The organism is Thalassospira sp. GO-4 (genome assembly GCF_023588965.1).
Taxonomy (GTDB): Bacteria; Pseudomonadota; Alphaproteobacteria; order Rhodospirillales; family Thalassospiraceae; genus Thalassospira; species Thalassospira povalilytica.
This window is the reverse complement of sequence record NZ_CP097807.1, coordinates 1,152,297-1,202,500: the sequence shown is the minus strand read 5'-3', so window position 1 is coordinate 1,202,500 and position 50,204 is coordinate 1,152,297. Positions and strand designations below refer to the sequence as shown.

The following is a 50,204-nucleotide window of genomic DNA, read 5'->3' as shown; positions in this document are numbered from 1 at the left end:
AGCTTGAAATGGTCGGAATATTGACCAGTGCAAAGATCCCGATCATGACAAGCAGTCCGACAATCCCGCCATCCGGTGACATATAGGTGACCGTGACGATAAGGGCGACGGTCCAGGCCTTGGGATTGACCAGTTGCAGGGTGGCGGCTTCGATAAAGCTGACCGGTCGGGCTGCGGGGTGATCTGCGCTGCCAAATGATCTGATCCGTGCAATGCGAAAGGCCAGCCACAGGATGTAGGTCAGACAGATCAGGCGCAAGATATCGTCAATCACCGGATATCTGGCCATGACTTCCCCAAGCCCCAGCCCGACGATGAAGACCATCGACAGAAATCCGAAGCTGATGCCAAGGATCAGCGGGACCGTGCGAACCATGCCAAAATTCGCACCGGAAGCCAGCAACAGGAAATTGCCGGGGCCGGGCGACAGGGACATGACAAAGGCAAAACCGATCAGGGCGGCGAGTGTTTCCGGGGTCATTGATCTTATTCCATTTTGTGCGTGCCATCAGGGGCGATGGAGAGATCATTGAGGATTTCGTTGCCGTCGTCTTTGCGATAACCTGTTAAAAATTTATCAGATCGTTCCAAAAAGCACGGGCAATCATGCAGCCAGACGTTTTGAGTGATGTATGCAGCAATTTAAGGCTGCGATCGGATTTCTATTTCACAGCCGAAATGCAGGGGGCGTTTTGCGTTCGTGTTCCGGCCGAAGGGGCGCGGATCCGCTTTCACCTTGTGCTGGCAGGCGGATGCCGGTTGCTGTTTGAAGATCGCGATCTGGCGCTTGATCTTGGGCCGGGTGATCTTGTTCTGGTGCCAAATGGCAAGGCCCATATTCTTGCCGATGCACAGCAGAAAACAGGACCGGCCAATGTCATGCCGGTCGATCTGGCCACTGCGATGGCCCATGGATTTGATCCGCAGACCGGTATTTTGCGCAACCGGAAAAAGGTTCCCAACCTGGCGCCCGGAGATGTGGACGAGAAGATGGCCAGACAAATGTATGGGCAAATGCATGGACAAATGGACGGGCCAACGCAAGAGCCAACGCACGGGCAGGATGCCGATATGCGGATGTTATGCGGGTTCTGTGCCTTTGACGAGGCCATCCGGCATCCGGGACTGGCGCTGATTGATGATCATGTGGTGTTGCGTGGCGGGGACCGGCGCGAAACACTCCAGCAGCTACCCTATGAGCTACCCCATGAGGCGCCCTATGGCGCGGTTCTGGCGGCAATCACCGATCTTGCCACAAGTCACCGACCCGGGTGGCAGGCAGCACTTGCACGCCTGATGGAGGTTGTGGTTCTGGAAATTCTCGGATCGCAACAGGGCAAGGATGATTTGCCGCCCGGTGTTTTGGCGGGGCTTGCCGATCCGCGGATCAGTCGCGCCCTAACCGTCATGCACCGCAATCCAGAACAGGACTGGAATGCCGAAAGCCTTGCCCGTCATGCCGGGATGTCGCGCACCCGGTTTGTTGTGCGGTTCGGGGCATGTGTCGGGGTTCCGCCGATGCAATATCTTCAGGATTGGCGCATGATCCGCGCACGCACCATGTTGCGCGATACCAATCTGTCGATGGACGAGGTCGCCCTGCGCTGCGGATATCAATCGATGCCGGCCTTTTCGCGGCGCTTCAAGGCCCGTTTCGGGGAGGGGCCCGGCGGATATCGGCGGGGCCTGCGCAAACAATCCGGGGCAGGATGATGGTTATTTGGCGATCATGACCTTGTCGGATGGTTTTTCCGCTGTCTTGTCGTTGCGCAGACTGGCCAGATAATCCTGGCTGATGTCATGAACCGACATGATATGCCCATAGAGCAATTCTTCGGCCGCCTTCACGTCCCCGCGCAGGATCGCATCGACAATGCCCTGATGTTCCTCGTGCGAGGAGGCAAGCCGGGCCAGGCTTTGGAACTGTACGCGGCGAAATGGCGCGACCCGGCGGCGCACCGACAATGTCACATCGACCAGAACATCATTATGGGTGCCGCGATAAAGGGCGTTGTGAAAGGCCCGGTTCAGCGTTTCATAATTGTCGCTGTCACCATGGCGGACGGTCTGTGCCAGGTCGTGATGGATTTTTTCAAGATTGTGGCGTTCGCCGCTGGTCATGCGTTTGGCGGCAAGGCGTCCGCACATGCCTTCGAGTTCGGCCATGCTTTCAAACATTGCGGTCAACCGTTCCGGGGTGGCAAGCGACACATAGACCCCGCGATTGGGGATCTTTTCGGCCAGTTCGGTTGCGGTCAGAAGTTGCAGGGCCTCGCGGACAGGGGTGCGTGACACGCCGAAACGCTTTGCCAGAAGCGGTTCTTCAAGGCGCTGCCCGGGCGGCAATTTGCCCTTCACGATGTCATCTTCAAGGGCCTGACACAATTGCTGGGCAATGCCGACGGAATCCGGCTGGTCGGAGGCGGTGCTGAGCGTTTGGCGAAGCTCGATCATATGGCGTTTTAACCCTTCTTACGAGGTTTATGCGGTTTCCCTTTAAGGAATGTATACATCAGTTTTGCCATCAAATCCAAGAATACCAAGAGTTGCGCATGATTGCTTTTATGCGACCCGGTTTGCTGCATATTTTATGTGCAATAAATATATGCAGCGCAAGATAATGATTAAATAATAAACATAACTTGTTGTTAGGTGGAAGGTGAAAATCACATAAGTCATTGAAAAATATGAAATGGCACGACGGTTGCAAGATGTATACACAATGCGGAATGCATTCCGTTGAGAGTACGTTTCAAAGAAATAGCTATCTCTATCAGGGAGACATCAATGACGAATGTGAAACGGCGCGACTTTTTGACAAAGTCCGCAGTCGGTGCGGCAGCTGCGGGGGCAGCTGTTGTGGCGGCACCAAATATCGTGCGTGCCCAGGAAACCTTTAACTGGAAAATGACCAATGCCTATGGTCCCGGGTCGCCTTTTTATGTGACCGGTCCGGGCAGCCCGGAGGATTTCTGCAAACGTGTGACCGAGATGTCAAACGGGCGCCTGAATATCCAGCATTTTGCCGCAGGCGAACTGATCCCGGCTCTTGAAGGGTTTGACGCGGTTCAGGCCGGCACGGTCGAAATGAATGCGGCCAACGCCTATTTCTGGGCCGGCAAGATCTTTGCTGCCCAGTATTTCACCACGGTTCCGTTCGGCCTGAACTTCCAGGGGATGAATGCCTGGCTTTATCATGCCGGTGGTCTTGATCTGTGGCATGAAGTTTACAAGCCATATGGTCTTGTCGCCTTCCCGATGGGCAATACCGGTGTTCAGATGACCGGCTGGTTCCGCGAGCCGATCGAAAGCCTTGATGATTTCAAGGGCCTGAAAATGCGTATTCCGGGTCTGGCAGGCAAAGTGTACCAGCAGATCGGTGTTGAAGTTAAACTGCTTCCGGGTGGGGAAATCTTCCCGGCCCTTGAACGTGGTGTGATTGATGCCGCCGAGTTTGTCGGCCCCTATCAGGACCGTCGCCTCGGTCTTCAGAAGGCAGCGAAATACTATTACACCACCGGCTGGCACGAACCGTCCAACGTCACCGAACTTCTGATCAATCAGAAGGCCTGGGAAAGCCTTCCGGCCGACCTTCAGGCGATCGTCAAGAACGCAGCCCAAGCCTGCAACCTTGACAGCCATTCCTGGTGCGAAGCCAATAACGCAGCCGCCCTGCGTGATCTGGTCGAAAACTTTGGCGTGACCGCCCAGACCCTTCCTGATGAAGTGGTCACCAAGCTTAAGGGCATCACCAAGGAAACCCTTGAAGCCGAAGCGGCCAAGGACCCGATCACCAAAAAGGTCCATGAAAGCTTCATGGCGTTCCGCGACAACCATCACGAATGGGCGGCCGTCAGCGAAAAACCCTATCACGGGATCATTTCATCCAAAGACGGGATGAGCTGACATGACGACGACCCGCACCGAACCGCTTTTTGACCGTGTTCTTGGCCTGATTGTCGATATTGCCGGATGGGGGGCTGCGATCAGTGGTCTGGCCCTTGTTCTGGTGGTCGGCGGCAATGTGTTGCTGCGCTATCTTTTGAATTCGGGAAGTGTGGCAATGCAGGAGCTTGAATGGCATCTGGTCTCGCCGATTGCATTGATGGGCATGGCGTATGGCATGCGTCATGGTGGTCATGTGCGGGTCGATTTTCTCTATGAACGTCTGGGCCCGCGGGCCCGGGCGGTCATTGACCTGTTTTCGGCTGTTCTGATGGCAATTCTTGGCGCGGCGTTGATCTGGTTTTCGATCCCCTATGTCGAACAATCCATCATGATGGGCGAAGGATCCCCCGATCCGGGCGGTTTGCCATATCGCTTCCTGCTTAAGGCATTCATTCCCGTCGGCTTCGGGCTTTTGCTGGTGCAGGCCGTGTCACAGGCAATGATCAATTATCGACAGATACGCGCCGAAAACGGCGTTCCCACCTATGAGACATCCGCCGCGATACCACAAAGCGGCGCAGGAGACTAATCAGACATGACCGGAAATGAATGGCTGGCCATCGGCATGGTCGGGGGCTTCTTTGGCTTCCTCGTGCTTGGTGTGCCGGTGGCGATCTCGCTTGCGATTTCGGGATTTGCCTTTGGGATTATGGGTTTTGGAACCGGCCTGTTCAATCTGTTGCCTGCGCGCGTTTACGGGGTTGTGACCAACTATACGCTTCTGGCCTTGCCGCTTTTTATCTTTATGGGGGTCATGCTTGAAAAGTCGAAACTGGCCGAAGAACTGATTGATGTGATCGGTCATGCCATGGGGCGGCTCAAGGGCGGCATGGGGCTTGCGATTGTTATTGTCGGGGTTCTGATGGGCGCATCGTCGGGCGTGGTCGGGGCGACGGTTGTGACGGTGGGGTTGCTGTCGCTCCAGCCGCTGATCAATCGCGGCTATGACAAGGGCGTTGCAAGCGGTGTGATCTGTGCATCGGGCACCCTTGGGCAGATCATTCCGCCCAGTCTGGTGCTGATCCTTTTGGCTGATATTCTGGGCGAATCTGTCGGGACCCTGTTTGCCGCGGCCATGGTGCCGGGGCTGATCCTGGCGGGGATGCTTGGGCTTTATCTTGTCCTTTTGGGGATATTCAAGCCTGAAATGGTGCCGGCCATTCCGCAGGATGAACGCGATGCGCTCAGTTCGCGCGACCTGCTGATCAAGATCGTCAAAGTGGTTCTGCCGCCGCTGGCGCTGGTTTTTGCTGTGCTTGGATCGATCGTTGGCGGGATTGCCGCCCCGACCGAGGCGGCCTCGATGGGGGCGCTCGGCGCGTTGCTTCTTGCGCTTTTTACCCGGCGTCTCAGCCTTGGTGTCATGCGCGATGTTTTGCATGACACGCTGATCACCAGTGCAATGGTGTTCTTTATCCTGATCTGTGCGCAGCCATTCGGTCTGGCCTTCCGCGGGCTTGGTGGCGAGGGGCTTGTTCATGCGATGTTTGAATGGGTGCCGGGCGGGGATATGGGCAACCTTCTGTTCATGATGGGCGTGATCTTTGTTCTCGGGTTCTTTCTTGAATGGATCGAGATTTCCTATATCGCGCTTCCGATGTTCTTGCCGGTATTCCACAATAGCGGCATCGACATGGCCTGGCTTGCCATTCTGGTGGCGATGAATTTGCAGACCAGCTTCCTGACACCGCCTTTTGGCTGGGCGCTGTTCTTCCTTAAGGGGGTGGCACCGCCGTCGGTTTCGACAGTTGATATCTATCGCGGTGTGATACCGTTTATCGGTATCCAGGCACTGGCCCTGATCCTGCTGTTCATTTTCCCGGAACTGACAAGCTGGTTGCCTGATCTGATCGGCTGGTAGGATTTCTTTCTACGATGTGAAAAGCCGGGCGCCGTTCTGGAAAAACGGCGCTAAGAAGAAATCACCGGACAATGTGCGAAAAGCACGCAGCACGACCGAAAGCATTACGGCAGGGAGGCCGGATTACGATGTTACGTTCAAGAACCGCACTTGGTGGCATGGTTACGGCCCCCCATCATCTGGCAGCCCAGGCCGGGCGCGATATCCTGCGCGATGGCGGCAATGCGGTCGAGGCAATGATTGCCGCGGCCGCGACCATTGCGGTTGTCTATCCGCATATGAATGCGATCGGGGGGGACGGGTTCTGGCTGATTGCCGAACCGGGCAAGGACCCGGTTGCCATTAGGGCTTGCGGCGGCGCGGCGGGGGCTGCGACCCCCGATTTCTATCGTCAGCAAGGCCACGCCGCGATCCCGTCGCGCGGGCCGCTGGCGGCGTTGACGGTTGCCGGGGCGATTGGTGGCTGGATCAAGGCTGCTGAAATTGCCACAGGGATCGGCGGGAAAGTGCCGCTTGAACGGTTGCTGGCCGATGCGGTGCATCACGCCCGGGCCGGGGTGCCGGTCACGAAATCGCAGGTCGAACTGACCACAACCAAAATGGCGGAACTCAAAGGCGTTCCGGGCTTTGTCGATACCTATGCCGCCAATGGCATTCCCGCGATTGGTGATGTGTTGAAGCAACCGGCCCTTGGCGCGACGCTTGAGCATCTTGGCAAGGTCGGGCTTGACGATTTTTATCGCGGCGACATTGCGCGCAGCAATGCCGATGGTCTTGCCGCCGTTGGCAGCCCGATCGGGCTTGCCGATCTGGAAAGCTACCACGCCAAGGTCATGACGCCGCTTTCGGTCCGACTGTCGGCCGGCACGGTCTTTAACATGGTGCCACCGACCCAGGGTGTGGCATCGCTTATGATCCTTGGTCTTTTTGACCGGCTGGGGGTGAAGGACGGTGACGGGTTTGATCATGTCCACGGACTGATTGAAGCGACCAAGCGCGCCTTTATCGCCCGCAACAATCACGTTGGTGATCCCGATCGCATGACCATTGATCCGATGGCGTTGCTTTCGGATGAAAACCTTGCGCAGGAAGCTGCAAAAATCAGCATGCAAACCGCGCAGCCCTGGCCGCATGTCGCCAAGCCCGGCGATACCATCTGGATGGGGGCGGTTGATGCCAACGGTGTTGCGGTCAGCTATATCCAAAGCATTTTCTGGGAATTCGGATCGGGCATCGTGGTGCCGGAAACCGGTGTTTTGTGGCAGAACCGCGGGGCCAGCTTTACGCTTCATGACGGCCCAAATCAGCTCGGACCGGGGCGCTTGCCGTTCCATACGCTTAACCCGGCGATGGCAAGGCTCAATGACGGATCGGTTCTGACTTATGGCACCATGGGCGGCGAGGGCCAGCCGCAAACCCAGTCGGCGGTCTTTACCCGCAATGTCCTGTTTGGTCAGGATTTGCAGGAAGCAATCACCGCGCCGCGCTGGTTGCTTGGCAAGACCTGGGGCGATGAAACCACCACGCTTAAACTTGAAAACCGCTTTGATCCGGCCCTGATTGATCAGCTTAAATCAGCAGGCCACGCGGTCGAGGTCGTTGGCCCCTATGAAGACATGATGGGGCATGCCGGCGGCATCCGGTTGCGTTCGAACGGGGTTATGGAAGGTGCGACAGATCCGCGTGCGGATGGGAGCATTGCTGCGCTTTAACGGTTATGGGCATTGTAAGGAAGTTCAATTGCTGTAGTGGAGCTCGCCTTGTATCTGGAAAGCATTTTGCACGACTTAGCGCCTAACTATTTACCCAGATATAAAGAGATATCTGGTGGAATTTCTGGTAAAAAATATAGATCAGTATTGGCTTATGTCTTGTCGCACTCCGCTGGCCGTGAGTTTCTATGGTTCGGGGAGAACTGGTTTTTAGCCAATTATGGCGGTGTCGTGAGTTACGCTGGTGTTCGACTCGAAACTAATACCGGGACCCCAATCAGAGGACGAAATGTGATTGTTCGGCCGGGCATTGCTTGTGAAGAGAGAGACTTAAGACAGCTCTTTGTTCTTATGGAGTTTATGGTTGAACGATTGGTTAGGCTGTTAGGTAAGCCAAAGAGCGCAGAAGATCACGAAACTAATAATGAACGCATAATTTGGCTAAGGGACGAGAAGTATATAGAGCGAAAACAAAAGAAAGTTCTGCGTAACATCTTTGATGTTCGAAACCAATTCGCCCATTCAATAAACAGTGCTGGTTTACTTAGATATTACGGAGCAAATCTAAGTGATTGTTACTCAGTGAGGAACTCTGATTCTTCCTGTGGTTTGGCTAAGCACTACTTCGTCGATGATGTTTACAACGTTTCAGAACATTTGCTGGACAAGTATAGGAAAGTTCAAGGCGATCAAATTGATATTGTGGCACTTGGCGAAGCACTAGAAATTGTTGCGGCAAGTTAAAAAAAACTCCCACTCAATCACATGCTGGTAAGTTTCGCCGGGTTTCAGCCAGGGGCTTGGGAAGTCAGGGCGGTTGGGGCTGTTGGGCCAGGTTTGTGGTTCCAGTGCGATGCCGGCGGATGTGTGTAGGGGCACGCCGGTTGCCGATGTCATAGCGTCGGTGAAATGTTGGGAAAGATAGAATTGCAAGCCGGCCTCGGTTGAGGATAGTTCGATCGAACGGCCGCCGTCGGGATCGGAAAGGGTCGCGATATGGCGTAAGGCTCCGCGATCCCCGGTCAGGCAGAAATTATGGTCAAAGCCCTGTGTCGCGCGCGGAAGCATGTCTGATATCCGGACCGGGCTTCGGAAGTCATAGCCAGTACCGGTCACGTCGCGTTTATCGGCAAGCGGGATCAGTTTTTCATCGACCGGAAGCCAATGATTGGCCGTGATTTTCAGGACATGATCGGCCGCCGATTGATCAAATTTACCCGTCAGGTTCCAATAGGCATGGCTGGTCATATTGACCGGGCAGGGCGCATCGCAGGTTGCCGAAATATCAAGACGCACGCGGTTTTCACCGACAATCGAATATGTTGCCGTCGCATTCAGCGTGCCCGGATAGCCCTGATCCCCGTCAGGTGAGGTCAGCTTGAACGTCACGATTGTTTCCGACTGATCGGCAATATCCCAGACCCGCCGGTCAAACCCGTCCTTGCCGCCGTGAAGGTGGGTTTCACCCTCGTTGGCGGAAAGCGTTACGTCATGACCGTCTGGGTCGGTATAGCGGGCCTTTTCGATCCGGTTGGCGTAACGGCCGCAAACAGCCCCGATATAGCTGTCCTGTGCCAGATAGGCCGCATCATCGGCAAGGCCGATGGCGATGTTTGTGCCGCTGGAATCTGAATCCTCATACAAATCAAGGGCGCAAATGCGCGCGCCAAGCGCAGAAACCGTAAGGCGAATCTGCGACGTGCGCAGCTCCACACGCGGGGCATTTTTACCCGAATTACGGGTTTCTGAGGATGGTTCTGCCATGTTTGATCGTTGGTGGCTTTTGGGCATTCTGTTCTCCCGTAATCTTTGATTTTTCTCGGTTTATCCGATGCTTTTGATCGTTATAGGCGATAGGTGGTGGATCGCAATCACTATATGGTTGAGCGTTAACAAATCATATTGTAATACTATATGGCTTTTAAGCAATAAAACCACACTTAGGGAGGAAATCGTGGTGAAATTCAAAAAGCTTGCAGTGTCAACTGCGGCACTTGGCGTTGCGCTTGGTCTTTCATTTGCGGCACAGGCTGAAATGATGATCGGCTTTTCGCAGATCGGGTCTGAAAGTGGCTGGCGGACGTCTGAAACCGCATCGATCAAGGCCGAAGCTGAAAACCGCGGTATTGATCTCAAATTCTCCGATGCGCAGCAAAAACAGGAAAACCAGATCAAGGCTGTCCGTTCCTTCATCGCACAGGGCGTTGACGGCATTCTTCTGGCCCCGGTGGTTGAAACCGGCTGGGATCAGGTCCTGAAAGAAGCAAAAGATGCCGGTATTCCGGTGGTGCTGGTGGATCGCGGCGTTGACGCCAGCGAAGACCTGTATCTGACTAAGGTGGCATCGGACTTCGTGGTTGAAGGCGCGCTTGCCGCTGCATGGCTTGCGGCGGAAACCAACGCGGTTTGCGATGTTGTCGAATTGCAGGGCACGGTTGGATCATCCGCGGCCAATGACCGCAAAGCCGGGTTTGAATCGGTTGTTTCGAACTTCCCGGGCATCAATATCATCCGGTCGCAGTCGGGCGACTTCACCCGTTCGGGCGGCAAGGAAGTGATGGAAAGCTTCCTGAAGGCCGAAAATGGCGGCAAGGATATCTGTGCGGTTTATGCGCATAATGATGACATGGCACTTGGTGCTGTGCAGGCCATCAAGGAAGCCGGTCTGAAACCGGGGACCGATATTCTGATCGTTTCGATTGATGCGGTGCCCGATATCTTCAAGGCGATGGCCGATGGCGACACCAACGCCACGATCGAGCTGAACCCGCATCTGGGCGGGCCGTCCTTTGACGCGATCAAGGCCGCCAAGGCCGGTCAGGAAGTTCCGAAATGGATCAAGGCAAATGGTCCGCTTTTCCTGCCTGATACCGCAGCAGAAGAATACAAAATGCGCAGCAAATAACATGTCAGTCGGCACCGTGATCCCTGGGTGACGGTGCCGGTTGCGTGGCTGGGTAGCGGGTGTGACGTGCTTCGGCTTTGGCCGGGGTGCGTCGCGCCGTATCAGGAACAAAAATCAAAAAACAGGGAGAGGGTGAGGAACATGTCAAACGCCGCACTTTCTGACGGGGGACGCGACACCGTACTTTCGGTGCGCGGTGCGGGAAAATTCTTTCCCGGGGTCAAGGCGTTACAGGATGTCGATTTTGACCTGAAACGCGGGGAAATTCATGCCCTTTTGGGAGAAAACGGGGCGGGAAAATCCACCCTGATCAAGGTGATTACCGGGGTGCATCCGCGTGACGCCGGGGCGGTGATGCTCGATGGCATCGAAATCCATCCGCAGCATCCGGGTGATGCGCAAGGGCTTGGGATTTCCACGGTCTATCAGGAAGTCAATCTGGTGCCGACCCTGTCGGTTGCCGAAAACCTGATGCTTGAACGCCAGACGCGGAAATTCGGCCTTATTTCATGGAAAAAGACCGAGGCCGATGCCAAGGCCGCCCTTGAAACACTGGGGCTTGATATTGATGTCAACCGGCCGCTCGGGTCCTATTCGGTGGCGATCCAGCAGTTGGTGGCGATTGCGCGCGCGGTTGCGCTGGATGCCCGGGTTTTGATCCTGGATGAACCGACCGCATCGCTTGACGGTGATGAAATCCAGACGCTTTTTCGCATCATGCGTGACTTGCGCGACAAGGGGCTGGGCATTGTTTTTGTTACCCATTTCCTGGATCAGGTTTATGCGGTTACTGACCGGATCACGGTTTTGCGCAACGGGCGGCTTGTCGGCACCTTTGTGACCAGGGACCTGCCGCAGATTGATCTGATCAATCATATGCTGGGCCGTGAACTGGCCGAGGTCAGTGCGCACCGCCATCAGGATGAGGGCAGCTATGCCGGGCCAAAACGGACCATTCAGGTCAAAAATCTTGGCAAGAAACGGGTGCTGGAGCCGGTGTCGCTTGATCTGAATGCGGGCGAAATCGTTGGTCTGGCCGGGCTTTTGGGTTCCGGGCGGACGGAGCTTTCCGAACTGATATTTGGCAGTCAAAAGGCCGATAGCGGCCTTGTGTTTCTGGATGGGGAGCCGGTGATGTTGCGGTCGCCGCGCCATGCCATCCGGTCGGGATTTGGGCTTTGTCCCGAAGACCGCAAACAGGATGGCATTGTTGCCGAACTCAGTGTGCGCGAAAACATCGTCCTGGCCCTTCAGGGGCGGCGCGGATGGCTTCGCCCGATCCCGCGTGCCGAGCAACAGCAATTCGCCGATGACATGATCAGGGCCCTTGGCATCGCAACACCGGACAGTGAAAAGCCGGTCGGGCAGCTGAGTGGTGGTAATCAGCAAAAGGTCATTCTGGCGCGCTGGCTGGTGTCCAAGCCGATCCTGCTGATCCTTGATGAACCGACACGCGGCATTGATGTCGGTGCCCATGCCGACATTATCAAACTGATCAAGGAACTGTGTGACGAAGGATTGGCGTTGCTTGTGGCATCAAGCGAGCTTGAAGAAATCGTTGCCTTTGCCGACCGGGTTGCGGTGATGCGTGATCGCGAAAAGGTATCCGAACTGGTGGGGGCGGAAATCACCCAGACCCGGATCATCGAGGCGATTGCACGATGACCAGTTTGCAGGACAAAAAGAAATTACGGGAAAGCAGCACCATGTCTGCATCTTCTTTGATAAGTCGGCCGTGGTTTGGCCCGGTCGCGGCACTGGTTCTGATCGTGCTGGGCATTGGGATCATTTCGCCGGACTTTTTCAATATTCGCATTGTTGACGGGCATCTTTACGGATCGCTGGTCGATGTTGTCCATCGCGGGGCATCAACCGCCCTTGTCGCCGTGGGCATGGCGATTGTGATCGGAACCCGCGGCATTGATTTGTCGGTCGGTTCGATCATTGCCATTTCGGGTGCCGTCATGGCGGTCCTGATCCGTGATACCGATCTTCATCCGGCGGTGATCATTCTGGCCGCCCTTGGTGCCGGGATTTTGTGCGGGCTTTGGAATGGCATATTGGTGGCGTTCCTTGATATTCAGCCGATCATTGCGACCCTGATCCTGATGGTGGCCGGGCGCGGGATTGCGCAAATGATCACCGATGGGCAGATCGTGACATTCCATGGCGCGTTTTTTGAGGCGATTGGCAGCGGTTATTTGCTGGGCATTCCATGGCGGGTGATCATTGCCGCGGCGGTGATTGCGGCAATCTTTTTCGTGATGCGCAAAACCGCCCTTGGCCTGTTCGTGGAATCTGTGGGTGGCAATGCGCGCGCCAGCCGGGTGGCGGGCATTGATGCACGCGGCATCAAGCTGATGGCTTATGGGGCATCAGGGCTGTGTTCGGCCTTTGCCGGGATCGTTATTGCGGCCGATATTCGCGGGGCAGATGCCAATAATGCCGGGCTGTGGCTTGAACTTGATGCGATCCTGGCGGTCGTGATCGGCGGGGCATCCCTGATGGGCGGGCGGTTCTTTATTGGCATGACGGTGATTGGCGTTCTGATCATTCAGGCGCTAAGTACCGGTATTCTTCTTTCGGGGTTGCCGTCGCAATATACCCTGATCGTCAAGGCGGCCGTGGTGATGATTGTTCTTCTGGTGCAGGCACCGAAATCCCGCCAACTGGTCGGGCAGGCGATGGATCGCATCAAACGGGGAAAAGCCGATGAAAATTAATGAACGTTTTTACCCGATCCTTGCAACGCTTGCGGTTCTGGCATTGCTGTATGGTTACGGGATTTTTGAACATCGCGCCTTTTCCGATACTTACGTTCTGGGCGCGCTTCTAACCGATAACGCGTTCCTGATCATTACGGCCGTGGGCATGACATTCGTGATCCTTTCGGGCGGTATTGATTTGTCGGTTGGGTCGATGATTGCCTTTATCGGGGTCCTGATGGCCGAACTTGTTACCGGGTTTGGCATGCATCCGTTAATGGCGGCCTTGATTTCGCTGATTGTCGGGGCGGCATTCGGGGCTTTCATGGGCGTAATCATTGCCAAGTTTGATATTCAGCCCTTTATCATCACGCTTGCCGGCATGTTCTTTTTGCGCGGGGTGTGTTTCCTGATCAATCTGGATTCCGTTCCGATTGACCATCCGTTTGTCGCAGCCTTTAGCGGGTTCAAAGTGCCGCTGCCCGGACGTGGATGGCTGACGGCATCGGCGTTGCTCATGCTGGCGACCGTGATTGGCGGGGTGGTGATTGCCCATTACACGCGTTTCGGGCGCAATGTCTATGCGATTGGCGGGGATCGTCATTCGGCCGAACTTCTGGGCATTCCAGTGCATGGCACGATCATTCGCGTCTATACCCTGTCGGGCTTTTTCAGTGCGCTTTCGGGTGTGGTCTTTGCCTTCTATACCGCATCGGCCTATCCGCTGGCAGCAGTCGGGGTGGAGCTTGATGCGATTGCCGCCGTGGTGATTGGCGGAACGCTTTTGACCGGGGGCATGGGCTTTGTGATGGGCACGTTCTTTGGCGGGATCATCATGGGCGTGATTCAGACCCTGATTGCCTTTGATGGATCACTCAATAGCTGGTGGACCAAGATCATGATCGGGGCATTGCTGTTTGGCTTTATCGTCCTGCAACGCCTGATCACAAGGTCGTTTTCGGGCATGCGGGCCGGGGCGACCTGACAGAGGGGCGAACCAGACGACACAACACATGCCGCTTGGGGCGGCCCGCAAAGGGTCGCCCCGTTTTTATTGCGGTTAACATCCGTAACAGGCTTTGCCAAAATCGTCGCAGACTTCTGCGATTTTGGCCTTCAAATTGGGGGCATCCTGTTCTTCGGCCTTGAAGCATGCGCTCCCTGCTGTTCCGGATTGAAGCGTGTTGCCGATGACGAAATTGTAGTGGGTGGAACCACTGCTATATGTCAGGAACTTCGTGTCGCAATGCAGGTGAGGATATCGACCGCCATCGTTTTCACCTGTTTCTGTGTAGTAGGTCTGATTGGAGCAATATTCTTTTTTCAGGTTTGCCTTGGCACTCGATGCGGCAAAACTGACGGCGCAGAGCATTGAAAATGCGATCACAAGATGTTTCATAACATCCTCCGTTGACGAAAAAAAAAACGGGCCAAACAGCCCGTTTTTGCGACGCGTGAAGATGTGTCTTGTGACTTAAGTTCGGTCCCTAAAGCCCGATCTTGTCCCAGTCGTGATCGACCGACATGCCAAGTTGCTGGCGGAGCTGGCGCATGGTGCGGCGAAGCAGTTTGTGCATGGTCGCGCGGGCCTCGTCCGGGTCGCGGTGGCTGATGGCGGCATAGACCGCATGATGATCGGGAAGCGATTGCACATGGGCCTTGGGACCACCGGACGACAGGCGGAATGATCCGATCAGGGCGGTTTCAATCAGCATGCCGAATGATTTCATGAAATCGTTGCCAGATGCATTAAGGATCGCCTGATGGAATTGCAGATCGGTAAGATAGACCGCCTCGGTCCCCGGTTCGGCCTTTTCCATGGCGTCATAGGCATCGCCAATCGCCTTGATTTCATCGGGCGTTGCGCGCACAGCAGCCATGGCGACCGTATTGGGTTCAATGATCAGACGCGTTTCAAACAGCGCATACAGGAATGCCGGGTCCGGGTCCGGGAAGTGCCAAGACAGGACATCAGGGTCCAGAAGGTTCCAGCTTGACCGCGGTTTGACACGCGTACCAGTTTTCGGACGGCTTTCAATCAGGCCCTTGGCCGACAGGATCTTGATCGCCTCGCGCAGGGCCGTGCGCGATACATCAAGGGATTCACTTAATGCCGCCTCGGTCGGAAGCACATCCCCCGGCGCCAGCTGGCCCGAAACAATCCGTGCACCAAGATCATGGGCAACTATGCTGTGCAGGCTGCGTTTGGCGTAGGTTCTTGACATCGACGACATTAAATTCCCTCCGGCATGGCCATGGGCCAGGACCTTGTAAAAATGCAAAACGGCAAAAGGCCCGCTTTGATATTATTCATATAATATGAATTAATTTCGAGGGCAACTTATCTGACCCCTCCAACGCTTTGTGTTGCAAAGCATATAATTATTTCGGGCAGGGGTGCCGTGATCGGCCGTGAAGTGCCAAAGGTCACGTCGTTATAAACTACTGCGCGACAGATCGAAAGAATTCACTTCACCCGTTTGTCGCTTGACAGGCCCGGATATCCTGATCATTAATGTTATTGTATGAAGAATTAAAAACATAATTTTCAGGAGGAAGCATCATGATCACGGGCCGGATGACAATGCCGCAAAACTGATCCGCACAGTTGCCCGATGCGGGCAATTGGCACCACAACCCGTTTTACGGACAGGTGTCTTTTGCGCTGCACATATCGGCAATGATTCCTATTCTGAACATTATGGAATGCAAATCCGGATCGCGTGCGGGGTGGAGTCCCCGTGCCGGACCGGCAGAGAGACACCAAAAGAGAAACCACACGACGGGAGAAGCACCGATCATGTCTGATCGCATGCCGACACACTATACCAGCCTTGAAGATAAATCGGTATTCATCACCGGTGGCGCATCGGGTATTGGCGACGCCCTTGTTACCGCCTTTGTCGAGCAGGGCGCCAAAGTCGCCTTTGTCGATATCATGGAAGATGCGGGCAACGCCCTTGTCGAAAAGCTTTCAAAAGACGCGCGCAATGCGCCGGTCTTTATCAAATGCGACCTGACCGATATCCCGGCCCTTCAGGCCGCGGTTGCCAAGGCCGCCGAAATCAACGGGCCGATTACCGGGCTTTTGAACAATGCCGCCAATGATACCCGCCACAAATGGCAGGACGTGACCCCGGAATACTGGGATGACCGCCAGGCAATCAATATTCGTCCGTCCTTCTTTGCCATTCAGTCCGTCGCCCCGATGATGCAAAAGGCCGGCGGTGGTGCCATCGTCAATTTCGGGTCGGTCAGTTGGATGATGGGGCAGGGCGGCATGCCGGGCTATACCACGGCAAAGGCCGCAACCCACGGGCTGACACGCGGCATGGCGCGCGATCTGGGCAAGGATCATATCCGGGTCAATACCCTTGTTCCGGGCTGGGTGATGACGCAGCGCCAGCTTGATCTTTGGGTTGATGAGGCGGCCGAGCGCGAAATCGATGAACGCCAGTGTCTGAAGAACAAGGTGATGCCACAGGATATCGCGCGCATGGCGCTGTTCCTGATTTCCGATGAAAGCCGGATGTGTACCGCCCAGAACTTCATTGTTGATGGCGGCTGGGTCTAGGGCGGTTTTGCCCGTGGCGATCAAGCCAACATTCACATAACCGACAAAGATCATTCAGGACGAACTTTCATGAGACTGGTTCAATACAAGGATACCGCGGGTGCGCAGCATGTTGCCGTGGTCGAAGACGAAAACACCCTTATCCCGCTCAAGGGCGTTTCCACCACCCGTGAACTTGCGACCATCGCACTTGCCAAAAACATGACGATGATCGAAAAGGCGAAAATTCGCATGGGGGACGACCGCGTTAATTATAACGAGGTTGTCCGTGACGGACGCCTTTTGCCGCCGATTACCCATGTTGATCCGGCGCATTTCCTTGTCACCGGGACCGGGCTTACCCATCTTGGTTCGGCCTCTGCGCGTGCAAACATGCACAAGGCCGACAACAAGGCCGCCGATGAAACAGATTCCATGAAGATGTTTCGCATGGGCGTCGAAGGCGGCAAGCCCAAGGCCGGTGAACATGGTGTACAGCCCGAATGGTTCTATAAGGGCGATGGATCCATTGTCGCCAATCCCGGGGCGGCGATCCCGAGCCCGTCCTTCGCCCTTGATGGCAGCGAGGAACCGGAAATTGCCGCGGTTTATATCATTGACCATGACGGAACCCCGGTGCGCATCGGCTTTGCGATCGGGAACGAGTTTTCCGATCATGTGATGGAGCGCCAGAACTACCTTTATCTGGCGCATTCAAAGCTGCGCCATTGCGCGATGGGGCCGGAATTGCTGCTGGGGGATCTGCCTAGCCATGTCGAGGGGACCTCGCGTCTGTATCGCGATGGCAAGGTGATCTGGGAAAAGCAGTTCGTCAGCGGCGAAGACAATATGTCGCACTCGATTGCCAACCTTGAATATCACCACTTCAAATATGACCTGTTCCGCCGCCCGGGTGATGTGCATGCGCATTTCTTTGGCACGGCGACACTCAGCTTTGCCGATGGCATCACGACACAGGACGGTGATGAATTCGAAATTTCATCAGCCCTGTTTGGCCGCCCCATCCGCAACCGCCTGATGGTTCAGGCAGAACGCCCGGTTGTGGTCAAAGCCATCTGATTTTTCGGGAATTCGCGTAATTCCAAAGGGCGTAAAAGCCCAGTCTCCCTCCGAACGACACCAACTTCCCCGGCGCAGCAATGTGCCGGGGTTTTCTTTTGCCGCATTGGCAATGCAGGCGTAACATGCCTGAAAACAAAGATCGGCCCGCAAAAAGGAGCGTTCAGATGAGGAAGGTGATTGTATCGGCCTTTGTGTCGGTTGATGGCGTGATGCAGGCTCCGGGCGGCCCGGACGAAGACATCGCCGGCGGATTTGAATTTGGCGGCTGGACTTTCCATTATTGGGACGCGGAAATGGGCAAGATCATGGGGGATCATTTATCCGCATCCTATGATCTGCTGCTGGGGCGATATACCTACGATATTTTTGCAGCCCACTGGCCCTATGCCGGCGATGATGACCCGATCGGGCAGAAATTCAACAGTGTTACCAAATACGTCGCGACATCCGATCCCGACAGTCTGAGTTGGCAAAATTCGGTGGCGCTTGATGGTGACATTATCGATGCCATTCGCACGCTTAAGGCGGGGAATGGACCGGATTTGTTGACACAGGGAAGCAGCAAGCTTGTCCAAGCCCTTATTGCCAATGATCTGGTTGATGAATATCGCCTGTGGGTGATGCCCGCCATCCTTGGCAAGGGCAAGCGCCTGTTTGGCAACGACGGTGCGCCAACCAACCTGACGCTGGTTTCAAGTCAGGCCTTTTCGACGGGCGTGTGCCTGAATATTCTGCGTCCGGACGGGGCTGTTAAATGCGGGTCCTTTGCCCATCACGCCCCGTCGGATGCAGAACGTGAAAGACAGCGCAAAATGCGCATCGCCGAAGGGCTTGCCTGATTTGATCGAAGCCTATGTGCAGGGTGGTCAAATGTAAAAAAAGCAGCGGATGACCCGCTGCTTTTTCGTTTGTGGTGTGATCTGTGTTGCAGGTGGTGCGAGGGATCAGGCCTGTTCGCTGACAGCCGGGGCGGGGCGCAAGACAGCGGTAACAACGACCGAGGCAACGACAAGGGCGATGCCGCCAAGTTCAAAGACGCCAAGTGCGCCGATGAAATCAAACATCACCCCGCCAATGATGGCGCCGGCCGCGATTGCGGTTTGAAAACCGGCAACCAGAAGCCCGCCGCCGCTTTCGGCTTCATCGGGAACCATGCGGGTGATCCAGGTCGACCAGGCAACCGGTACACCGCCAAACGCCATGCCCCAGATCGCGACCAGAACGATGGTCGGATTAAGCGCGCCATTGATCAGAACCATGGCAAGGGCGCAAAGCCCCATGATGAAGGGCATCAGGGCAATGGTCATGCGCAGTGATCGCGCAATCAGCGCACCGGCCAGATGGGTGCCGAAAAAGTTGGCGACCCCGAAGCCCAGCAGCACCCCGGAAATCCCCGCCGTTGCCACACCCGTGACGTTTTCAAGGAACGGGCGGACATAGGTAAACAGGGCAAAGTGCCCGGTAATGATGATGACCAGTGACAGCAGCCCGAATTTCATGCCCGGACGATTGATCAGATCAACAAGGGTGCGCAGCGATGCCCGTCCGCGCGGTGGCAGGGACGGCAGGGTTGCGAACTGTACGACGAAGGTAATGACGCCGATCCCGGCAGCCAGGAGAAATACCGCACGCCAGCTGATGATATCGCCAAGGAAGCTGCCCACCGGGGCGGCAAAGACGGTGGCAGCCGAAACGCCACTGAACATGATGGCAAGCGCACGCGGCACATGGTTTTCGGGCACCAGTCGCATGATGGTTGCCGCCGACATTGTCCAGAAACCGCCAAGGGCGATGCCCAGAAGAACGCGGCCAACCAGCAGGAAGGCAAAATTTTCTGCCGACGCAACGATGATGCTTGAAACCACCAGCAATATCGAGAAAGAAAGCAGGACATTGCGGCGGTCAAACCGGCGGGTGACGGTGGCAATCAGAAGGCTTGTAATCAGGGCCAGAAAGGCCGTTGCCGAAATGGCCTGACCGGCGAGGCCTTCGGACACCGAAAGGTCGGACGCAATCGGGGTTAGAAGACTGACCGGCAGGAATTCGGCCGTGACCAGCCCGAATACCCCCAGTGTCATTGAGATGACGGCGGCCCATGCAGCAGGTGCTGGCGCGACGGCGGACGTCTGCGCGGGCCGGGCGTCGGATTGTGGTTCACTCATGCGGAAGTCCTTTTAAAGGTGTTTGTGCATTGCACCTAAAATAGACTGGACCGTTCGGACGATCTATGACAGTTTGTCTGGATTAATTGATCAATCGTCCGGAATGTCATGTCCCCCATCCCGAATGCCGCATTCAACAGCCCGTCAAACCATATCGAAGGCCAGTTCAACGAAGCGGGCCATGATATGGTTAATGACCTGCTGTCGGGGGTGCGACTGCGCGGACTGGATTATCGCCGGATCGAGATTTCCGCACCTTATGGCCTGCGCTTTGGCGAGGACATGGATGACACCCGTGCCTGGTTTCACTTTATCGGGCAGGGCACAGTTCATCTGCGTACCAAAAGCGGGGCAGTGCATGTTCTGGGCTGCGGGGATGCGGTATTGCTGCCCTGTGCTGGCATTCACGATCTTTATAGCGAAGATGGCGTTGCCATGCGCAGTGTCGATGCCTTTGAAAAGGCACCGCTTTGTGATGCGGCGTCTGAAATTCGGGCGTGCGAAGCGGATGCCTGCCGGTCAAAGGACAATCTGATTTTCAGCTGTGCGATGGAATTTGATCTCGGGTGGTTGCATCCGCTGGCGCATCTTAAGCCCGAGGTGATGCATATCGAAACGGTGCCCGATCATGATCCGCAAATCCCTGCGATTTTGGATGTTATGACCGCCGAACTGCGCGCCAAGCGCCCGGGCTATGGCGTGATCCTGACAAGGCTTGCCGATGTGGTGGCAGCCGCCATCCTGCGACGCTGGGTTGAGGCGGGTTGTGATGTGTGTGGCTGGGTCGAGGCCGTGCGTGATCCCAAACTTGCGCGGTTGCTGGCCGCCTTGCACAAGGAGCCGGGCCGTAACTGGTCGGTTGCCGATATGGCATCGGAAATGGGGATGTCGCGATCGGTCTTTGCCGAACGGTTTGTCGAACTGACCAAGGCCACCCCGCAGCAATATCTGACCAATTTGCGCATGCGTCTGGCCAGCCAATGGATCGGGCGTGAAAACCTGTCGCTTGACGAGGTTGCCGAACGGCTTGGCTATGCCTCGGTCGCGGCATTCAGCCGTGCGTTCAAGCGTACCACCGGAAAATCACCCGGCGCCATCCGTCATATGGATTACGCCGCGCCGTAAAGGGCCTGGCGGGCGGTTTGTGTTGCCGATCGCAGATGATCAAGCAGACTGTCGCGATGCTGGCCAAGGATTGCCGGTGATGCGCCGAAAACCGAAAAGCCTGAAATCATTTTGCCATGCTGGGTCGTGATCGGAACGGCAATGGCATAAATATCGTTTTCACGTTCACCATTATTGGTGGCAAAGCCCTGTTGACGGATCGTTTGCAGTTCGTCCCGAAGGGTTTTTATGTCGGTGATGGTGTGATCGGTCATGCCACGGAGTTGGGCGTTCTTGAAATAGCGGTCCTGATCGTCAGAACCCATATGCGCCAGCCATAATTTGCCATGGGCCGTGCAAAAAGCATCCAGTTTCGAGCCGATCCGGATATCGACATAAAGCGGCCGGTCGGGCAGGGACTTGGCGATGCAGACCGCCATGTCGCGATCAAATTCGGTTGCCATGCAGGCTTCCCCGGTGTCACGCGCCAGCTGATCAAGGATCGGTTGCAACAGGGTTGGCAGATTGCCGTCATGCAAAACCCGTTCGCCCAGATCGGCAAACATATATCCCAACCGGAAGACCCCGCGTGACGATGCCCGCAACGCACCGGCATGGACCAGTGTGTGCAAAAACCGATGTGCGGTAATCATATTGATGCCAAGCGCGTCTGCGGTTTCCTTTGCCGTCAGTTCGGATTTCCCCGCCGCAAAAATATCCAGAATTTTAAAGGCCTTCAGGACAGATCCATTGAGCTGGCTGGTCATGATTTTCCATTCACATAAAACGCCACGGGTCTAAAGCCGGACGCGATGCTTGACGCCGCCCAGATTTAAATAATAAACTATATTATAAATCATATTTCAAATATAGAAATATTGAAAGAGTAAAACAAGAGGCGTCTGATGACAAACGACACGCGTGACAAATCCGGTCAGATTACCCTGACCGCCGGCGGGGCGGTTCTGGCCCGTATGAAGGCGATCGGGATTGATTATATCTTTGCCAATTCCGGCACCGACTTTCCGCCGATCATCGAAGGTCTGGCCGAAGCCGCAGCAAAGGATATCGATCTTCCCAACGCTTTGATCATGCCGCATGAAAATGCGGCGATGGGCATGGCGCACGGCTATTACCTTGCGACCGGAAAAACGCAGGCCGTTATGGCGCACACCAATGTCGGTCTTGCCAATTGTGCGATTGGCGCGATCAATGCCGCGACCGAACATGTGCCGGTCGTTCTGATGTCGGGTAGAACCCCGGTAATGGAAAAGGGCCGCCTTGGCGCGCGCACCGTTCCGATCGGCTGGGGCCAGGAAATGCGCGATCAGGCCGCCTTGGTGCGCGAAAGTTCGAAATGGGAATATGAACTGAAATTCCCCGAACAGGTGCCCGAAGTCGTTGATCGTGCCTATGCCATCGCATCATCGGTGCCCAAGGGCCCGACCTATGTCAGTCTGCCGCGTGAGGTTCTGTGTGAACCCTGCCCGGGGGACGAGATTGACGGGCCGCTTCGCATGCAGCCGGTTCCGGTTGCCCCGCCGCAAGCCAGTGTCGAGCAGGCCGCAGACATTCTTGCCGCTGCCAGGAACCCGGTGATCATTGCCCAGCGCGGGACAGGAACGGCCGAGGCATTTGGCCGTTTTTCCGAACTGGTTGATCAGTGGGGCATTCCGGTCGTGCAATATTGGGCGATCCAGCTTGCCATCGGTACCGAACATCCGATGTTTGCCGGGATGGATCCGGCACCCTGGCTTAAGGATGCCGATGCGGTAGTGGTGATTGATTGTCTGGCGCCCTGGTCACCCGATATCCATACGCTGCGTCCGGATTGCAAGGTGGTTCAGATCGGTCAGAACCCGCTTTATTCCCGTTTCCCGGGGCGTAACTTTGCCGCCGACATCTCGCTTGTTGGCGAGACCGGTGATGTCATCATGATGCTGGCAGATGCCATGGATCGCCGCCATGCCGATCATGCCGCGACCTGTTCGGATCGTCGGGGCAAAATTGCCACGATCAATGCCGAAACCCGCAAAAAGGCATTGGCGATGGCCGATGCCGGGGCAGTGGACCCGATGACCAAGGCCTTTGTATCGCGCTGCCTGTCCGATGCGATTGCCGGTCGTGCGGCAACCGTCTTTTCCGAGCTTGGCTGTCCGTTGGAGCCACTTTCACTGTCGGAGCATGGCAGCTGGTATCAGGAACCGCATTCCGGTGGTCTTGGCTGGTCATTCCCGGCATCAATGGGCTATCAGTTGGCCGACAAGGATAAGCTTGTCGTCGCGACCATGGGTGACGGATCATACATGTTCGCCAACCCGACGGCCTGCCATCAGATCGCCGAGGCGCTTGAGCTTCCGATCCTGATCCTTGTTCTGAACAATAATGAATGGGGGGCGGTGCGTCAGTCGGTGGCGGGGATGTATCCAAACGGCTATGCGGCGAAAACCAATGAAATGCCGCTAACAGCCCTTAAACCCAGCCCGGATTTCACCAAGGTCGCCGAGGCCAGCCGCGCCTGGGTCGCCAAGGCCAAGCGCCCCGAAGACCTGCCAGGTATTCTGCGCGATGCGATCAAGCATATCGACACCAAGCGTACCCATGCGCTGGTTGAGGTAACGATTGCGCCGTAAGGCTCGATCATTCCTGTTGCCATGTTGTAGCGCCCGGCCTTGTGCCGGGCGTTTTGCGTATTAATGCCTGCTTTGTCGGCAGAATGGAATCCCTGCTTGCATCCTGTGCAATTTCATTATTTCATTGCGTAATGCTTTGAATTGCCTGCCCGGAAGGAGCCAGTATGGATCGTGTTGTCGGAACCTCGGGACGGATTGCGTTTGCCAGCGCGATGCGCAACCTGCTTGCAGATGTTTATCCCGAACACGATCACGAAGCGCTGGTGCTGCGCGTTTTTGACGAGCTTGGACTGCCGGTCGAAGGTGACGGGCCGGAACCCAAGGAAGAAAACCTGCGCAAATGGGATCAGCGCGATGCGTTTCTGATCACCTATGGCGACAGCATCCATCAGGACGGCAAAAAGGGTCTGCAAAGCCTTGGTGAATTTCACCGTAAATGGCTGAAAGACTGGCTTACCGGCATTCATATCCTGCCATTTCATCCCTTCACATCCGATGACGGATTTTCAGTCAGCGATTTTAGCCAGCTTCGCACGGAACTTGGCGATTGGGGCGATGTCGAGGATCTGGCAAAGCACGGCACTGTGATGGCCGATCTGGTGGCCAATCATATTTCGGCGTCGCATCCCTGGTATCAGCAATTTCTGGCCGGTGAAAAGCCCGGTGTTGACTACATCAAAACCGCAAGCCTTGAAGATGATCTTTCCGATGTGGTGCGCCCGCGCAGTCATGCGTTGCTGAATGATGTCGTGACCAAGGATGGCGAAAAGTTCGTCTGGTGCACCTTCAGCTATGATCAGGTCGATCTGGATTACGGCAACCCGGATGTGTTTTTCGAAATGCTGCGCGTGGTGCTGAATTACCTGAAGCATGGCGTGCGCGTGGTGCGGCTTGATGCCATCGGCTTTATCTGGAAAGAAGTCGGAACGACATCCATCAATCTTGATCAGACCCATAAACTGATCAAGGCCATGCGCCTGGCCTGTAATGCGCTTTATCCCGATGTGCTGTTTATTACCGAAACCAATTTGCCGCTTCTGGAAAACCTGTCCTATTTCGGCAATCAGGATGAAGCACACCTGATTTACAACTTTTCGCTGCCGCCGGTGATCATTCATGCGTTGCTGAGCGGGCGAAGCGACTATATCCGCAAATGTATCATGGCGATGCCACCGGCCCCGGCGGGCTGTACGTTCTTTAACTTTACCGCCAGCCATGATGGCATTGGCCTGCGCCCGGCCGAAAACCTTATTCCCGATGAGGATATTGATGGCCTGCGCGAGCATGCGCTCAAGATGGGCGGGCAGGTCAGTTACCGCGCGCTTAAGGGGGGCGGGCAAAAGCCCTATGAGCTCAATGTGACGCTTTACAGCATGCTGGCGGAAAACTTCGCCGGTGAAGCGACCATGGGGCTTGAACGGTTTGTGATGAGCCAGGCAATTGCCATGTCGCTTGAAGGGATCCCGGCGATCTATGTCCAGACCATTCTGGCAACGGAAAATGATCAGGCAGCGTATGAGGAAACCGGTATTCCGCGCCGCCTGAACCGCAAGATCTGGAAGCTTTCCGATGCAGAACGGGTTCTGTCGGAAGATGGTCCGGCCAAATCGGCGTTTGATCAGTTGCGCGCGCTTATGTCGATCCGTATGGGGCAACCTGCGTTTCACCCCAATGCCACGCAATATACCCTTAATCTCGGCCCGGATTTGCTGGGCATCTGGCGGCAGTCGCATTTGAATGAACAAAGCATTTTCTGTGTCTTTAACCTGACCGAGACCCAACAGGATCTTGATCTTTCGAAGATCAATCTGATCATGACCGAAGGCTGGCAGGATTTGATTACCCAGCAAGTGATCGAAGATTACGACGGCATCATGAAACTGGCGCCCTATCAGATCGTGTGGATTTCCAACCGGGACGGGCGCAACCGCACCGAAAGCCGGTTGCTGCAACGCTATCGGGATGCCATGCCGGTCTGATCGGTTTTTCAGATTGTGCAAAAAATACGCAGCCGATGCGTTTATCGTTGCGTCACAAAATGTGCTTTGCAAAACTCGTGTCCAGATAGCAGGACATAGAGGGCAATTTACGCACATGGCGTATGCGCAGGAAATCGAAATTCCGCACTTGCCCGATGATACAGAAAGCCGCGTCAGAGCCTATTACGAGGTCTGGCAAGCGGCGGCAAAGGGTGGCAAGGTTCCTGACCGAAAGGTGCTGAACGGTCATGTTCTGGCGCCTTGGGTCGATGATATCTGTATCTATGAATATCTTCCGCAAAAACGTGATTTTATCATCCGCATCGATGCCCCGAACATCATCGAGGCCAGCGGCGAAGATTATCATGGCTGTTCACCCCGGCAGATTGATCTGGATTTTGGCACCACATTGCACGCGACATTGCTTGAGGTGATTGATCACGGCAAGCCGGCCTTTCACCGCATCGGTTATGAACGCAAGGTCTGGGAAGAATGGCTGCGTCTTTTGTTGCCTGTGCGGGCAACAGACCGGCAAGGGCGGGTTATCGAACAGGTTTTCGTCACCCACTTCTTTTATCGCGGGGCATCGTGATTATTTGGCTTTCATACTTGTTTCGGGGCGTGATTTCCCCACGTGCATATCTGGGAAAATGCCATGATACCATCACGCGCGCTTGAATCAGCAGACACCGAACTGGACGGGTTGCCCGAGGACGTTGATGTCCGGGTCATAGCGCTTGTCGACACATGGTATGATGCATGGACCCAGACCGGAATAAACAGCGTGCCGTCACGCGCCATTCTGAATGCGGAACGTCTGATCCGCTGGCGCGACGAGATCAGTGTTTACGAATATCTGCCGGTCCGGAATGACTTTCTGGTGCGTATTGATGCACCGTCAATTGTTGCAGCCACGGGCGAAAATTTTCAGGGATCCACCCCGCGCGAGATCGACCTGAAATATGGCACCTGTCTGATGGCGGCATTGCTAAAGACAATGTACGAAAAGCGGCCGACTTTTCATTATGTGAATGTGGCCGAAAATCATGCCAAACACCGTCATTGGTTGCGTGTCCTGTTGCCGGCGCAAACCATGGACCAGTTTGGTGACCCGATCTATCAGGTGCTTGGCGCACGTTTCCCCTACGAGCCGATGCACTATATCTGACGGATGTGCAATGGCCGGGCTTGGTGGTTCGCATGACAAGGAAGTGCCGCTGGATCGGCTTGGCGCGGATGCACCGGCCGGGGCGCATGCGCTTCTGGCATTGTGGGGCCGGGCAGCTGCGCGGGGTAGAATTCCGACCCGTTGCGACTTTACCCCGGATACGCTGTCACCATGGATTGATGATATCAGCATCTATGAATATCACCCGGACAAGGATGATTTTCAGATTTTGCTCGAAGGTGAAAGCATCATTGCGCTGACCGGCGAGGATTGGCGCGGTGCCTTTGCCCGTGAAGTGGATTGCCATTTTTCAACTGCATTGCATGCGGCCCTGTCCGCGGCACGCAAAACAGGCAAGCCGCAAATCCATCATTTGCAGATATTTCAAAAAGACTGGCGCAAAGGGGTGCGGCTGTTATTGCCGGTGGTTCTTGAACGAAAAGGCCAGGAAGACGTTCTTCAGGTCTTTCTGGCCATATTTCCATTCCCCGATCATACGCAATAGCAGCGAACCGCAAGCGCGTTCGAAGCAGCGTGCCGGATCAATCCCCGGTCTTAACCCTTGCCGATTTCGGTGTCGTTCAGATCGTCTTCGACCGCACTTGAAAGATGTTCGAAAATGTCACCCATCGCACTTTCAACACGCTGCCAGCTTGGGATAAACGGGCTTTCAAGCGGGTTGTCGAGATAGTGCTGACCGGCACTGATGATGACTTCCGACAGAACCTCGACGCATTTTTCTTCTTCGTCGCGATTGATTTTAAGGCCGTTAAACAGGGCATCGGCACGGTATTGCTCGATAAGGTCGAGTGCCGCGCGATAATAGGTTGCCTTAAGGGTGCGGAATGTCTCGTGCGAGAAAATCGTGCCCTGGGTCGCCAGTTTGCGGAACAGGGATTTGGCGATATCACCCGCCATGCGCGACAGGCCGTCATCTTTTTGCGCCGGGTCGAATTCGCGGTGCTTGTGGTCATAGATATCGGCGATATCGACCTGGGCCAGACGATGAACCGTATGATTGCGATACATTTCCGAAAGCATGGAAATTTCAAGCCCCCAGTCGGACGCAACCCGCAGGCCATAGGCAACGTCGGTGCGGATCGCCATTTCACCGGACAGGGAATAGCGGAAACAATCGAGATAATTCAGGAAATCGGTCTTGCCGACCACCTGTTTCAAAGCGCGGATCAGCGGGGTGACAAACAGGCGACATACCCGGCCCTTGAGGGTGCCATTGGCAACACGGGCGTAATATCCCTTGGCAAAGGCGAAATTGAATGCCGGATTGGCGATCGGATACATCAGCTTGGCCGGAAGATCGGGGGTATAGGTCGCAATGTCGCAATCATGAATGCCGATCACGGAACTGCGCCCCGATGCCAGGGTGTAGCCCATGCAATACCAGACATTGCGGCCCTTGCCCGGTTCGTAACGGGCCAGACCAAATTCATCGAGCCGGTCATGAACGCCGCGCAGGCGCGGCCCGTCATTCCACAGAATGCGCACATGCTGCGGCAGGTCTTTGAAAAATTCGCGCGCATGAAGATATTGCTGCGCATTGGCGCGGTCCAGACCGACGACGATCTGATCGATATAGGTCGCCTGTTTGAGCCCATCGACAATGGTTGTCATGGCCGGGGTTTCAAGTTCCGAATAAAGGCACGGCAAAATCAGGGTCTGGCGCCTTTGGCGGGCAAAGGCGGTCATTTCATAGGCGAGTTCTTCCGGGTTGCGGTCAAGAATGCGATGAAGGGTTGTGATCGGGCCACCCTGATGGAAATCAGCCATGAAGTACCTCGCTGTTTTTATTGGTATTGGTTAACTGGTCGAGAAGGTCGTTGATCGCAGCGTTCCAGCCCGCAGGTCCGGGGGCGGGCGCGATCCGAAGATTGGCATGGTCAAGCAGCGGCGATGTCCGCGCGCCATGTTTGGCTGGAATCTGAATGGCAAAATCGGCCTCGGCCAGCATCGGGATGTCATTGGGGGAATCCCCAAGCGCGATGGTGGTGAACCGTTTGGGCGGGGAGGCTTCGTTTTTGCCGCTTTGCGACAGGGCAAGCCATTGCAGAATGCGTTTCATGGCTTCGCCCTTGGTCGACGGGCCGCACAAGGTATGGAAACGGCCACCCTTGACCAGTTTCAGTGACCATTTTTCGGCAATGGCGCGCGCGGTGGTGACATCCTGCTTGCTGGCTTGCCAGATCAGCGGGTCGGAACAATGGCGCTGACCGGCGCGAATGGCATCGTCAAGCGGAAGACCGGTTTCCGATGCAATGATTTCCGGCGAGACGGTCCGAAAACTGCCAACAGGGACGGAAACTGCATCGCGGATCTGATTGCGCGCAGCATCGATTGTTTCGGATGACGGGCCAGCCTGTTCGATTTCGCCATTCAGGGAAATGACGCCGCCATTTTCGCCAATCAGCCCGTCAAACAGCATGGATTGCTGATTGATATGTTCAAGTTCGGCAAGTGTTTTCGAGGATACGGCGATCAGGGGGATGGCAAGCTGTTTCACGCGATCAAGTGCCGGACGTGCGGCGTCCCAGCCATAGGTGTCATGATCAAGCAATGTGCCGTCAAGGTCGGTAAAGATGGCGATGGCGCGGCTGTTTGGCATCATCCCGTTCTGTCGCGGTTTTTGACATGTGCAAGACCGTAAACTGGTCTCTTGGTCAGAAGCTTATCACAGTGATCGGGGCGGATCGACCTTTGGGAAGGTTAATTTTTGATCACAGCGATAATTTGATCAAAAAACATGCGATGGCGTCGGGTGCGTAATACCGGTTTGGGGGCGGACGCGCATTTTCCTCTTCAATATCACCAAACGATGTTATTGTTGGTATGGTATTGATCCATCAATGGTTTTTACAGCGCCTGTCACGGTCACATTTTCCGGAGATGCCTATGGGGTTATATCGGGAAGCGCATGTGCGATGGTTGCAAAGAACAGTTGTCATCGGGTTCATATGTGTTGCGGTCATCCTTGATGTCGCGGCAACCGCCCGTGCCGGATCGGTCATTGTGCCGGCAAAAGGCCAGAATACCCACAACCAAGCCAACACCCAAACCAACACTGACCCCCATGCCGGTGGCAATGTTGGCGATGATGCCAAAAGCTGGGCAGGGGATGTGATCCGTATCGGCGATGCCCGGCAAACCGGTCCGGGCAAATTGAAACCCGGATATGAGGTCTGGGTGGCGGTGGGCGAATGGCCGCCGATGATCAGTGAAACGCTTCCTGATTTCGGCAAACACGCCAAACGTTTCCAGACGATTTTCAATGCGATGGGATTTGAAGTCCGGTTCATTTTCGTGCCCTGGCAACGTGCCTATGAGCAAACCCGCCAGGGCATCTATGTCGCGACATTTCCGTGGCTTCGGACAGTCGAGCGTAGGGATGCCTTTCATATTCCGCGCTATCCGATTGCCCAGGCCCATCAAAAGGGATTTTACAAAACGTCCCGTTTCCCCGAGGGGATCGATATCAACGCGTTGCGTGATGTTATCGGGCTTGGCCTGCGTCCGGTCGGGATTGCCAGTTACTGGTATGAACAGGAATTCAGACGGCTTGGCATCGAAGCCGACATTGTAAATAATCCGGAATCCGCCTGGCGGTTTCTGCATGCGGACCGGGCCGATATCCTGTTTGAAGAAGAAGCCGTGGGCTGGCACGACCTGACCGGGCTTTTGGGCGAACAGGTGGCCGCACGTTATGCCACCACCAACACCATTACAACCAATGACATGTTCATTCTGTTTTCGCGCAAACATCCGTTCGGCGCGGAACTGATGCAGGCCTATGAAACCTTCATGATGTCGGATGACGGACAGGAAATCTGCAAGGAATGGGCGTTGTGCAAATCCGATTTCGTCACAGCACCCGGGACGGCCGATGGCGGGGATCAGGCGCCGTCTGGGCAATTGAACTGAGCCAGACCAGGCGGTGATTTGACCGCAGGAGCCAAAACCAGATCAAACCTGATCTATAACCAAATGTGGATACGTGTTCGATTTGTCCAATCATTATCCCGGTTTGTCCATTCTGTCCAACCGTGAACAGGCGTATTCTTTCCGCAATGGAATGGTTCTTATTCCAATAAAAACCAACAACCGTGATCTTGTGAGGAAGCCGTCATGCATGTCCCTGTCGTCATTATCGGTTCCGGCCCCGCCGGTTTGCTTCTTTCCCATCTGTTGCATGTGCAGGGAATTGATTCCGTCATTCTGGAACGCAAAAGCCGCGACTATGTCGAAGGCCGCATCCGTGCCGGTGTTCTTGAAATGGGGACAGTCGACCTGATGAAACGGGTCGGGGTTGATGCCCGCATGAACAAGGAAGGCATCATTCACGGCGGCATCTATATCAGTGTGAATGGCAAGCGCACCCATGTGAATATGGAAGAACTTACCGGTGGATCAACGGTGATGATCTATGGCCAGACCGAAGTCACCAAGGATCTGATCGCAGCGCGTCTTGCCCATGGCGGCGAAATCGTGTTCGAAGCCGAAGATGTCAGCCTGCATGACATTGATGGTGATGCGCCGCGTGTTCGATATGTCAAAGACGGCAATGAAGTCGAACTGCGGTGCGACTATATCGCCGCATGTGACGGGTTCCACGGTGTCGGCCGTAAGACCCTTCCGGGTGTTCAGGAATTCGAGAAGGTCTATCCGTTTGGCTGGCTTGGTGTTCTGGCCCATGCAAAGCCGGTGGCCGATGAACTGATCTATGCCAAGCATGACCGCGGTTTTGCGCTGTGTTCGATGCGTTCGGAAACTGTTGTGCGCCATTATGTTCAGGTGCCCAGCACCGATAAAATCGAAGACTGGTCCGATGACCGTTTCTGGGCCGAATTGCGCACCCGCCTTGGCGAAGAAGATGCCGAACTGGTCAATGAAGGCGAAGTGTTTGAAAAAAGCATCGCGCCGCTGCGCAGCTTTGTCGCCGAACCGATGCAGCATGGCCGCCTGTTCCTGGCGGGCGATGCCGCCCATATCGTACCGCCGACCGGTGCCAAGGGGCTTAACCTTGCGGCCAGTGACGTGCATTATTTGTCCGAAGCGCTGATCGCGAAATACAAGAAAAACCGCGAAGACCTGCTTGCGACCTATTCCGATACCGCACTTGCACGCGTCTGGAAGGCAGAGCGGTTTTCCTGGTGGATGACCTCGATGCTGCATACTTTCGGGGATCAGAACGAATTTGACGGCCGCATTCGTGATGCCGAATTGCAATATATCCTGTCATCCAAGGCAGGATTGACCAACCTGTCGGAAAATTACGTCGGTTTGCCTTACTGATTGACGTAACGGGGATACCCACCCCCGTCGAAGAGCACCCACTCTTCATTTCCGCCCAGAAATTTCCGACAGGAACATGGAACGGCCCGCAGCCCACGCGGGCCGTTCTTTTTTGCGCAGTCGGTAATCAACCGTTCGCGGTGCCGAAAATGATCATGAAATCGGTCTGGGCCGGGCAGGCAAAATCACCAATCGCATCGTCATAGGCAAAGCGATAGACATGCGTTGAGACCGGCGGGGCCAGATTGGTGACATAGGTCGAATTGTTTGCGCCAATAACACCGGTCGCTTGGTCACAGGTTTTCGATGATTTGTATTTTCCGGCACAGCAAAACAGATCCTGATTGCTGTCATTATTGACTTTGGCGTAGCTGCACGGGCTCATGCAGCCCTGGTATTTGCCATTGCTGGTGACCGTCAGGTCCCATTTGGCAGGCGCATCGCCCTTGTTATAGCCCAGTGGCAATTGCGAGCTGCTTTGACAGCTCTTTTCACTGTCATTGATCCGGGCAAGAGAGATATCCGGGCCATATTTGCCAGCCCCGAGAATATTGGAATTTTCCGGTGGCACGGTATAGGTGCAATAGGTCGGCTTTGCCGGATAGCCGGTGACCGAAATGTTGTATCCGTCGACCGCCGAAATATCAAAATTGGTCGAACCTTCCGGGGAAGGGGCGCCGTTTTTGATCGGGACGGCCTTGTGGGTGAATTCGATCTTGGTGGCATAGGGGGTTTCGCCTTTGCCATATCCGCCGGTTTCAACCCAGTCGTCACTTGCCGACTTTTTATAGGCCGTGACGGTAAAGCCATAGGATGTCAGACCGGCAAGCGGCGTTTGGGCGGGTGTCGTGCCATCCCCATCGACATAAAAGGTCGCACTTTCCCCCTTGGCAATTTCATAAAGATTGAGGTTGTTGGTGCAGTTGGAATTGTCCGGGTTGGCCGAAACCGTGCAATGTTCACCGATGCGGATCTGGGCGTATTGGGTATCGTTCTTGAAGGTGATCTTGCGTTTGGCGTAATCGACATTGGTCGGGTTTGTCGGGGCCTGATCAATCGCGGGCCAGGCAATTGCCCCCATCGCCAGGGTATAGACATTGGAATTTGCGACCGGCTTGTTGATCACAGCCCCCGGGCAGGTGGTTGTCGTGGCGATCTGCCCGTTTGTCAGGACCATGTTACAACCGTGCCAGGCCGCATTTGAATCCTGATAATAAAGGGTGAAACTCGCATTCGTAGCACCCGGCGCATAGTCGCCAAGGAAGGCTTGCTGGGTTGTGGCGTACAGATAATCGACCTGTGTGTCATTCTGATAGACATAGACCGGAAAGCTGATCGCAGAGCCCGGCAATTGCCACATCAGATAGCTGGTGGTTGTTGCCGCGGCATGGGCGCAGACCGGAAGGGAAAATGTCAGCAAAGCTGCACATAAAGTACCTTTGAAGGAACGCAAGAAACTTCTGAACATTGTTTAAGGCTTTCAATTACATGAATGATGGATTGAGAAGCGGTCGCATTCAGGACGTTTTGCCATGGCAATTGTGATGGCAGCACGCATATCAGGGCAATCGATATCGACCGGGTCGACAGGATCCCGGTGCCACTAAAACATCACAATTGAAGATGGAACCAAAGCCGGGCGGGGGCGTTTAGGGGGTGTTGCTGTTTTCAAAACAACAGGAGAAAACCATGGCGACCAAGACCGAGACGACTGCAGATACCGCAAAGCTTCAGGCCGATGTTGATGCCCTGCGCAATGATCTGGCCGAAATCACCAAGACCCTTAAGGCAATGGGTGGTGATGCGGCACAGACCAGAACCCAGGCGGCTGCAGAACGCATTCGTGAAGTTTCCGGTCAGGCCCGTGAGCAGTTTGATCACGCACGCGGTGTGGCCGTGGATCAGGTTCGCGAGAACCCGCTGGCATCTGTTGCCGTGACCTTTGGCGTTGGCCTGCTTGTTGGCCGTCTGCTGCAGAAATGATTGATCAACTGACAGATAGTCTGGCTGATCTGGCAAGAGCCGCGGCACGCAAGTGCGCGGCTTTTGCCGCCATCGCGATTGTGATGCTGATCGGGGCCGGTTTTCTGCTTGCGGCCATCTATATGGCGCTTGCGGCATCGTTTGGTGCGATTGCTGCTGCCACTGCATTGGGCGGAACGTTGGTGACGCTGGGATTGATTGCACTTGCGATCATTCTGCAACGTGATCCGGGTGATGCGGTTGATCAGCCCGATGCCGATGCGCATATGGCCGCCGGGCGCAAATCCGAAGACGACATGCTGTTTGATCTTTTGGTGCATTCCGCAGTAACCGGTTACGCCACCGGACAGGGTAACAAGCCGCGCATGCAGACCGGGTTCGAACAGATCGTCGGCGATCTCGAAGCACTGGGCGTTTTTGATCGTCCGCCGGGGCGTGTGGATACGGCGCCGTCAGATGAAAATCACAATACAAAAATGGCGGGATAGCATCAGCTTCCCGCCATTTTAATTTCGATCGGGTCCCGGCTATTCGCCGTGGAAATGCACCGTGCCGATATAGGGCAGGTTGCGGTTATTCTGGGCATAATCGATGCCATAACCGACCACGAATTCGTCAGGAATATCAAAGCCGCAGAAATCAATCGGGATTTCGACTTCGCGGCGCGACGGTTTGTTCAGAAGCGTGCAGATTTCCAGACGGTTCGGATCGCGGGTCTTAAGCAACCGGACAACTTCCGACAGCGTATAGCCGGTATCAATGATGTCTTCGACCAGAAGCACATCTTTGCCACGGATCTGGCCATCCAGATCCTTGACGATGCGCACGTTGCGCGAACTTTCCGTAGAGTCGCCATAAGATGATGCGACCATGAAGTCGACTTCGACCGGAACGGTCAGTTTGCGGGCCAGATCAGCGATGAAAACAAAAGAGCCCCGCAACAGTCCGACAACAATCAGTTTTTCCGTGTCTTTGAAGCTCTCGTTGATCTTGGCGGCAAGCGCGTCGATCTGGGTGGCAATTTCGTCCGCCGTGATCAGCGGCTTGACATCATAATCGGCCATAAATTCTGGTCCTGAAGCGTTGGGTTGTGATGTTTGGCTTGCTAGCACACGAAGGTCGCTATGACCAGCCTGTGAATGGTAACAGAAGTATAATCCCTTAGATTGCAAACAGATTATCGCGCCTTGGGCGAGGCAAATTGCGCCATTGCGCGGCAGAGGTGCGCCACGACGCAGGCAATGCAAAGCCACCCATCAAGATGTTGGCGAGACGAGGCTGTTTTCAATGGTTGAGTGCGGGATAAGTGATTTGAGATTGCGGCTGCGCACCAGGTTCAGGAAAGCCTGGGCGGCGGGTGGTAATGTGCGCCCTGATCGCCAGATCAAGCCGATCTGGCGCAATAGAACCGGGCTTTCAAGCGGCCGGAAAATAAGCGGTGAACGCCCCAGAACCGGCAAGGTCAGCGATGGCAGGGCGGTAATGCACAGACCTTGTGACACCAGCGCACCCGCGGTTGCCAGATGGGCAACTTCAAACCGCGGGCGAAACAGGAAACTGTTTTGGGTGCAGGCCGCGTCAATAACGGCGCGCACACTTGTTTCACGCGACATGGCGACCATCGGCTGTGACAGGATTTCTTCCCACTTATATGTGCGTTCTTCCTGAAGAAAACTTCCGGGTGCCCCGACGGCGATGAACTTGTCACTCAGCAGGCGTTGAAAAGACAGATTGTCGCTGTCTTCGACCACATCGGCGGTAAAGCCGATATCGGCACGGCCCATTTCAACTTCGCGCAGCACACCTTCCGAAAGCATGTCATTAAGCTGAACATCGACATTGGGATGGGCATCCATGAATTCGGCAATCAGCGGCGGCAACAGCCCGGCGGTCACCGATGGCAGTCCGGCAATCGTCAATTTGCCGCGCCGGGTATTGAGATAGGTATCAAATTCAGCCAGTGCGGAATCCGTGGTGTTCAAGATCCGTTCGGCGAGTCTGAGAAACATTTTGCCCTGATCGGTCAGCGCAACATTGCGCGTGTCACGGTCAAACAGGCGGGCCTGCGTGCGTTCTTCGATGCGGCTGATCTGGCGGCTTAATGTTGATCCGGAAATTCCAAGTCGTTGAGCTGCTTTGCGAAAACTGCCCGTTTCTGCCAAAAGACAGAATGATCGAATTTCGTCCGTATCAAGATTGATGCGTTTCATGCATCAATTATCTCACTATTTGATCTTCCTGCAATAAAAAAACTGAACCACACTTTCGGTCCGTCGAAAAAATCAACGTCAAAACAAATCGACGGAACGTCAAACATGCCGTTAAAGGCATAGGGAGGAATACATTATGAAATTCACGAAACTCGCCTTGGCGGGCGCGCTTGCCATTGGTCTTTCCGTACCTGCATTCGCACAGGACAAATTGCTGATCGGGTCAACGTCGGCATCATCATCGCATTACGGTTATTTCGTTTCTGTCGCCAAGCTGATCAATGATGCCGATAACGGTATCGAGGCATCGGTTGTCGAAACCGGGGCGACCATGGATAACCTGCGCCGTATCGAGCGCAACCAGATCGACCTTGGTCTGGTGACCACCAACGTCGCCCAGCACGCCTATTCCGGCAGCAAGGGTTTTGACGGCAAGGCGATGGAAAATCTGGGTCTGCTTTGGGTTTATACCGGCGCCCCGCAGAACGTTATCGTGCGCGAAGATGCCGGCATCAACAGCTTGGCCGAACTTGCCGGACAGCGTTTCAACCCGGGTATCAAAGGATCGGCAACCGAAAGCACGACCGAGGCGGTGTTTGCCGCACTTGATCTGTCATCGGATTATGTACGCGGATCGACCACCGATGTTGTCGACATGATCAAGGACAACCGTGTCAGCGGCTATGTGAAATCCGGTGCGGGTCTTAAGCTTGACAGCTCTACCCTTGATATCGCGACCTTTACCCCGATCAAGGTGCTGAGCCTGACCGATGCGCAAAAACAGGCACTGATCGAAAAAATGCCTGACGTTTCGGTGGTGGATATCCCCGAAGGTGCGGCCGATGGCATTCCGGCCTATTCGACCTGGAGCTTTGGCGTCGGTGTCGGTGCATCGGCAAGCCTGTCCGAAGACGCGGCCTATAAGATCGTTGATGCCATCATGGCCGACAAAGAAGTGCAGGGCGCGGCAATGGCCAGTGTGAAGGGCGTCGATCTTGCCAAGCTGACGCTGCAATATGCCACCATTCCCCTGCATCCGGGTGCGGCGAAATGGTTCCGCGAACATGGATATGACATCCCCGCGAACCTTGACCCGGCCAAACAATAAGAAACCAGAATAACAGGGGGAAAACCGCCATGTCTGTGCGCATCCGCGACGGGTTTGCGTTGCTTGTTGGTATTTTTGTCTTTTACACCGCGGCGACGGGCCCGTTTGAAAGTCTTGTTCAAAGGGCGGTTTTCCTCGCACTTGTGACCTGTTTGGGGTTGTGTCTTTATCCGATGGGCAAAGACACAAGCTGGCGAAAGCTGGGATTGGTTTTGGATCTTGTGCTTGCGGCGGTCACGGTTGGTGCCTGTGCCTATATTGTTGTGAACTACGACGAGATCATGACGACCCTGCCATGGGCGACCCGTCTTGATATGGCCCTGACCGTCGGGCTGGTTGTGACGGTTCTTGAAGTCGGTCGCCGTGCGGTCGGGGTAATTTTTCCTGCCCTTGTGATTGCCGGTCTGCTGTATGCGTTGCTGGGCAAATATATTCCCGGAAGTCTCGGACATCGCGGGTTTGATGTTGAATTCGTTACCGAGACGATTTTCCTGGGTGATCTCGGGATCTGGGGCATGCTGACCGGGGTTGCCGCCACGGTGATTGCCGCCTTTGTCCTGTTCGGCGCCTTATTGCTTCATACCGGTGGCGGGCAAAGCTTTATGGATCTGGCGATGCGTCTTGGCGGCCGGCAAAAAGGCGGCGCTGCGAAAATCGCGATTATTTCGAGCGGCCTGTTTGGCATGATTTCCGGATCGGCGGTGGCCAATGTTGCGACGACCGGCAATTTCACCATCCCGATGATGCGTCGTCTGGGCTATCCGGCACCCCTTGCCGCCGCGGTCGAGGCCGTGGCCTCAACCGGCGGGCAGATTGCCCCGCCGATCATGGGGGCGGCAGCCTTTGTCATGGCCGAAATTCTTGGCATTGCCTATGTCGATGTTATGATCGCGGCAATTATTCCGGCCATCCTTTTTTATCTTTCGGTGTTTGTGACCGTTCATATCGTTGCCACCAGACGCAATCTGAGCCTGGTGCCCGAAGACGAGCTTCCGGCATGGTCCGAAATTCTTGCCCTGCGCAAGGTGTTGCCGATCATTGCTGCCCTTGGTGGTCTTGCCATCGGGATATTCATGGGCCGATCGGTTGCGACATCGGCATTTTATGGCATGGCAGCGTTGCTGGTGGCCTTTGTCCTGACATCGGCCGGGCAGATATCGGTTGCCGAGATGGCAAAGCGGGTTCTGGACGGGGTGATTGATGCCGGCAAGGGCATGGTGATTATCGGTGTCTTGCTGGCGGGCGCGCAAATCCTTGTTTCCATGATCAACATGACCGGGATTGGTGTGACGCTCAGTTCCATGATCGTTGCGATTGCCGGTGATTCAACGGTTCTGGTGGCGGTGATTGTTGGTCTGGTGTGCCTGATCATGGGAATGGGACTTCCGACCACGGCGGCCTATGTGCTGGTGGCGGCGGTTTTGGCCCCGGCGATGACGGCGGTCGGGATTGAACCGCTTACCGCACATCTGTTTGTTTTCTATTTCGCGACCATTTCGGTCATCACGCCACCGGTCTGTGTCGCGGTATTTGTCGGGGCGGGGATCGCGCAGACCAACTGGCTTCCCGCCGCGTTCGAGGCGGTGCGTCTTGGTGCACTGACCTATGTCGTGCCGTTCATGTTGCTGCTGTATCCCGGCATGACAGGCGGCGGTGGCGTCATGGCGGTGACCAACGCCATTTTGTCCGGGCTTGTTCTTGTGGTGGCGATCCCGGCCTTGCTGGGCGGGCAGCCGTTGCTGGGGCGGGTATGGCTTGATCGCGGGATGCTGGTGATTGTGATTGCCATTGCATTGTGGCCGGCCTTCCTGACGCCGGTGATTGCCGCGGGCCTGCTTGGCGGGTTGCTGTTTTGGGGGCGCGATGCCCGTCGTGCCGCGATGGAGGGTGGACAATGAAGACCATCCGCATCGGAACCGGTGCCGGTTTTTCCGGCGACCGCATCGAACCGGCTGTCGATCTGGCCGAGCGTGGCGATATTGATTATCTGGTTTTTGAATGTCTGGCTGAACGGACCATCGCACTGGCGCAACAGGCAAAAATGCACGATCCCGACGGCGGCTTTGATCCGTTGCTTGAGCGGCGCATGCGCGCGGTTCTGCCGATCTGCCACAAAAAGGCGATCCGGGTGATTTCCAATATGGGGGCGGCAAACCCGGTGGCCGCGGCACGGCGCACGGTCGATATCGCGCGCGAACTCGGCCTTTCGGGTTTGAAGGTGGCGGCGGTTGTTGGCGATGACGTTCTTGAAATCCTGTCACCCGATCAGTTTCGCATTGATGAGGCCGGTTGCACCCTGGCCGGTTTTGAAAAACAGGTGGTGTCGGCCAATGCCTATCTCGGGGCCGGGGGGATTGTTGATGCGCTGGCGGCGGGGGCGGATGTGGTTCTGACCGGTCGTGCGGCCGATCCGGCGATGTTTCTGGCACCACAGATTTTTGAATTTGGCTGGCAGATGGATGACTGGACCCGGCTTGGGCGCGGGACGCTTGTTGGTCATCTTCTGGAATGTGGCGGACAAATCACCGGGGGGTATTTTGCCGATCCCGGGATCAAGGATGTGCCGGATCTGGCCCGGCTGGGCTTCCCGATTGCCGAGGTTGGCGAAGACGGAAATGCTGTCATTACCAAACTTGCCGATACGGGCGGCTTTGTGACGGCGGCAACCTGCAAGGAACAGCTTCTTTACGAAGTTCATGATCCGAAACGCTATATCCAGCCCGATGTGGTTGCCGATTTTTCCAAAGTCGAGATTACCGAAATCGGACCGGACCGGGTTGCCATTGCCGGCGGTGACGGATCGGCGCGTACCGGCACGCTCAAGGTATCGATCGGCTATGTCGATTCCTGTGTCGGTGAAGGTCAGATTTCATATGCCGGTCCCGGTGCCGAAGCCCGCGGGCGTCTTGCCCTTGATATCCTGCATCAACGGCTTTTGCTTGCCGGGATCGCGCATGAAGAAGTCAGGGGGGAGCTGATCGGGGTGAATTCGGTGTTTCAGGACGTCAAATCAGGGCCATCAGAACCGGCGGAAGTGCGCCTGCGTTTTGTGGTGCGGACCCGTGACCTTGCCACTGCCACACGGATCGGCGAGGAAGTCGAAAGCCTGTATCTTAACGGGCCGGCCGGTGGTGGCGGGGTGACCAAATCCAAACGGGAAATCGTTGCGATCGTATCGGGACTTCTGCCCGAAGACCAGGTGCGCACGCAGTTTGAAATGATGGAGGCCTGATGTTGCAGTTACGCGATATTGCGCATTCGCGCACCGGGGACAAGGGCAACATTTCCAATGTGTCGGTGATTGCCTATCACCCTGAAGACTGGCCGATTCTGATTGATCAGGTCACGGCAGAACGGGTGCGCGCGCATTTTGGCACAATGATTTCGGGCAAGGTCATCCGCTATGAATTGCCACAGATCGGGGCCCTTAATTTCGTGATGCATGATGCGCTGGGCGGCGGAGTGACAAGGTCGCTGGCACTTGATCCGCATGGCAAATGTCTAAGCTCTTTGATCCTGTCGCTGCCGATCGAAAAGGCAGGGGCATAGGGCATCAAACACCGCCGGTTCAAACCGGCAAGGAACCAAGAAAAGGGTGGCGTGATTGCCACCCTCGGGTCATCGGTGATTTGGTTGCTTTTGCCCGAAATTTTCCGGTGTTTTTCAGTCGGGGCGCGCTTGATCAGGCGGCCCTGAAAATGACCGGGCTGTCGCCTTCGTGCCATTGATCATATTTGGTCATGGCCCGTTCAAAAAAGGACGAGGCCAGAAAATCATCCAGCCAGCGTTGCACATGCACAAACGGCATGGCCTCAAACGCATCCGGGTCAGTATTGGCGAACTGGCGGATAAAGGGTGCAATGGCAAAATCGGCCAGGGCCGGGCGCGACCCGAACAGGTATTTGCCAACCGCAAGCCGCCCGTCCAGACGATTAAGGATCTTTTCCGCATCCCGGCGATGTTCGGCGGGATCGGCATCCTCGTAGCGGGTATGGTATTTGTAACGATCAAGATGATGCTTGAACGGCCCGTCATTTTGCGCAATCAGCGCCAGCATGTCTTCAAGCGTACCGCTTTCGGGGTTTAGCCAATCAAGCGGATCGTTTTCAGCAAGCGCCCAGACCATGATTTCAAGGCTTTCATCAATCACCGACCCGTCAGGAAGGATCAGGACAGGCACCGTTGCCTTGGGCGATGCATCGATCATGCTTTGCGGCTTGTCGCGCAGAACCACTTCGCGCAGTTCAACATCAATTTCCGCTGCCAGAAGCGACATCCGTGCCCGCATCGCATAGGGGCAGCGCCGGAAACTGTAAAGGATCGGGCGTTCGGGCGATGCGGTGGCGCCATGGTCGGTATCGTTCCCGGTCGATGCGTCATCGCGTGGCGGGATCGACGGACCGTCAGCAGACGGCATAAGGTCGGTGGTGTGATCAATTTCGGGCATATAACCGGATTAAACGGTGCGGGGGGTGAATGCAATGTCATTTGCAATGTCGTCGGCAATATCATCGCAACGTCATCGCAATATCATTTGGGGAAAATCGGTCAAATCGCGGTTTTTTGATGCTGCGGGCTTGATTTCCGGGGGCAGTTTGTGAAAGGACAGTGCACCAGTTTTACGCACAGAGACAGGAAATGGGGCAGACGCCAAGGCGTCTATGCGATATCCTGTGATCTGAGAGATTAAAGCCGATTGGAAAGAACAAGGGGCAAGTCCTATGACACCGACCGAAATCGCGCGCGTTACCGATTATCTGCGCCGCACCTTTGACAATAACCAGATCGCGATTGATGCGCCGAAGAAAAAAGGCCATCCGATCGAGATGCGTATTGGCGATGAGTTCGTCGGCGTCGTGCATCGTGACGAGGACGAAGGCGAAGTCAGCTATTCGCTTAATCTGGTCATTCTTGAAGAAGACCTGCCGCCGGCACCGTGATCGGTCCTGTTATTGCAGGAAAATAAAAACGCCCCGGGCTTTGTTTCCCGGGGCGTTTTTTTTGTCTGTCGGATCGCTGCGATCAGGCCGCTGTCTTGGCATCTTCGGATTTGATGACCTTGTGGTTGTCTTCATTCATGCCAAGTTTCCAATAGCTTGAAATATAAAGATCATCCTTGCCAAGGCCGCGTTCTTCGCGGAAGTAGCTGCGCAGTTCCTTCATTGCGGTGAATTCACATGCCGCCCAGACCGACGGGCGTCCATCGCCCCAGGGAAGCTTTTTGACCACATTAACAAGGGCGTTGCTGACTTCGCCCGGACGCGGATTGATCTCCCATTCGATGGTGATGTTGTCGGGCTTGGCAAGGGGCTGAATATCGGCTTCCGAGCGTACTTCGATCACCGCATAGCCACGTGCATCGGCCCCCAGCGTTTCGAGATTGACCGAAACCGCGGGAAGGGCCGTCATATCCCCGACAATCAGGAACCAGTCGGCATCCGGATCGAGCAGCTTTTTCGGGCCGGGACCGCCGACCGTGATCACATCGCCGGGCTTGCAATTGACCGCCCAGTTTGATGCCGGGCCACCATGGTCATTGTGATCTGACCCATCGCCATGCATGACGAAATCAAGATCGATCTCGCGGCCCTGATCGGTCATGCGGTCATGACGCACGGTATAGGTCCGGCGCAATACCCGGTCCTTGTCATCGCCATCAATCGGAAAGATCAGTTTGACATAGGCGCTTTCCTGGTCTTCGGGAAAGCCTGCCATGCCGTCACCGCCAAGGGTAACGCGCAGCATATTGGGGGTGACTTGCTTTTTTGCGATCACGACAAGATCGCGCGGGGCAGGTCTGTTCATGAGAAACTCCTAAGTCCTTTGGTGCGGTTTGTTTTTTGCACCATGTCCTATCCGCAGGGATCAAGGTTATCAGCCATAAGATTGGCGATTTCGACAAAATCCCTGATTTGTTGGGGGGTAAGACCGCGTGTCATTCGGGTTCTGACATCTTGCTCGACCGCGCGGAATGCTTCCATGCGGGTCTCGCCTGCGGCTGTCAAATGCAGTGTCTGGCTGCGTCGATCGATCGGGTGCGGGCGGCGTTCAATCAGCCCGTCATTTTCAAGTTCTTTCAAAAGCCGCGTGATGCGGCCTTTGTCCTGACCGGATTTTTCGGCCATTTGCTGGGCGGTGATGCCCGGAATGCGGATGATCCATTTCATCACGCGTTTGTGTGAAATCGGCATCGGCATATCGGCATCGACCATCGCATTCATCAGACTGCGTTTATAGGCATGAACAAGCCGATGCAGGGTTTCACCCGGGACATGTGCCTTATCCGATGCCTGGTCTTGTGCCTGATCCTGTTCGATCATGATCTTTCTCGCTTTATCACACATTCGCGGCAATCAGGCCGGTACGAAGGGCATGGCGACGACCTTCGCAAATCAGCGCCGATGCCAGGGCCGCACCACTTGCCACCATCATGATGGTATCAAGCTCAAACCCGCCGCCGGTGCCAATCAGGATCGCGGCCAGTGCCGCACCCACCGATTGCCCGGTCAGGCGCGCGGTCGATAACATGCCACTGGCCCCGCCGGAACGATCACGCGGTGCCGATGTCAGCATCAGGCGGTTATTGGGCGCCTGAAACAGCCCGAACCCGATCCCGCACAGGGCAAGCGCGCCGATAATCCCGGCATAGCTCCCGCCTTCCGGGACAAAGGTAATGGCATAAAGCCCGATCGCAAACACCATCATGCCAAGCCCGGTCAGACGGATCGGCGAATATTTATCGGCCAGCCGTCCGGCAACCGGGGCGGCAACCGCGGTGGCAAGCGGCCATGGCGTCATCAAAAGTCCGGTGACAGTCGCGCTATAACCCAGCACGTCATGGAAATAGAATGGCAGGGTAACGAACGCAATCATCTGCGCACAGAAACCGCAAATCGATGATCCGATGGAACAGGCAAAAACCGGCAGCTTCAACAGATCAAGCGGCAACATCGGCCGGTCCTTTGACAATTGACGCCGCACCAGAAACGCACCGGCAATGACCGCCACGGCAAATTGCGCGCCAATCAGGGCTGGGGCACTTTCGGTGCCGACATTGCCAAGGGCCGAAATCAACCCGCCAAAGGTCAGCACATTCAAAAACGCGCTGATGAAATCAAACCGGGTGCGGCTTGGCGCGTTAAAGGGCAGGGTGAAATAGCCGACAATGATCGCCAGGATCGAAATCGGCACATTGATCAAAAACAGCCAGTGCCAGCTTGCAACCGCCAGAATGGCCGATGCGATGGTTGGGCCGCCCGCGGCCGACACCGATACCGTCATGGCGATCCAGCCAATGGCGCGACCCAGCTTGGCCTGCGGGAAGATATGGCGCATGACCGCGCCATTAATGCTCATCAATGCGGCACCGCCAAGACCCTGCAACACGCGCGCAGCAGTCAGAAACTCGATATTCGGGGCCATGGCACACAGGAATGATGCAATTCCGAAAATCGCAATCCCGCTCAGATAAACCTTGCGAAAACCGATGGCCTCGCCAAGGGCGGCCAACGGCAATAAGGAAACAACAATCGCCAGCTGATAGGCGGTGACAACCCAGATGGCATGGGCGGGCGAAACGCCCTGATCCTGCGCAATGATCGGAAGGGCGACATTCATGATCGTGCCGTCAAGCACGGCCATCATGATGGTCAGCAACACCGCCATTGCGGCAAATCCGGCCCGCGGGCTTGGCAATCCGTCCGGGTAAATGGTCGTCGAAATCTTCATGGGGCGATTTCACTTTCAGTCTTCTTGGCAACGCAGAACGGCTCGTCCCGAACGGACGACAAAGCACTGCGCAATTCGGTGATACGCGAGGGGTGCGGGGCGGACACAGAAGCCGGGGAATGGGGGCGAAAAGCTTATGTATCCGTATCCTTAATTGGTTGACTATATCAACTACATGAAAATGGTTGATTGTGTCAACTATATTTTGAGGCCTGCACTTCCGGGTAGTTCCGATCCGCGCCATTGGGGCGTAACATCAAGGAAATGAACAGGGAGGACAGAATATGAAAACCGCAATGATGCTCGCCATCACAGCAATGATTGCGCTTGGCGCACACCCCGCGCCAGCACAAGCCGGATCAGAACCAGCAATCGTTGATCAACAGATCGAACATGGCGGTGGCTGCCGCAAAAGCTCCCCGCCTGGTCAGTGTTGCCACATGGATCGCAAAGCCGGGACGGTGCATTGTCATTAGAGCTTTGCGAAATAAGTTTCTATTTGTTTGTGTAAATGTTATTAAAAGTTTGCGAAAAAGGGGTAAGGTATGTTGCAGGTCGTCTATGCCCGCGAGGCCAGAAAGGCCCTGCGCAAAATCCCTGCAAAGATACGCGAAACGATCTTGGCGAAGATTGATCTGCTTGCTGAAAACCCGTTGCGTACTGATCTTGATATCAAACCGCTTAAGGGTGTTGCTGCGAGCAGACTGCGCGTTGGGCAATATCGGGTGATCTATACCGAGGATGGCATCATTCTTGACGTGATCAAAATCGGCCCGCGTGGCGACATTTACGACAAGCTTTAGGAGACCGGCGATGAACGCGTCCCATCAGATTATTTACAAGGATGACAAACCCGAATTTGCCGTCGTGCCGTGGGATGAATATGTGAAGGTATTCAAACCGACCGAGGATGAAATGGAGCTCATGGCTTATCGCCAAGCTGTGACACAGGACGACGGTGTGCGCTTCCCTGCTACGGTGATCAAACGCCTAAGTTCTGGAGAAAATCCGGTCCGCGTTTACCGCGAGTATTACGATATGACGCAGGAAGAGTTGGGCGAAAAGGTCGGGGTGACAGGCGTTTATATAGGTGCCGTTGAGCGCGGGGTGCGGTCGCTTTCAAAGAAGTTGGCGCTGAAAGTTGCGTCAATGTTCAAAGTGGATGTAAATGACTTGGAACCTTGGGCGCAAGATTGATTGTTGGCAGTTTTTGTCTGTAATTTTTTGAGGGAGGTTCAAGTGTTGTTGGCGTTATTGGATCATGCTGATCTTCAGAAGGCGCGAAAAGCACTCGTTGCTTCGTCTATGATGGTGATATTTCTGAACCACTTGACCATCACCAGTGGGCAGATAAGTTTTCTTGGTCTCTCAGTCGAATTGGATAGCCGTTTTGCTGTAGTGTTCGCGAAAATGTTGACGGCCTACTTCTTGCTTATGTATTGCGTTAGGTTGGTTGAGTTTAATTCAGATATTCGTTTGGGAAGAATTAAAGAGGCAATAGAGAAGATTGCTGAAAGAAGGGAAATTTCTACTTCGAATGAGGATGATCTGCGAAATATGAAAATAATGTTTCGGATTGAGGTCGAAGACGAATTCAAAGAAAGAAGTGTATCAATAGCCCGTACCAAAAGAATTGTTTGGTTTCTGTCAGAGGCTGGTATACCAAGCATCCTTGCATTGTTCTCTCTGATATATAGTCATTCTTTTGGAGAATACCTTATAGGTAAACTATAGTAGAGGAGTGGTAAAACACCCACTCAACAAATACCCCCCCGTCGGGGCCTCCCAATCGACCATCTCGCCAAGGCAATAGGTGCCCGGGCGTTTGATGAGCTGGAAATTCTCGTCGAGTTCTTCCCATGCCACACCGCCTGCGGTGCTGATGGCCTCGTCGATTGGGCGGGGCTTTTTGATTTTAAGGGGGAGGTTTTTGATCGCCGTTGCCAGTTTGGCCGGATCGTTTTGAATGTCGCGCGGGGTGACTTCGAAGATCAGGGCGGTTTTGGTGGCATCAAGGCCGAGTGTTTTGCGCAAATGATTGCCAAGCGAGTTTTTGCCGCGTGGTTTGGCAAGGCGGGTGGTGACGTCATCAAGTGTTCTGTCGGGGCAGAGGTCGAGCGTCAGGATGCCAACGCCGGTTTCAAGCCATTGATCGCGAAGCGTGGCGGATATGGCGTAAACCGCACTGCCTTCAATCCCGGTTTTGGAAATCACGAACTCGCCGCGCACGGTCTGGGTGCCGCAGGTCAGCGTCACGGCCTTCACGGGGGACCCCGCACATTTGTCGATCAGATGATCCGTCCAGTCGATGTCAAAGCCGCAATTGGCCGGTTTGAACGGGTTGCATTTGATCCCGGCATTCATCAGGATTTCCATCCATTTGCCGTCCGATCCCAACCGTTTCCAGCTTCCGCCACCAAGGGCGAGGATGGTGATATCGGCATCTGCCGTCACGTCGCCATCGGGCGTTTTGAAAACCGCCTGACCGGCATCTTTCCAGCCAGTCCAGTAATGGCGGTAATGGATCACGCAACCCAACCCATCAAGGCGTCGCAACCAGGCACGCAAAAGCGGGCTTGCCTTCATCGCGGTCGGAAAGACCCGGCCAGATGAGCCGACAAAGGTTTCAACACCAAGCCCCGCGCACCAGTCGCGGATTTGGGCGGGGCCGAATTTGCGCAAATGCGGTTCAAGGCGGGCGCGTGACGCACCATAGCGGGTCAGGAAAGTTTCAAGGTCTTCGCCATGGGTGATGTTAAGCCCCGATTTCCCGGCCATCAGGAATTTGCGCCCGGCACTTGGCATGCCTTCATAGATCGTGACCGCATAACCATCACCCGCCAGCCGTTCTGCCGCCATCAGGCCAGCCGGACCGGCACCGATCACCATGGCGGTTTTGCCATTCGGGGCTGGCTTTACGGGCGTGCTGGCTGTGGTCATGATCGGCCTTGTGATGCGATGTGGTTCTGTTGGGCGGTTTTAGCTTCTTTGGCGGGGATTGGCAATTTGTGCTGATGATCCTGTGGTGCTGGTGGTGAGAGGCCCGCGCCGTCGTACCGGTGAAAAGGGCGGGGCCAAACCCGATACGTCACGCCCGCACAGGCGGGCACCCATCGGGGCGAGTGCAAAACGCAAGGGTACGGGAGATTGGCAAGTATCGAGCATTCTCAACCGCATATGGGGACGGGGTCGCAGGGATTTCTCGCCTGTATCAGGTGATGATGAAATATCATTTCATGAATTGCGGGCTCTTGGGTGAATTCGACCCTTTTTGTCGCAGTTTGCGCCAAACATTGGCAATTTGTCGGCATTTCGGATAACAAAAAATCAGAAGAGGCAAACAAACCAAAAGACGACCAACAGGAGGAAACATGCGTTCTTACGATCTGGTGAAGGGGATCGGCGCGATTACCCGTCGTTCCATGCTGGCAACCGCACTTGGCGCCATTGCATTTGGCGCGGTGTCATTCGGGCAGGGGGCTGCGCAGGCGGCCGAGAAAATCAACATTGCGGCACTGACCTTTGTTTCAAGCTCGCCGTTGTTTATCGCCAAGGAAAAGGGCTATTTCGCGGACGAGGGGCTTGATGCGGAAATCACGTTCTTCCGCGCCGCACAGCCGGTTGCCGTTGCGATTGCATCGGGCGATGCCGATTTTGGCGTCACGGCCTTCACCGGCGGGTTCTTTAACCTGGCGGGCAAAGGCGCGCTTAAGGTAATCGGTGCACAGCTTCATGAAGATCCGGGCTATGACGGATCGGCGATCCTTGCATCCAATGCCGCCTATGAGGCCGGTTTGACGTCGGTTGACAAACTGGGCGGGCACAGCTTTGCCCTGTCGCAGGTTGGATCAAGCTTCCATTACATGATCGGCAATGTCGCGGAAAAGGCTGGCGTTGATATCGACAGTATGGAGCTGAAGCCGCTGCAATCGGTTCCGAACATGATCGGGGCGCTTAAAAGCGGGCAGGTCGACAGCATGATCATCGTACCGCACATTGCCAAGCCGCTGGCAAATGCCGGTGCGGTCCATATCATCGGCTGGGTGAAGGATTATGTGCCTTATCAGGTTGGAGGTCTTTTCACGTCGACCAAGAATGTCGAAGAACGCCGTGACGTGGTCGAGAAATTCGTGCGCGCCTATCAGAAAGGTGTGGCTGATTACCGTGCGGGCCTTCTGGCGACCGATGCGGATGGCAAGCTGATTGAAAGCGATACCACGAACGAGATCCTCGAAATCGTTCACAAATATGTCTATGCCGATGACACGGCAGAGAAGGCCTATCCGAAAATCCGCAATGGCGCGATGTTCATCACCGAGGAAGGCAAGCTTGATGTCGAAGACGTCAAGGCACAGGTCAAATGGTATCAGGAGCGCGGCTATGTTTCCGAAAGCGCCGATCCCGATACCTTCATCGATACCAGCTTCATCGCGCCGCTTGGCCAGTAAGCGGATGTGATTTCAAACCGGGCCGGAACTGTTGCGTTCGGCCCGGTTGTCTTTGGGATGCCTGTTTTCCCGAATTGCCACCACGAATGTTAATTATCCAAAGAGTTGGCCATGCGGCTTACCATCAAAAATGTCAGCCATCGCTATGATCAGGTCGAAGCATTGCGCGACATTGATCTGACGATTGAACCGGGCGAGGTCGTTGCCCTGATCGGGCCTTCGGGCTGCGGGAAATCGACGCTTTTGTCGATCATTGGCGGGATGCTCAAACCCAGTTCCGGTGACGTCCTGATTGATGATCAGGCCAAACCCGAAGGGTGCCTTAACCCGCTGACATATGTGTTTCAGGATTTTGCATTGCTGCCCTGGCGTACGGTTGCGGGCAATATCAGTCTGGTGCTTGAAGACCATCCATTGTCCAAAGCCGAACGGGATGCCCGGATCGAAGAAGTTCTGGCGCAAACCAATCTGTCGGATTTCCGCGATGCCTATCCCAAACAGCTGTCTGGTGGCATGAAGCAACGCGTCGGCATTGCCCGTGCCCTTGCGGTGCGCCCGGCGGTGCTGTTGATGGATGAACCGTTATCGGCCCTTGATGCGCAGACCCGCA

Annotated in this window: 50 protein-coding genes (2 of these 50 cut by a window edge); 33 read left to right on the top strand and 17 right to left on the bottom strand. The window is 55.3% G+C overall.

Annotated features, from left to right (window positions below; translation table 11 throughout):
- Positions 1-481 carry the 5' portion of a LysE family translocator gene (locus M9H61_RS05760; RefSeq protein WP_250283888.1) on the bottom strand. 125 nt of this gene lie to the left of the window's left edge, so the window shows 481 of its 606 coding nt (coding positions 1-481); it begins with the start codon at positions 479-481; the stop codon falls past the left edge of the window.
- A gap of 125 nt (positions 482-606) precedes the next feature.
- Between M9H61_RS05760 and M9H61_RS05755 the strand changes: the two genes are divergently transcribed.
- Positions 607-1,713, top strand: a complete 1,107-nt coding sequence (locus tag M9H61_RS05755) for an AraC family transcriptional regulator (RefSeq protein WP_250283886.1) — start codon at positions 607-609, stop codon at positions 1,711-1,713.
- Between the two features lie 3 nt (positions 1,714-1,716).
- Here M9H61_RS05755 and M9H61_RS05750 read toward each other — a convergent pair whose 3' ends face one another.
- Positions 1,717-2,454, bottom strand: a complete 738-nt coding sequence (locus M9H61_RS05750) for a GntR family transcriptional regulator (protein ID WP_068517319.1) — start codon at positions 2,452-2,454, stop codon at positions 1,717-1,719.
- Positions 2,455-2,787: 333 nt separating this feature from the next.
- On the opposite strand from M9H61_RS05750, the gene M9H61_RS05745 reads away from it, so the two are divergent.
- From M9H61_RS05745 to M9H61_RS05725, 5 genes are all read left to right on the top strand, one after another.
- Positions 2,788-3,906: a TRAP transporter substrate-binding protein gene (locus M9H61_RS05745; RefSeq protein WP_170310173.1), complete on the top strand. Its 1,119-nt coding sequence runs from the start codon at positions 2,788-2,790 to the stop codon at positions 3,904-3,906.
- Between the two features lies 1 nt (position 3,907).
- Positions 3,908-4,477 carry a TRAP transporter small permease subunit gene (locus M9H61_RS05740; protein WP_250283884.1) on the top strand — a complete coding sequence of 190 codons (570 nt, stop codon included), beginning with the start codon at positions 3,908-3,910 and terminating at the stop codon, positions 4,475-4,477.
- A gap of 6 nt (positions 4,478-4,483) precedes the next feature.
- Positions 4,484-5,809, top strand: a complete 1,326-nt coding sequence (locus M9H61_RS05735; RefSeq protein WP_114113986.1) for a TRAP transporter large permease subunit — start codon at positions 4,484-4,486, stop codon at positions 5,807-5,809.
- Positions 5,810-5,937: 128 nt separating this feature from the next.
- Complete coding sequence (locus M9H61_RS05730; protein ID WP_250283882.1) at positions 5,938-7,521, top strand: gamma-glutamyltransferase family protein; 1,584 nt, start codon at positions 5,938-5,940, stop codon at positions 7,519-7,521.
- Positions 7,522-7,569: 48 nt separating this feature from the next.
- Positions 7,570-8,265 carry a hypothetical protein gene (locus tag M9H61_RS05725; protein ID WP_250283880.1) on the top strand — a complete coding sequence of 232 codons (696 nt, stop codon included), beginning with the start codon at positions 7,570-7,572 and terminating at the stop codon, positions 8,263-8,265.
- Here the strand turns inward: M9H61_RS05725 and M9H61_RS05720 are convergent.
- Positions 8,242-9,312, bottom strand: coding sequence for an aldose epimerase family protein (locus M9H61_RS05720; RefSeq protein WP_250283878.1), 1,071 nt, complete (start codon positions 9,310-9,312; stop codon positions 8,242-8,244). The genes M9H61_RS05725 and M9H61_RS05720 overlap by 24 nt on opposite strands.
- Before the next feature lie 166 nt (positions 9,313-9,478).
- On the opposite strand from M9H61_RS05720, the gene M9H61_RS05715 reads away from it, so the two are divergent.
- The 4 genes from M9H61_RS05715 to yjfF all read left to right on the top strand — a co-directional run bounded on the left by M9H61_RS05715 (position 9,479) and on the right by yjfF (position 14,116).
- On the top strand, positions 9,479-10,426 hold the full coding sequence (locus M9H61_RS05715) for an ABC transporter substrate-binding protein (protein WP_305879851.1): 948 nt from the start codon (positions 9,479-9,481) through the stop codon (positions 10,424-10,426).
- 141 nt (positions 10,427-10,567) lie between these two features.
- The gene (locus M9H61_RS05710) at positions 10,568-12,091 is read left to right on the top strand and encodes a sugar ABC transporter ATP-binding protein (protein ID WP_114113982.1); all 1,524 of its coding nucleotides are present in this window, start codon (positions 10,568-10,570) and stop codon (positions 12,089-12,091) included.
- 41 nt (positions 12,092-12,132) lie between these two features.
- On the top strand, positions 12,133-13,149 hold the full coding sequence (locus M9H61_RS05705) for an ABC transporter permease (protein ID WP_250283874.1): 1,017 nt from the start codon (positions 12,133-12,135) through the stop codon (positions 13,147-13,149).
- Positions 13,139-14,116, top strand: a complete 978-nt coding sequence (yjfF, locus tag M9H61_RS05700) for a galactofuranose ABC transporter, permease protein YjfF (protein WP_101246397.1) — start codon at positions 13,139-13,141, stop codon at positions 14,114-14,116. The genes M9H61_RS05705 and yjfF overlap by 11 nt, the downstream gene beginning before the upstream one ends.
- A 75-nt stretch (positions 14,117-14,191) precedes the next feature.
- Here yjfF and M9H61_RS05695 read toward each other — a convergent pair whose 3' ends face one another.
- Positions 14,192-14,530 (bottom strand): hypothetical protein, encoded by a 339-nt coding sequence (locus M9H61_RS05695; RefSeq protein ID WP_250283872.1) that lies wholly within the window; start codon positions 14,528-14,530, stop codon positions 14,192-14,194.
- Positions 14,531-14,618: 88 nt separating this feature from the next.
- Positions 14,619-15,365, bottom strand: a complete 747-nt coding sequence (locus M9H61_RS05690; RefSeq protein ID WP_068517326.1) for a FadR/GntR family transcriptional regulator — start codon at positions 15,363-15,365, stop codon at positions 14,619-14,621.
- A 566-nt stretch (positions 15,366-15,931) separates the two neighbouring features.
- On the opposite strand from M9H61_RS05690, the gene M9H61_RS05685 reads away from it, so the two are divergent.
- The 3 genes from M9H61_RS05685 (at position 15,932) to M9H61_RS05675 (ending at position 18,606) form a co-directional block, all read left to right on the top strand.
- A complete protein-coding gene (locus M9H61_RS05685; protein ID WP_250283870.1) occupies positions 15,932-16,705 on the top strand; it encodes an SDR family NAD(P)-dependent oxidoreductase in 774 nt (257 codons plus the stop codon).
- Between the two features lie 69 nt (positions 16,706-16,774).
- Positions 16,775-17,764, top strand: a complete 990-nt coding sequence (araD1, locus tag M9H61_RS05680; RefSeq protein WP_250283868.1) for an AraD1 family protein — start codon at positions 16,775-16,777, stop codon at positions 17,762-17,764.
- Positions 17,765-17,931: 167 nt separating this feature from the next.
- Complete coding sequence (locus M9H61_RS05675) at positions 17,932-18,606, top strand: dihydrofolate reductase family protein (RefSeq protein WP_250283867.1); 675 nt, start codon at positions 17,932-17,934, stop codon at positions 18,604-18,606.
- A 105-nt stretch (positions 18,607-18,711) separates the two neighbouring features.
- Here M9H61_RS05675 and M9H61_RS05670 read toward each other — a convergent pair whose 3' ends face one another.
- Positions 18,712-19,929, bottom strand: coding sequence for an MFS transporter (locus tag M9H61_RS05670; RefSeq protein WP_068517330.1), 1,218 nt, complete (start codon positions 19,927-19,929; stop codon positions 18,712-18,714).
- A 108-nt stretch (positions 19,930-20,037) separates the two neighbouring features.
- On the opposite strand from M9H61_RS05670, the gene M9H61_RS05665 reads away from it, so the two are divergent.
- Positions 20,038-21,054 carry an AraC family transcriptional regulator gene (locus tag M9H61_RS05665; RefSeq protein WP_250283865.1) on the top strand — a complete coding sequence of 339 codons (1,017 nt, stop codon included), beginning with the start codon at positions 20,038-20,040 and terminating at the stop codon, positions 21,052-21,054.
- Here the strand turns inward: M9H61_RS05665 and M9H61_RS05660 are convergent.
- Positions 21,039-21,800, bottom strand: coding sequence for an IclR family transcriptional regulator (locus M9H61_RS05660; RefSeq protein WP_250283863.1), 762 nt, complete (start codon positions 21,798-21,800; stop codon positions 21,039-21,041). The two genes, M9H61_RS05665 and M9H61_RS05660, sit on opposite strands and share 16 nt — an antisense overlap.
- A 138-nt stretch (positions 21,801-21,938) precedes the next feature.
- Here M9H61_RS05660 and M9H61_RS05655 point away from each other — a divergent pair, with 138 nt between their 5' ends.
- From M9H61_RS05655 to M9H61_RS05635, 5 genes are all read left to right on the top strand, one after another.
- Positions 21,939-23,666, top strand: coding sequence for a thiamine pyrophosphate-requiring protein (locus tag M9H61_RS05655; RefSeq protein ID WP_250283861.1), 1,728 nt, complete (start codon positions 21,939-21,941; stop codon positions 23,664-23,666).
- Between the two features lie 164 nt (positions 23,667-23,830).
- Complete coding sequence (locus M9H61_RS05650; protein ID WP_250283859.1) at positions 23,831-25,645, top strand: sugar phosphorylase; 1,815 nt, start codon at positions 23,831-23,833, stop codon at positions 25,643-25,645.
- A 115-nt stretch (positions 25,646-25,760) separates the two neighbouring features.
- Positions 25,761-26,237, top strand: a complete 477-nt coding sequence (locus M9H61_RS05645; protein WP_250283857.1) for a hypothetical protein — start codon at positions 25,761-25,763, stop codon at positions 26,235-26,237.
- Between the two features lie 63 nt (positions 26,238-26,300).
- Positions 26,301-26,813 carry a hypothetical protein gene (locus M9H61_RS05640; protein WP_147250646.1) on the top strand — a complete coding sequence of 171 codons (513 nt, stop codon included), beginning with the start codon at positions 26,301-26,303 and terminating at the stop codon, positions 26,811-26,813.
- A 10-nt stretch (positions 26,814-26,823) separates the two neighbouring features.
- A complete protein-coding gene (locus M9H61_RS05635; protein WP_250283855.1) occupies positions 26,824-27,318 on the top strand; it encodes a hypothetical protein in 495 nt (164 codons plus the stop codon).
- Positions 27,319-27,368: 50 nt separating this feature from the next.
- On the opposite strand, the gene M9H61_RS05630 is transcribed toward M9H61_RS05635, so the two are convergent.
- Both M9H61_RS05630 and M9H61_RS05625 read right to left on the bottom strand, forming a co-directional pair.
- Complete coding sequence (locus M9H61_RS05630; protein WP_101246388.1) at positions 27,369-28,601, bottom strand: glycosyl transferase; 1,233 nt, start codon at positions 28,599-28,601, stop codon at positions 27,369-27,371.
- Positions 28,594-29,433: a mannosyl-3-phosphoglycerate phosphatase gene (locus tag M9H61_RS05625; protein WP_250283853.1), complete on the bottom strand. Its 840-nt coding sequence runs from the start codon at positions 29,431-29,433 to the stop codon at positions 28,594-28,596. The genes M9H61_RS05630 and M9H61_RS05625 overlap by 8 nt, the downstream gene beginning before the upstream one ends.
- A 287-nt stretch (positions 29,434-29,720) precedes the next feature.
- On the opposite strand from M9H61_RS05625, the gene M9H61_RS05620 reads away from it, so the two are divergent.
- The gene (locus M9H61_RS05620) at positions 29,721-30,746 is read left to right on the top strand and encodes a hypothetical protein (RefSeq protein WP_250283851.1); all 1,026 of its coding nucleotides are present in this window, start codon (positions 29,721-29,723) and stop codon (positions 30,744-30,746) included.
- Positions 30,747-30,950: 204 nt separating this feature from the next.
- Positions 30,951-32,117, top strand: a complete 1,167-nt coding sequence (gene pobA / locus M9H61_RS05615; protein WP_068517339.1) for a 4-hydroxybenzoate 3-monooxygenase — start codon at positions 30,951-30,953, stop codon at positions 32,115-32,117.
- 127 nt (positions 32,118-32,244) lie between these two features.
- On the opposite strand, the gene M9H61_RS05610 is transcribed toward pobA, so the two are convergent.
- Positions 32,245-33,570, bottom strand: coding sequence for a thaumatin family protein (locus M9H61_RS05610; RefSeq protein ID WP_250283849.1), 1,326 nt, complete (start codon positions 33,568-33,570; stop codon positions 32,245-32,247).
- A gap of 236 nt (positions 33,571-33,806) precedes the next feature.
- On the opposite strand from M9H61_RS05610, the gene M9H61_RS05605 reads away from it, so the two are divergent.
- Positions 33,807-34,100 (top strand): YqjD family protein, encoded by a 294-nt coding sequence (locus M9H61_RS05605; RefSeq protein ID WP_068517341.1) that lies wholly within the window; start codon positions 33,807-33,809, stop codon positions 34,098-34,100.
- Positions 34,097-34,588 carry a hypothetical protein gene (locus tag M9H61_RS05600; protein WP_250283847.1) on the top strand — a complete coding sequence of 164 codons (492 nt, stop codon included), beginning with the start codon at positions 34,097-34,099 and terminating at the stop codon, positions 34,586-34,588. Before M9H61_RS05605 ends, M9H61_RS05600 begins: the two co-directional genes overlap by 4 nt.
- 39 nt (positions 34,589-34,627) lie before the next feature.
- On the opposite strand, the gene hpt is transcribed toward M9H61_RS05600, so the two are convergent.
- Together hpt and M9H61_RS05590 are read right to left on the bottom strand one after the other, a co-directional pair.
- Positions 34,628-35,164 carry a hypoxanthine phosphoribosyltransferase gene (hpt, locus tag M9H61_RS05595; RefSeq protein WP_068517343.1) on the bottom strand — a complete coding sequence of 179 codons (537 nt, stop codon included), beginning with the start codon at positions 35,162-35,164 and terminating at the stop codon, positions 34,628-34,630.
- A 192-nt stretch (positions 35,165-35,356) separates the two neighbouring features.
- Positions 35,357-36,310 carry a LysR family transcriptional regulator gene (locus M9H61_RS05590; RefSeq protein WP_068517344.1) on the bottom strand — a complete coding sequence of 318 codons (954 nt, stop codon included), beginning with the start codon at positions 36,308-36,310 and terminating at the stop codon, positions 35,357-35,359.
- A 136-nt stretch (positions 36,311-36,446) separates the two neighbouring features.
- Here M9H61_RS05590 and M9H61_RS05585 point away from each other — a divergent pair, with 136 nt between their 5' ends.
- The 4 genes from M9H61_RS05585 to M9H61_RS05570 are packed head-to-tail and all read left to right on the top strand — an operon-like array spanning position 36,447 to position 40,967.
- Positions 36,447-37,418: a TAXI family TRAP transporter solute-binding subunit gene (locus tag M9H61_RS05585; protein ID WP_114113968.1), complete on the top strand. Its 972-nt coding sequence runs from the start codon at positions 36,447-36,449 to the stop codon at positions 37,416-37,418.
- Positions 37,419-37,447: 29 nt separating this feature from the next.
- Positions 37,448-39,316 carry a TRAP transporter fused permease subunit gene (locus M9H61_RS05580; RefSeq protein WP_250283845.1) on the top strand — a complete coding sequence of 623 codons (1,869 nt, stop codon included), beginning with the start codon at positions 37,448-37,450 and terminating at the stop codon, positions 39,314-39,316.
- Positions 39,313-40,650: an acyclic terpene utilization AtuA family protein gene (locus M9H61_RS05575; protein ID WP_250283843.1), complete on the top strand. Its 1,338-nt coding sequence runs from the start codon at positions 39,313-39,315 to the stop codon at positions 40,648-40,650. The genes M9H61_RS05580 and M9H61_RS05575 overlap by 4 nt, the downstream gene beginning before the upstream one ends.
- Positions 40,650-40,967, top strand: coding sequence for a hypothetical protein (locus tag M9H61_RS05570; protein WP_371922213.1), 318 nt, complete (start codon positions 40,650-40,652; stop codon positions 40,965-40,967). The genes M9H61_RS05575 and M9H61_RS05570 overlap by 1 nt, the downstream gene beginning before the upstream one ends.
- 133 nt (positions 40,968-41,100) lie before the next feature.
- Here M9H61_RS05570 and M9H61_RS05565 read toward each other — a convergent pair whose 3' ends face one another.
- Positions 41,101-41,865, bottom strand: coding sequence for a glutathione S-transferase (locus tag M9H61_RS05565; protein WP_250283840.1), 765 nt, complete (start codon positions 41,863-41,865; stop codon positions 41,101-41,103).
- A 274-nt stretch (positions 41,866-42,139) separates the two neighbouring features.
- On the opposite strand from M9H61_RS05565, the gene M9H61_RS05560 reads away from it, so the two are divergent.
- Positions 42,140-42,358, top strand: a complete 219-nt coding sequence (locus M9H61_RS05560; RefSeq protein WP_068517348.1) for a DUF3126 family protein — start codon at positions 42,140-42,142, stop codon at positions 42,356-42,358.
- Positions 42,359-42,440: 82 nt separating this feature from the next.
- Here the strand turns inward: M9H61_RS05560 and M9H61_RS05555 are convergent, their stop codons facing one another.
- From M9H61_RS05555 to M9H61_RS05545, 3 genes are read right to left on the bottom strand one after another with little or no spacing between them, the layout of a single operon-like run.
- Positions 42,441-43,223: a siderophore-interacting protein gene (locus tag M9H61_RS05555; protein WP_250283839.1), complete on the bottom strand. Its 783-nt coding sequence runs from the start codon at positions 43,221-43,223 to the stop codon at positions 42,441-42,443.
- A 47-nt stretch (positions 43,224-43,270) separates the two neighbouring features.
- Positions 43,271-43,738, bottom strand: a complete 468-nt coding sequence (locus M9H61_RS05550) for a MarR family winged helix-turn-helix transcriptional regulator (protein WP_250283837.1) — start codon at positions 43,736-43,738, stop codon at positions 43,271-43,273.
- A 16-nt stretch (positions 43,739-43,754) separates the two neighbouring features.
- Positions 43,755-45,146, bottom strand: a complete 1,392-nt coding sequence (locus M9H61_RS05545; protein ID WP_250283835.1) for an MFS transporter — start codon at positions 45,144-45,146, stop codon at positions 43,755-43,757.
- A 545-nt stretch (positions 45,147-45,691) separates the two neighbouring features.
- On the opposite strand from M9H61_RS05545, the gene M9H61_RS05540 reads away from it, so the two are divergent.
- Genes M9H61_RS05540 through M9H61_RS05530 form a run of 3 tightly spaced genes read left to right on the top strand, consistent with a single transcriptional unit; the run spans position 45,692 to position 46,880 of the window.
- Positions 45,692-45,949, top strand: coding sequence for a type II toxin-antitoxin system RelE/ParE family toxin (locus M9H61_RS05540; RefSeq protein WP_250283833.1), 258 nt, complete (start codon positions 45,692-45,694; stop codon positions 45,947-45,949).
- A 10-nt stretch (positions 45,950-45,959) separates the two neighbouring features.
- Entirely contained in the window at positions 45,960-46,343 is a 384-nt protein-coding gene (locus M9H61_RS05535; RefSeq protein WP_250283831.1) for a helix-turn-helix transcriptional regulator, read from the top strand.
- A 3-nt stretch (positions 46,344-46,346) separates the two neighbouring features.
- Positions 46,347-46,880, top strand: a complete 534-nt coding sequence (locus M9H61_RS05530) for a hypothetical protein (protein ID WP_250283829.1) — start codon at positions 46,347-46,349, stop codon at positions 46,878-46,880.
- Here the strand turns inward: M9H61_RS05530 and M9H61_RS05525 are convergent.
- Positions 46,875-48,086: a TIGR03862 family flavoprotein gene (locus M9H61_RS05525; RefSeq protein ID WP_250283827.1), complete on the bottom strand. Its 1,212-nt coding sequence runs from the start codon at positions 48,084-48,086 to the stop codon at positions 46,875-46,877. The genes M9H61_RS05530 and M9H61_RS05525 overlap by 6 nt on opposite strands.
- A gap of 431 nt (positions 48,087-48,517) precedes the next feature.
- On the opposite strand from M9H61_RS05525, the gene M9H61_RS05520 reads away from it, so the two are divergent.
- A complete protein-coding gene (locus M9H61_RS05520) occupies positions 48,518-49,594 on the top strand; it encodes an ABC transporter substrate-binding protein (RefSeq protein ID WP_250283824.1) in 1,077 nt (358 codons plus the stop codon).
- Positions 49,595-49,705: 111 nt separating this feature from the next.
- Positions 49,706-50,204 carry the 5' portion of an ABC transporter ATP-binding protein gene (locus M9H61_RS05515; RefSeq protein WP_228195639.1) on the top strand. The gene runs 275 nt beyond the window's last position, so the window shows 499 of its 774 coding nt (coding positions 1-499); its start codon is at positions 49,706-49,708; the stop codon falls past the right edge of the window.

Excerpts from the sequence above, each read along its gene's own strand:
- M9H61_RS05520 (WP_250283824.1), top strand. The coding sequence starts at position 48,518 with ATGCGTTCTTACGATCTGGTGAAGGGGATCGGCGCGATTACCCGTCGT.
- pobA (WP_068517339.1), top strand. The coding sequence starts at position 30,951 with ATGCATGTCCCTGTCGTCATTATCGGTTCCGGCCCCGCCGGTTTGCTT.
- M9H61_RS05750 (WP_068517319.1), bottom strand. The coding sequence starts at position 2,454 with ATGATCGAGCTTCGCCAAACGCTCAGCACCGCCTCCGACCAGCCGGAT.
- M9H61_RS05570 (WP_371922213.1), top strand. The coding sequence starts at position 40,650 with ATGTTGCAGTTACGCGATATTGCGCATTCGCGCACCGGGGACAAGGGC.
- M9H61_RS05755 (WP_250283886.1), top strand. The coding sequence starts at position 607 with ATGCAGCCAGACGTTTTGAGTGATGTATGCAGCAATTTAAGGCTGCGA.
- M9H61_RS05665 (WP_250283865.1), top strand. The coding sequence starts at position 20,038 with ATGTCCCCCATCCCGAATGCCGCATTCAACAGCCCGTCAAACCATATC.
- M9H61_RS05730 (WP_250283882.1), top strand. The coding sequence starts at position 5,938 with ATGTTACGTTCAAGAACCGCACTTGGTGGCATGGTTACGGCCCCCCAT.
- M9H61_RS05695 (WP_250283872.1), bottom strand. The coding sequence starts at position 14,530 with ATGAAACATCTTGTGATCGCATTTTCAATGCTCTGCGCCGTCAGTTTT.
- M9H61_RS05565 (WP_250283840.1), bottom strand. The coding sequence starts at position 41,865 with ATGCCCGAAATTGATCACACCACCGACCTTATGCCGTCTGCTGACGGT.
- M9H61_RS05585 (WP_114113968.1), top strand. The coding sequence starts at position 36,447 with ATGAAATTCACGAAACTCGCCTTGGCGGGCGCGCTTGCCATTGGTCTT.
- M9H61_RS05720 (WP_250283878.1), bottom strand. The coding sequence starts at position 9,312 with ATGCCCAAAAGCCACCAACGATCAAACATGGCAGAACCATCCTCAGAA.
- M9H61_RS05590 (WP_068517344.1), bottom strand. The coding sequence starts at position 36,310 with ATGAAACGCATCAATCTTGATACGGACGAAATTCGATCATTCTGTCTT.
- M9H61_RS05690 (WP_068517326.1), bottom strand. The coding sequence starts at position 15,365 with ATGTCGTCGATGTCAAGAACCTACGCCAAACGCAGCCTGCACAGCATA.
- M9H61_RS05710 (WP_114113982.1), top strand. The coding sequence starts at position 10,568 with ATGTCAAACGCCGCACTTTCTGACGGGGGACGCGACACCGTACTTTCG.
- M9H61_RS05605 (WP_068517341.1), top strand. The coding sequence starts at position 33,807 with ATGGCGACCAAGACCGAGACGACTGCAGATACCGCAAAGCTTCAGGCC.
- M9H61_RS05600 (WP_250283847.1), top strand. The coding sequence starts at position 34,097 with ATGATTGATCAACTGACAGATAGTCTGGCTGATCTGGCAAGAGCCGCG.
- M9H61_RS05670 (WP_068517330.1), bottom strand. The coding sequence starts at position 19,929 with ATGAGTGAACCACAATCCGACGCCCGGCCCGCGCAGACGTCCGCCGTC.
- M9H61_RS05625 (WP_250283853.1), bottom strand. The coding sequence starts at position 29,433 with ATGCCAAACAGCCGCGCCATCGCCATCTTTACCGACCTTGACGGCACA.
- M9H61_RS05745 (WP_170310173.1), top strand. The coding sequence starts at position 2,788 with ATGACGAATGTGAAACGGCGCGACTTTTTGACAAAGTCCGCAGTCGGT.
- M9H61_RS05635 (WP_250283855.1), top strand. The coding sequence starts at position 26,824 with ATGGCCGGGCTTGGTGGTTCGCATGACAAGGAAGTGCCGCTGGATCGG.
- M9H61_RS05675 (WP_250283867.1), top strand. The coding sequence starts at position 17,932 with ATGAGGAAGGTGATTGTATCGGCCTTTGTGTCGGTTGATGGCGTGATG.
- M9H61_RS05580 (WP_250283845.1), top strand. The coding sequence starts at position 37,448 with ATGTCTGTGCGCATCCGCGACGGGTTTGCGTTGCTTGTTGGTATTTTT.
- araD1 (WP_250283868.1), top strand. The coding sequence starts at position 16,775 with ATGAGACTGGTTCAATACAAGGATACCGCGGGTGCGCAGCATGTTGCC.
- M9H61_RS05550 (WP_250283837.1), bottom strand. The coding sequence starts at position 43,738 with ATGATCGAACAGGATCAGGCACAAGACCAGGCATCGGATAAGGCACAT.
- hpt (WP_068517343.1), bottom strand. The coding sequence starts at position 35,164 with ATGGCCGATTATGATGTCAAGCCGCTGATCACGGCGGACGAAATTGCC.
- M9H61_RS05650 (WP_250283859.1), top strand. The coding sequence starts at position 23,831 with ATGGATCGTGTTGTCGGAACCTCGGGACGGATTGCGTTTGCCAGCGCG.
- M9H61_RS05640 (WP_147250646.1), top strand. The coding sequence starts at position 26,301 with ATGATACCATCACGCGCGCTTGAATCAGCAGACACCGAACTGGACGGG.
- M9H61_RS05545 (WP_250283835.1), bottom strand. The coding sequence starts at position 45,146 with ATGAAGATTTCGACGACCATTTACCCGGACGGATTGCCAAGCCCGCGG.
- M9H61_RS05535 (WP_250283831.1), top strand. The coding sequence starts at position 45,960 with ATGAACGCGTCCCATCAGATTATTTACAAGGATGACAAACCCGAATTT.
- yjfF (WP_101246397.1), top strand. The coding sequence starts at position 13,139 with ATGAAAATTAATGAACGTTTTTACCCGATCCTTGCAACGCTTGCGGTT.
- M9H61_RS05660 (WP_250283863.1), bottom strand. The coding sequence starts at position 21,800 with ATGACCAGCCAGCTCAATGGATCTGTCCTGAAGGCCTTTAAAATTCTG.
- M9H61_RS05655 (WP_250283861.1), top strand. The coding sequence starts at position 21,939 with ATGACAAACGACACGCGTGACAAATCCGGTCAGATTACCCTGACCGCC.
- M9H61_RS05735 (WP_114113986.1), top strand. The coding sequence starts at position 4,484 with ATGACCGGAAATGAATGGCTGGCCATCGGCATGGTCGGGGGCTTCTTT.
- M9H61_RS05555 (WP_250283839.1), bottom strand. The coding sequence starts at position 43,223 with ATGAACAGACCTGCCCCGCGCGATCTTGTCGTGATCGCAAAAAAGCAA.
- M9H61_RS05740 (WP_250283884.1), top strand. The coding sequence starts at position 3,908 with ATGACGACGACCCGCACCGAACCGCTTTTTGACCGTGTTCTTGGCCTG.
- M9H61_RS05630 (WP_101246388.1), bottom strand. The coding sequence starts at position 28,601 with ATGGCTGATTTCCATCAGGGTGGCCCGATCACAACCCTTCATCGCATT.
- M9H61_RS05685 (WP_250283870.1), top strand. The coding sequence starts at position 15,932 with ATGTCTGATCGCATGCCGACACACTATACCAGCCTTGAAGATAAATCG.
- M9H61_RS05705 (WP_250283874.1), top strand. The coding sequence starts at position 12,133 with ATGTCTGCATCTTCTTTGATAAGTCGGCCGTGGTTTGGCCCGGTCGCG.
- M9H61_RS05645 (WP_250283857.1), top strand. The coding sequence starts at position 25,761 with ATGGCGTATGCGCAGGAAATCGAAATTCCGCACTTGCCCGATGATACA.
- M9H61_RS05620 (WP_250283851.1), top strand. The coding sequence starts at position 29,721 with ATGGGGTTATATCGGGAAGCGCATGTGCGATGGTTGCAAAGAACAGTT.
- M9H61_RS05540 (WP_250283833.1), top strand. The coding sequence starts at position 45,692 with ATGTTGCAGGTCGTCTATGCCCGCGAGGCCAGAAAGGCCCTGCGCAAA.
- M9H61_RS05525 (WP_250283827.1), bottom strand. The coding sequence starts at position 48,086 with ATGACCACAGCCAGCACGCCCGTAAAGCCAGCCCCGAATGGCAAAACC.
- M9H61_RS05560 (WP_068517348.1), top strand. The coding sequence starts at position 42,140 with ATGACACCGACCGAAATCGCGCGCGTTACCGATTATCTGCGCCGCACC.
- M9H61_RS05575 (WP_250283843.1), top strand. The coding sequence starts at position 39,313 with ATGAAGACCATCCGCATCGGAACCGGTGCCGGTTTTTCCGGCGACCGC.